Source organism: Allorhizobium ampelinum S4 (assembly GCF_000016285.1).
Classification (GTDB): Bacteria; Pseudomonadota; Alphaproteobacteria; order Rhizobiales; family Rhizobiaceae; genus Allorhizobium; species Allorhizobium ampelinum.
The window spans coordinates 115,343-173,013 of record NC_011984.1; the positions used below are offsets into that span (position 1 = coordinate 115,343).

General features: G+C 59.8%; 51 protein-coding genes and 3 pseudogenes (2 of these 54 running past the window's edge). 37 read left to right on the forward strand and 17 right to left on the reverse strand.

The annotated features are described in order from the left end of the window. The 6 genes from AVI_RS24010 to AVI_RS31890 form a co-directional block, all read left to right on the forward strand. Positions 1–1,499 carry the 3' portion of a hydantoinase B/oxoprolinase family protein gene (locus AVI_RS24010; RefSeq protein WP_234618182.1) on the forward strand. 184 nt of this gene lie to the left of the window's left edge, so 1,499 of the gene's 1,683 nt are visible here — the last part of the coding sequence; its start codon lies off the left edge, out of view; it ends in the stop codon at positions 1,497–1,499. A 70-nt stretch (positions 1,500–1,569) separates the two neighbouring features. Further along, complete coding sequence (locus tag AVI_RS24015; RefSeq protein ID WP_007751186.1) at positions 1,570–2,343, forward strand: aspartate dehydrogenase domain-containing protein; 774 nt, start codon at positions 1,570–1,572, stop codon at positions 2,341–2,343. A 38-nt stretch (positions 2,344–2,381) separates the two neighbouring features. Further along, the gene (locus AVI_RS24020; RefSeq protein ID WP_012650560.1) at positions 2,382–3,350 is read left to right on the forward strand and encodes a threonine ammonia-lyase; all 969 of its coding nucleotides are present in this window, start codon (positions 2,382–2,384) and stop codon (positions 3,348–3,350) included. A 35-nt stretch (positions 3,351–3,385) separates the two neighbouring features. After that, positions 3,386–4,615, forward strand: coding sequence for a pyridoxal phosphate-dependent aminotransferase (locus tag AVI_RS24025; RefSeq protein ID WP_012650561.1), 1,230 nt, complete (start codon positions 3,386–3,388; stop codon positions 4,613–4,615). A gap of 146 nt (positions 4,616–4,761) precedes the next feature. Continuing rightward, a complete protein-coding gene (locus AVI_RS31755) occupies positions 4,762–5,400 on the forward strand; it encodes a 2-phospho-L-lactate transferase CofD family protein (protein WP_012650562.1) in 639 nt (212 codons plus the stop codon). A 17-nt stretch (positions 5,401–5,417) separates the two neighbouring features. Next, the gene (locus AVI_RS31890) at positions 5,418–5,882 is read left to right on the forward strand and encodes a 2-phospho-L-lactate transferase CofD family protein (protein WP_187152413.1); all 465 of its coding nucleotides are present in this window, start codon (positions 5,418–5,420) and stop codon (positions 5,880–5,882) included. A 102-nt stretch (positions 5,883–5,984) separates the two neighbouring features. On the opposite strand, the gene AVI_RS29905 is transcribed toward AVI_RS31890, so the two are convergent. Beyond that, a complete protein-coding gene (locus AVI_RS29905) occupies positions 5,985–6,161 on the reverse strand; it encodes a UTRA domain-containing protein (protein ID WP_080517065.1) in 177 nt (58 codons plus the stop codon). A gap of 23 nt (positions 6,162–6,184) precedes the next feature. Between AVI_RS29905 and AVI_RS24035 the strand changes: the two are divergent. The 6 genes and pseudogenes from AVI_RS24035 to AVI_RS24060 all read left to right on the forward strand — a co-directional run. Beyond that, positions 6,185–7,258, forward strand: a pseudogene (locus AVI_RS24035) (helix-hairpin-helix domain-containing protein); the annotation flags it as partial. 575 nt (positions 7,259–7,833) lie between these two features. Next, positions 7,834–8,016 (forward strand): hypothetical protein, encoded by a 183-nt coding sequence (locus AVI_RS24040; protein ID WP_041699335.1) that lies wholly within the window; start codon positions 7,834–7,836, stop codon positions 8,014–8,016. A 207-nt stretch (positions 8,017–8,223) separates the two neighbouring features. Then, positions 8,224–9,189 carry a DUF3991 and toprim domain-containing protein gene (locus AVI_RS24045; RefSeq protein ID WP_336247055.1) on the forward strand — a complete coding sequence of 322 codons (966 nt, stop codon included), beginning with the start codon at positions 8,224–8,226 and terminating at the stop codon, positions 9,187–9,189. 142 nt (positions 9,190–9,331) lie between these two features. Next, positions 9,332–9,934: a DUF1419 domain-containing protein gene (locus AVI_RS24050; RefSeq protein ID WP_041699337.1), complete on the forward strand. Its 603-nt coding sequence runs from the start codon at positions 9,332–9,334 to the stop codon at positions 9,932–9,934. 14 nt (positions 9,935–9,948) lie between these two features. Then, on the forward strand, positions 9,949–10,350 hold the full coding sequence (locus AVI_RS24055) for a DUF3085 domain-containing protein (RefSeq protein ID WP_012650568.1): 402 nt from the start codon (positions 9,949–9,951) through the stop codon (positions 10,348–10,350). Between the two features lie 100 nt (positions 10,351–10,450). Continuing rightward, entirely contained in the window at positions 10,451–15,544 is a 5,094-nt protein-coding gene (locus AVI_RS24060; RefSeq protein WP_012650569.1) for a DEAD/DEAH box helicase family protein, read from the forward strand. A gap of 132 nt (positions 15,545–15,676) precedes the next feature. Here AVI_RS24060 and AVI_RS24065 read toward each other — a convergent pair whose 3' ends face one another. Next, the gene (locus AVI_RS24065; RefSeq protein ID WP_012650570.1) at positions 15,677–16,537 is read right to left on the reverse strand and encodes a hypothetical protein; all 861 of its coding nucleotides are present in this window, start codon (positions 16,535–16,537) and stop codon (positions 15,677–15,679) included. A 339-nt stretch (positions 16,538–16,876) separates the two neighbouring features. Between AVI_RS24065 and AVI_RS24070 the strand changes: the two genes are divergently transcribed. The 9 genes and pseudogenes from AVI_RS24070 (at position 16,877) to AVI_RS31260 (ending at position 25,598) form a co-directional block, all read left to right on the forward strand. Next, positions 16,877–18,655 carry a ParB N-terminal domain-containing protein gene (locus AVI_RS24070; RefSeq protein ID WP_041699339.1) on the forward strand — a complete coding sequence of 593 codons (1,779 nt, stop codon included), beginning with the start codon at positions 16,877–16,879 and terminating at the stop codon, positions 18,653–18,655. 100 nt (positions 18,656–18,755) lie between these two features. Further along, on the forward strand, positions 18,756–19,226 hold the full coding sequence (locus tag AVI_RS24075; protein WP_012650572.1) for a hypothetical protein: 471 nt from the start codon (positions 18,756–18,758) through the stop codon (positions 19,224–19,226). After that, on the forward strand, positions 19,223–20,113 hold the full coding sequence (locus AVI_RS24080; RefSeq protein WP_012650573.1) for a DUF7007 domain-containing protein: 891 nt from the start codon (positions 19,223–19,225) through the stop codon (positions 20,111–20,113). Before AVI_RS24075 ends, AVI_RS24080 begins: the two co-directional genes overlap by 4 nt. Further along, on the forward strand, positions 20,110–20,805 hold the full coding sequence (locus AVI_RS31770) for a hypothetical protein (RefSeq protein WP_012650574.1): 696 nt from the start codon (positions 20,110–20,112) through the stop codon (positions 20,803–20,805). The genes AVI_RS24080 and AVI_RS31770 overlap by 4 nt, the downstream gene beginning before the upstream one ends. Positions 20,806–21,345: 540 nt before the next feature. Further along, positions 21,346–21,945, forward strand: coding sequence for a hypothetical protein (locus AVI_RS24095; protein ID WP_012650575.1), 600 nt, complete (start codon positions 21,346–21,348; stop codon positions 21,943–21,945). A gap of 311 nt (positions 21,946–22,256) precedes the next feature. Further along, positions 22,257–23,183: an ArdC family protein gene (locus tag AVI_RS24100; protein WP_041699341.1), complete on the forward strand. Its 927-nt coding sequence runs from the start codon at positions 22,257–22,259 to the stop codon at positions 23,181–23,183. Next, positions 23,183–24,120 (forward strand): annotated as a pseudogene (locus AVI_RS24105) (hypothetical protein). The gene AVI_RS24100 and the pseudogene AVI_RS24105 overlap by 1 nt, the downstream one beginning before the upstream one ends. Before the next feature lie 669 nt (positions 24,121–24,789). Beyond that, positions 24,790–25,107 carry a DUF736 domain-containing protein gene (locus tag AVI_RS24110; protein ID WP_041699416.1) on the forward strand — a complete coding sequence of 106 codons (318 nt, stop codon included), beginning with the start codon at positions 24,790–24,792 and terminating at the stop codon, positions 25,105–25,107. 320 nt (positions 25,108–25,427) lie between these two features. Further along, positions 25,428–25,598 carry a hypothetical protein gene (locus tag AVI_RS31260; RefSeq protein WP_012650579.1) on the forward strand — a complete coding sequence of 57 codons (171 nt, stop codon included), beginning with the start codon at positions 25,428–25,430 and terminating at the stop codon, positions 25,596–25,598. A gap of 41 nt (positions 25,599–25,639) precedes the next feature. On the opposite strand, the gene AVI_RS24115 is transcribed toward AVI_RS31260, so the two are convergent. From AVI_RS24115 to traC, 7 genes are all read right to left on the reverse strand, one after another. After that, complete coding sequence (locus AVI_RS24115; RefSeq protein WP_012650580.1) at positions 25,640–25,918, reverse strand: HU family DNA-binding protein; 279 nt, start codon at positions 25,916–25,918, stop codon at positions 25,640–25,642. A 137-nt stretch (positions 25,919–26,055) separates the two neighbouring features. Next, positions 26,056–26,313, reverse strand: a complete 258-nt coding sequence (locus AVI_RS24120; RefSeq protein WP_003523831.1) for a WGR domain-containing protein — start codon at positions 26,311–26,313, stop codon at positions 26,056–26,058. Positions 26,314–26,550: 237 nt separating this feature from the next. Then, entirely contained in the window at positions 26,551–26,934 is a 384-nt protein-coding gene (locus tag AVI_RS24125; protein ID WP_012650581.1) for a thermonuclease family protein, read from the reverse strand. Further along, on the reverse strand, positions 26,931–27,329 hold the full coding sequence (locus tag AVI_RS24130) for a hypothetical protein (RefSeq protein WP_012650582.1): 399 nt from the start codon (positions 27,327–27,329) through the stop codon (positions 26,931–26,933). The genes AVI_RS24125 and AVI_RS24130 overlap by 4 nt, the downstream gene beginning before the upstream one ends. Beyond that, positions 27,326–29,296, reverse strand: coding sequence for a Ti-type conjugative transfer system protein TraG (gene traG, locus AVI_RS24135; RefSeq protein WP_012650583.1), 1,971 nt, complete (start codon positions 29,294–29,296; stop codon positions 27,326–27,328). Before traG ends, AVI_RS24130 begins: the two co-directional genes overlap by 4 nt. Beyond that, entirely contained in the window at positions 29,283–29,498 is a 216-nt protein-coding gene (gene traD, locus AVI_RS24140) for a type IV conjugative transfer system coupling protein TraD (RefSeq protein WP_041699345.1), read from the reverse strand. The genes traG and traD overlap by 14 nt, the downstream gene beginning before the upstream one ends. Positions 29,499–29,502: 4 nt before the next feature. Further along, a complete protein-coding gene (gene traC / locus AVI_RS24145) occupies positions 29,503–29,799 on the reverse strand; it encodes a conjugal transfer protein TraC (RefSeq protein WP_041699347.1) in 297 nt (98 codons plus the stop codon). Between the two features lie 248 nt (positions 29,800–30,047). Here traC and traA point away from each other — a divergent pair, with 248 nt between their 5' ends. The 5 genes from traA to AVI_RS24170 all read left to right on the forward strand — a co-directional run bounded on the left by traA (position 30,048) and on the right by AVI_RS24170 (position 36,371). Then, positions 30,048–33,350, forward strand: a complete 3,303-nt coding sequence (gene traA / locus AVI_RS24150) for a Ti-type conjugative transfer relaxase TraA (protein ID WP_041699349.1) — start codon at positions 30,048–30,050, stop codon at positions 33,348–33,350. Then, entirely contained in the window at positions 33,347–33,877 is a 531-nt protein-coding gene (gene traF, locus AVI_RS24155) for a conjugative transfer signal peptidase TraF (RefSeq protein WP_012650587.1), read from the forward strand. The genes traA and traF overlap by 4 nt, the downstream gene beginning before the upstream one ends. A gap of 16 nt (positions 33,878–33,893) precedes the next feature. Continuing rightward, the gene (locus AVI_RS24160) at positions 33,894–35,105 is read left to right on the forward strand and encodes a conjugal transfer protein TraB (protein WP_012650588.1); all 1,212 of its coding nucleotides are present in this window, start codon (positions 33,894–33,896) and stop codon (positions 35,103–35,105) included. A 17-nt stretch (positions 35,106–35,122) separates the two neighbouring features. Further along, positions 35,123–35,749, forward strand: a complete 627-nt coding sequence (locus AVI_RS24165; protein ID WP_012650589.1) for a TraH family protein — start codon at positions 35,123–35,125, stop codon at positions 35,747–35,749. A gap of 313 nt (positions 35,750–36,062) precedes the next feature. After that, positions 36,063–36,371 (forward strand): transcriptional repressor TraM, encoded by a 309-nt coding sequence (locus tag AVI_RS24170; protein WP_012650590.1) that lies wholly within the window; start codon positions 36,063–36,065, stop codon positions 36,369–36,371. Between the two features lie 59 nt (positions 36,372–36,430). On the opposite strand, the gene traR is transcribed toward AVI_RS24170, so the two are convergent. The 6 genes from traR to AVI_RS24200 form a co-directional block, all read right to left on the reverse strand. Next, on the reverse strand, positions 36,431–37,135 hold the full coding sequence (gene traR / locus AVI_RS24175; protein WP_012650591.1) for an autoinducer-binding transcriptional regulator TraR: 705 nt from the start codon (positions 37,133–37,135) through the stop codon (positions 36,431–36,433). Positions 37,136–37,521: 386 nt separating this feature from the next. After that, entirely contained in the window at positions 37,522–38,394 is an 873-nt protein-coding gene (locus AVI_RS24180) for a phosphosulfolactate synthase (RefSeq protein WP_139192262.1), read from the reverse strand. Continuing rightward, complete coding sequence (locus tag AVI_RS24185) at positions 38,391–39,470, reverse strand: ABC transporter ATP-binding protein (protein WP_012650593.1); 1,080 nt, start codon at positions 39,468–39,470, stop codon at positions 38,391–38,393. The genes AVI_RS24180 and AVI_RS24185 overlap by 4 nt, the downstream gene beginning before the upstream one ends. Before the next feature lie 2 nt (positions 39,471–39,472). Further along, positions 39,473–40,351 carry a carbohydrate ABC transporter permease gene (locus AVI_RS24190; RefSeq protein WP_012650594.1) on the reverse strand — a complete coding sequence of 293 codons (879 nt, stop codon included), beginning with the start codon at positions 40,349–40,351 and terminating at the stop codon, positions 39,473–39,475. Next, on the reverse strand, positions 40,348–41,220 hold the full coding sequence (locus AVI_RS24195) for a carbohydrate ABC transporter permease (protein ID WP_012650595.1): 873 nt from the start codon (positions 41,218–41,220) through the stop codon (positions 40,348–40,350). The genes AVI_RS24190 and AVI_RS24195 overlap by 4 nt, the downstream gene beginning before the upstream one ends. A gap of 70 nt (positions 41,221–41,290) precedes the next feature. Continuing rightward, positions 41,291–42,505: an ABC transporter substrate-binding protein gene (locus AVI_RS24200; protein WP_041699351.1), complete on the reverse strand. Its 1,215-nt coding sequence runs from the start codon at positions 42,503–42,505 to the stop codon at positions 41,291–41,293. 119 nt (positions 42,506–42,624) lie between these two features. On the opposite strand from AVI_RS24200, the gene AVI_RS24205 reads away from it, so the two are divergent. From AVI_RS24205 to AVI_RS31895, 3 genes are all read left to right on the forward strand, one after another. Beyond that, positions 42,625–43,722 carry a GntR family transcriptional regulator gene (locus AVI_RS24205; RefSeq protein ID WP_049777456.1) on the forward strand — a complete coding sequence of 366 codons (1,098 nt, stop codon included), beginning with the start codon at positions 42,625–42,627 and terminating at the stop codon, positions 43,720–43,722. A 761-nt stretch (positions 43,723–44,483) separates the two neighbouring features. Continuing rightward, on the forward strand, positions 44,484–45,179 hold the full coding sequence (locus AVI_RS24210) for an aspartate/glutamate racemase family protein (protein WP_012650598.1): 696 nt from the start codon (positions 44,484–44,486) through the stop codon (positions 45,177–45,179). Positions 45,180–45,499: 320 nt separating this feature from the next. Beyond that, entirely contained in the window at positions 45,500–45,793 is a 294-nt protein-coding gene (locus AVI_RS31895) for a transposase (RefSeq protein ID WP_071203763.1), read from the forward strand. 124 nt (positions 45,794–45,917) lie between these two features. On the opposite strand, the gene AVI_RS24220 is transcribed toward AVI_RS31895, so the two are convergent. Then, positions 45,918–46,658: an SDR family NAD(P)-dependent oxidoreductase gene (locus tag AVI_RS24220; RefSeq protein ID WP_012650599.1), complete on the reverse strand. Its 741-nt coding sequence runs from the start codon at positions 46,656–46,658 to the stop codon at positions 45,918–45,920. Beyond that, the gene (locus AVI_RS24225) at positions 46,655–47,587 is read right to left on the reverse strand and encodes an NAD-dependent epimerase/dehydratase family protein (RefSeq protein ID WP_012650600.1); all 933 of its coding nucleotides are present in this window, start codon (positions 47,585–47,587) and stop codon (positions 46,655–46,657) included. The genes AVI_RS24220 and AVI_RS24225 overlap by 4 nt, the downstream gene beginning before the upstream one ends. 93 nt (positions 47,588–47,680) lie before the next feature. On the opposite strand from AVI_RS24225, the pseudogene AVI_RS31900 reads away from it, so the two are divergent. From AVI_RS31900 to AVI_RS24265, 8 genes and pseudogenes are all read left to right on the forward strand, one after another. Then, a pseudogene (locus AVI_RS31900) lies at positions 47,681–48,488 on the forward strand (LysR family transcriptional regulator). Between the two features lie 299 nt (positions 48,489–48,787). Next, positions 48,788–49,855: an IS110 family RNA-guided transposase gene (locus AVI_RS24235; protein ID WP_041699425.1), complete on the forward strand. Its 1,068-nt coding sequence runs from the start codon at positions 48,788–48,790 to the stop codon at positions 49,853–49,855. 268 nt (positions 49,856–50,123) lie between these two features. Beyond that, on the forward strand, positions 50,124–50,681 hold the full coding sequence (locus AVI_RS29345) for an IS110 family transposase (RefSeq protein WP_012650602.1): 558 nt from the start codon (positions 50,124–50,126) through the stop codon (positions 50,679–50,681). Positions 50,682–50,726: 45 nt separating this feature from the next. Next, positions 50,727–51,188 (forward strand): transposase, encoded by a 462-nt coding sequence (locus tag AVI_RS29350; RefSeq protein ID WP_139192264.1) that lies wholly within the window; start codon positions 50,727–50,729, stop codon positions 51,186–51,188. 645 nt (positions 51,189–51,833) lie between these two features. Then, positions 51,834–52,820 carry an HlyD family secretion protein gene (locus tag AVI_RS24250; protein ID WP_197522889.1) on the forward strand — a complete coding sequence of 329 codons (987 nt, stop codon included), beginning with the start codon at positions 51,834–51,836 and terminating at the stop codon, positions 52,818–52,820. A 2-nt stretch (positions 52,821–52,822) separates the two neighbouring features. Next, entirely contained in the window at positions 52,823–55,564 is a 2,742-nt protein-coding gene (rbbA, locus tag AVI_RS24255; RefSeq protein WP_012650604.1) for a ribosome-associated ATPase/putative transporter RbbA, read from the forward strand. Between the two features lie 2 nt (positions 55,565–55,566). Further along, the gene (locus tag AVI_RS24260) at positions 55,567–56,691 is read left to right on the forward strand and encodes an ABC transporter permease (protein WP_012650605.1); all 1,125 of its coding nucleotides are present in this window, start codon (positions 55,567–55,569) and stop codon (positions 56,689–56,691) included. Between the two features lie 620 nt (positions 56,692–57,311). Then, positions 57,312–57,671 carry the 5' end (the start) of an NAD(P) transhydrogenase subunit alpha gene (locus AVI_RS24265; RefSeq protein ID WP_012650606.1) on the forward strand. 783 nt of this gene lie beyond the right edge of the window, so only the first 360 of its 1,143 coding nucleotides appear in the window; it begins with the start codon at positions 57,312–57,314; its stop codon lies beyond the right edge, outside the window.

The window sequence follows — 57,671 nt, forward strand, 5'->3', positions numbered from 1 at the left end:
TCCATGTGGGTGCGATGTCCGGCACGGTGGCCAAGGTCGTCGAGAAATATGGCACCGACATCCACGAGGGCGATGTTTTCGTCGCAAACGATCCCTACGCCGCATCCGGCACCCATTTGCCCGACATCTGCATATCCGCGCCCATCTTTTTCGACGGGCAACTGATCGGTTTCAGCAGTTCGACCGCACATCACGCCGATATCGGCGGCGCGAGTGTTGGTGGGTCGGCCGCCGGGTTGACCGAGATCTTTCAGGAGGGCTTGCGGATTCCAATGATCCGCCTTTTCTCGGAAGGGATGGTGAACCAGGAGCTGTTCGACCTCCTGCTGTTGAACGTGCGGCGGTCGGAAGAGCGCAAGGGCGACTATAATGCTCAGTTTGCGGCGGTAGCACTCGGCGTCAAGCGCATGCAGGAGATGTGCCGCCGTTATGGTGGGCCTTACGTTGCTGCTGCCTTCGATGAGATCATCGCCCGGACCAAAAAGCGGATGGAGAGGGCGATCGCGAGCATTCCGCAAGGCGAATATGCCTTTTCTGACATTATCGATGACGACGGGCTGGGGAATGAGAACATCCCCGTTGCAGTCCGGATCATCAAAAGCGCGGATCGCCTCACCGTCGATTTCGAGGGATCTGCCCCCCAGACCGCAGGAAATATCAACTCCCCCTGGGCGGATACTGTCGCAACCGTCATCTATGTATTGAAGTGTGTCCTGGACCCGCACATCCCCAGCAATCATGGCCTGTTTGCAACGGTCGACGTCGTAGCGCCAAAGGGGTCAATCGTCAGGGCGGAGTTTCCGGCCTCCGTGACAAATCGCTCTACGACTGCACAGCGTGTGGTGGATATCATGATCGGAGCCCTGGCTCAGGCACTGCCCGACCGGGTGGTCGCCGCCTCAAACGGTGCCAATACCGGTATCTATTTTTACGGTACCGACCATCGCACCGGCAAGCCGTTTTACTTTTTCGAAACGATGGGAGGCGGCTTCGGCGCTCGCCCGGAAAAGGACGGAAAGGACGCTGTCCAAGTTCACACTACCAATACCGCCAATACGCCCGTCGAAGCGCTCGAAAGAGAATTTCCGCTGTTTGTCGAGGAGTATTCGGTGGTGGAGAATTCCGGTGGCGCAGGTCGTCAGCGCGGCGGCTGTGGGCTGCGTCGCATCGTCAGGCCGCTTGGTCAATCCTGCACATTCGGGGGGACTGGCGAGCGCTTTAATAACCGCCCATGGGGTTTGTTTGGTGGTCAGCCCGGGGAGATGGGCAGCTTCGCGATCTCGGGCGACGATGGAAGCATGACGCGCCTGCCGAACAAGATCCCCAAAGTGCCTGTGGCACCCGACCAGACCGTCGTCATGCAAACGGCTGGCGCCGGCGGATATGGCGATCCCGCCGAGCGTACGCCCGCCGCGGTCCATGACGATCTTCTCGATGGGCTTTTCTCCCGTGCGTATCTCGAAAAACATTACCCCGCACAGATCAAGAGCGCCGAGTAAACGGAAACAAACAGGCAAGGCCCGGCAGGCAGGTCTCGCGACAGCCAGCTTGAAACAGCAGGAGGGCACCATGATGGCGAAAGCGCGCAAAGTTGGAATTATTGGCGCGGGAACGATCGGCAGGGCGATCCTCCACGATCTGATGACATCGCGCCTTGCGGAGATCGACTATATACTGATTTCCAATCCAAGCAGACATGTGGACCTGCGCGATTTGGGCCCAGCCATTCTCACCGACACGGAAGAAGCGCTGGAGCGATCTGTGGACCTTGTCATCGAGGCGGCAATGCCGGATATCCTGGCTCGTGTGGCGCCAGCTGCGCTCCGCTCCAGCGATGTCTGCGGCTTCAGTTGCACCGCGCTTGCCGACCCGACGACCGAGGCGGCGATCCAAGCTGCTTGCCAAAGGTCGGGGCATAGACAACACGTTCCCCACGGCGCGATCCTTGCGCTAGATGGACTTGCAGATGGTCGTGACGTGATCGATCGTGTGACGGTGACTACGACCAAAAGTGGCAAAAGCCTTGGGATCGACAAGGATGCAGAGGGTGTGATCTTCGAAGGTCCAACGCGCGATGTTTGTGCCCGCTTTCCCCGCAACGTGAATGTCCATGCCGCCATCGCGCTAGCTGGGATCGGTTTCGACAATACTGTCAGCCGCGTCGTAGCCGCTCCCGGGCAGGAAGACATGCTGCACCGTCTGGTAGTCGGGGGCAGGGGCTTTTCCTGGGATATCCAAGTGTCTTCCCGTTCGCTCGGCGGGGTCACCGGTGCCTACACGCCACGGTCCGCAGTGGGGTCCATTCGCCGTATTCTGGCCGGTGGCGGATTAAGCATTGCCTGACCAATGCGAGGCAACGGCAATCGAAGGGCAGTTTAGGCATGAGCACAACGATCGATATCGAGGCCGCAGCGCGCCGCATAAACGAAAATGCGCTCCGAACGCCGCTTCTGAATTCCCCGCTGATGGACGACGTTGCCGGGCGGCGCATCCTTGTCAAAGCCGAATGCCTGCAGAAAACTGGATCTTTCAAGTTTCGCGGGGCCTGGTCGGCAATCTCCGCTCTTCCCAATGATATTCGCGACCGCGGGGTTATTGCATATTCGTCCGGCAATCACGCACAAGGCGTAGCACTCGCCGCCCGCATGCACGCCATACCTGCTGTGATCGTCATGCCAGCCGATGCCCCGAAGATGAAGGTCGATAACACGCGTGCCTATGGCGCCGAAGTCGTTCTCTATGACCGGCGGACGGAAGATCGCGACGCGATCGGCGTGGACATTGCCCGAGCCAGAGACCTGACACTCATACGCCCTTACGACGAGCCTAACGTGATCGCAGGGCAAGGCACGATCGGGCTCGAACTTGTCGAGCAGTTGAAGGCACTCGGTGTCGCCGACACGCAAATTCTCGTACCGTGCGGCGGTGGTGGGCTGACCTCGGGAACTGCGCTTGCGCTCGAAGCCTCAGGCACTGGGTGGACCGTGCGCCCCTGTGAGCCTGAATGTTACGACGACACGACCCGCTCGCTGGCGCAAGGGTCGGTCGTTGCCAATCCTGGGTATGCACCCACAATCTGTGATGCGATCATGACGCCGCAGCCCGGCAATGTCACCTTTCCAATTATGCACAGATTGTGCGGACCCGGTCTGGTTGTTTCCGACGACGAGGTTCGCAGGGCCATACGGCTAGCCTTCAACCATCTGAAGATCGTAGTCGAACCGGGTGGTGCGATCGCGCTCGCTGCAGCGCTTTCCCGCCAGAACAGAATCGACACGGATACGATTACCGTCATCGCTTCAGGCGGGAACGTTGATCCTCATGTCTTTGCGTCGATGTTATCGATGTAATGCGTTATTCATCCTAGTTTCAGGAAGAGGTTTGCATGACCACGGTACTCGAAAAATTTGAAAAGTTGAAGACCGAGCATGCGCCCGGGCAGGAGGTACGGCAAAAGACGCCCGCCTTCGAAGAGTTGTTGATTGGCGAAAAGCTCGAAGGTCGAACGGTTGATTTCTCCCATGGCGACGTCGATGCATTCCTTCCGACCCCTGGTGCTTTCGAAGAGTTCAGCGACGGTGTGCACAGCGGCGGCAAGCAAGCCTACACCGTGTATCGTGGGCTTGCCGATCTCCGCGAAATTCTGTCGGTGAGGCTCACGAGCTTTACCGGCGCACCGGTCAACGCTGCCGACAACCTGATCATTACCCCCGGAACGCAAGGCGCTCTTTTCCTGTCTGTCGCCGCGACTGTTGCCGCCGGCGACAAGGTTGCAATAGTCCAGCCCGACTATTTTGCAAACCGTAAGCTTGTCGAATTTTTCGAAGCGGAAATGCTGCCGGTTCAGCTCGACTATCTTGGCACTGACAAGGCTGCGGGGCTCGATCTCAACCAGTTGGAGGCAGCCTTCCGCGATGGCGCCCGCGTATTCGTGTTTTCCAATCCTAACAATCCGACCGGCGCGGTCTATTCCACGGAGGAAATCGATGCCATCGCGGCGCTTGCGGACCGGTACGGCGCAATGGTCATTGTCGATCAACTCTACTCGCGCCTTTTGTACGAAGGCACGGAATACCAGCACCTCCGCGCCGTTGGCGGAACCGGCCGCGACAACGTCATCACGATCATGGGGCCATCTAAAACCGAGTCGTTGAGTGGTTACCGTCTCGGCGTCGCCTTCGGCCCCTCATCGGTCATCGAACGAATGGAGCGGCTCCAGGCGATCGTCTCCCTTCGCGCTGCCGGATATAACCAGGCGGTCCTCCAGACTTGGTTCTCTGAACCTGATGGCTGGATGAGCGAGCGTATCAAACTTCACCAGGCTATTCGCGATGATCTCCTTACCCGTTTCAGGGCGAGAGCAGACGTCGCAGTACGCACACCACAAGCCGGAAGCTATATGTTTGCCAAACTGCCGCGGCTTCGGGTATCGCCTATCGACTTCGTCAAGATCTTGCGCCACCAGGCAACGGTGATTGTGACGCCGGGAAGCGAGTTCAGTCCCCACACCGCCTCCAGCATCAGGCTGAATTTCTCCCAGAATCATGCGGCCGCTACGGGGGCTGTCGAACGATTGGTTACGCTGATCGAGCGGTACAGAGAAGCGCGGCCCTAACAGTAGGCTCCTGGTCCAGGCTGCCTGAACTTGCTCCGCGGGCCGCTATTCTATCACTCAGATTAACGTCCACAAATCAAAACGCGGCCAAACGGACCGGCATCTTCCGCGAAAGGCCACTCTTTAACGGTTGGATAGATACCCTGATGCGGATCGTCTTGTTCTCCGGCGGAAGCGCCTGCCGTACAATCAATATTGCGCTTTGCCGTAGGGGGTGCCATGTGACCCGCCTCGTTCCGGCGTGGGACAGTGGAGGAAGTTCGAAGCCCATTCGTGATCGGTTGGGAATAATGTCGGTGGGCGATCTGCGCCGAGCCTTAACAACCATGGCGATCGGCGAAGGACGGAAGTCCGCCCTAGTCACTCTCCTCGAAGCCCGCGTCCCGCCAGGCCTATCGCGAAGCGGAGCGTGGCGAACGTTCCAGTCATACCTGCGTCAGTCCCTCGTTCTGTTTAAGCAAATCTCTCCGTCCGATGGGCAGGAAATCGCGAATTGCTTGCAGCATTTTGCTTCGGCGGCTGGGGCAGATTTCGACTATCGCAATGGCAGCATCGGCAATTTCGTTCTCGCAGGCGCTTGCGTTGCTTCGGACGACAAAATCAATGACGCTGTTTCTTCCGTGCGGAAGATGTTGAATGTCGAAGGTGATGTTTGGCCGTCATCTGACGATGATGATCTCTCTCTTAACGCGACGTTGAAGAACGGAAAGCGTGTATTGTCAGAACACGCCATAACCAGCCTTTCCGACAATGATTCTGACGTTGGAATCCAAAAATACGGCTGATACGTGAGGCGAGCGGATTGCCGTCACCTAATCCCCGAGCACTTGAAGCCATTGAGAAAGCTGACCTTGTTGTGTTCGGCCCCGGCAGCTTCTACACCAGCATCCTCCCTCATCTTTGTGTGGAGGGTCTGGCCCAGGTCCTGGCCAGGATCAGCGCTCCTACTGTACTTGTAACCAACATTCTGCAGTGCCGAGAAACATTGGGATGTCACCTTGAAGACCTTCTCGCCGCTTTCGCACAGCACTGGCCGCAGTCTCGGCGGTGCCCGAAAGTCCTCGCCAATTGTTCAATTTCGAGCGACGCTGTGGACGGTGCCGTATTTCCCTACTTGGTGAGCCAAACCGCAGATGAATGTGGATTTGGATTTGAGGTTCGAACCAGTGTACTCGAAAGCCAGTCACAGCCAGGGCAGCATTGTGGCGGTCGTGTTGCCGCCGAACTGCTTGCCATCGTTGCAAAAGATCGAGCATTGGCGCGATGATCCTAAAGCAAACGTGGTGCCCGGTAGCACGTCTCGTTGCTATAGGTTTCGAGATAAGTCTGCCCTTTCGGGAATGCGATCGATAGTTAAAGCTACATCAAACTATTCGATCTTCCCGCCCGCGCTTTCATTCTGCGCTACTGCATCGACAGAGATAGTTACAACATCGCTTCTTACAAAAGAGCGATAGAAATCAAAAACCCTGCCACTCTCTGCGCGTGACGTCGATTGTATCAAGAGAACGGGTGCGGCATTGGGCAGACCGAGCTCCTTTGCGATGTTAGCTGGGGCCGCTTCGGCGGCTCATCGCCTATGCCTCATCCTGGCTGAAGTGCTGGCATCCCGATGTCTTCTGTGCGGCCCTTCTCAACGCCCAGCCGATGGGGTTCTACGCACCGGCGCAGATCGTGCGCGATGCCCAGAAGCACCATGTCGTCATCCGGCCCGTTTGTATCAACGCATCGCGTTGGGACTGCACGCTTGAACCGACCGAAGACGGCCGTTTTGCTGTGCGGCTCGGTTTCCGCATGGTGAAGGGGCTGGCGAACAAGCACGGGGCGGCAATCGTCGCCGCCCGCGAGGATCAGCCGTTCGAGTCGATCGACGATCTCTGGCGGCGGGCAAATGTCCCTTCGGCGTCGCTCGTGCAGCTGGCCGAAGCCGATGCGTTCCAGCCGGGACTGAAGCTCGCCCGGCGCGAGGCACTCTGGGCGATCGAAGCCCTGCGCGACGAACCCTTGCCGCTGTTCGCCGCAGCGGCAGCCCGCGAGCAGGCCGTCATCCCGGAGGCAATCGAGCCGGTGGTGGCGCTGAAGCCGATGACATCTGGCGGCGAGGTCGTGGAGGACTACAGCCATGTCGGGCTGACGCTGCGTGCCCATCCGCTGAGCTTTTTGCGCAACGATCTGACGAAGCGCCGTATTGTCACCTGTGAAGACGCCATGAACGCTCGAGACGGCAAATGGCTGGAGGCTGCCGGCCTTGTCCTGGTGCGCCAGCGTCCGGGGTCAGCCAAGGGCGTGATGTTCATCACCATCGAGGACGAGACGAGCCACGCCAATCTCGTCGTCCGGGTGAAGACCTTCGAGAAATACCGCCGCGTCGTGCTTGGCGCAGGCATGATCGGCGTCTATGGCAAAATCCAGCGTGAAGGCGAGGTGGTGCATCTCGTAGCGCACCGGCTGACTGATCTTTCTGCCGAGCTTGCCAGCATCGGGTCGCGGAACAAGGCATTTCCGCTACCCCATGGCCGCGGCGACGAGTTTCATCATGGGTCGCCGACGTCGGATCCGCGCGGCCTGCCGAAGGTTCGCGATATCGTCGATCCGTACGGGCACATCGATCAGATCAGGGTGAAGACGCGTGATTTTCGATAAATTCCCTGGGCTGCCTTCGCGCCAAAAAAATAGGGCCATCGGAATACCGAGGCCCTTTAATTGTGAAGGTCAAAAACCTCCAGAGGGGAACAGCTGATACGATGGACCTGGGAGGAAGCCATCGCGTGCATCAGCTATAGGCATACTGCCTAGATATTGTGCGATGCGCAAACAAGAATTGTGCAACGCACCTATGCAAAAGGGGATGGTCTACCTAACACCCTCGAATTTGCGGTTGCTTGGCGCGTGCCGCTCCTTCTCCACCGTACGCCAGCATTGGCGGCGAGCTACTCCCAGACCGGTGTGGACGGACGACCAGAGTGTGGTGTGCGGTGATGTGTCCCGGATCAGCAAGATCTTTGAAACTCGAGGCCGGGCTCATGGAGGCGTTCCATTCCCGCTCTTGATGGATGGCTTCCTGGTCCAGCCCCGGATCTCCGTCGATCAACCCGCTGCGGGGTCCGCTACGAAAGCGTGCGGCCACTCGGCTTTGCCTTCGCGGTGATCGCGACCGGTTCCGGACACTGACGGGAGCCATCGAGCGGGAACGGCCCGCTCCAAGATGGAGCCCTTCGATGAACACAGATCTCACCCTCGCACAGAACCACGCCTTCCAGCTTTCCCGCACCCTTATGGTCCCGGTCACGCTTTTCCGGTCCGGCGACGAGTTCGGCGTCCTTCCGAGCGACGAACTCGATGACGGCGAGGTCGAGACCATCGCGGAGTTCGATCCTTTCGCCTACGGGCCGGCTCATTGAGCCGGCGTTGCCTTGCCGCTTGCGAGCTGCAGGCGGCAAGGGAAGCTTCGCCGCGGCTGGCGCGGCCCTCGGTTGCCAAGGTGCAGATCTGCAGGTTGCCAGCCCCGCCCTTGCCTCCTTTGCTCTTCGCGGACCGTCGGAAACGGTCCCGCAAATTGCGGGAGGAATGAAACGGACAAGAAGGGCGGCGCCAGGAGCGCCGGCAGAATGATGGAAAAACAGAAACTGGAAGACCTGCGGGATCGTGTCCCGTGCGCCGTCGTGCTAGAGCAGGCAGGGTTCGCGGTCGATCTGAAGGAAAGCACGCGGCGGGCAATCAAATACCGGCGCAGCGGGGAGATTGTCATCGTCATACACGGCGGCAGGGGGTGGTTTGATCCGCTGTCCGAAGCCAAGGGCGATGTCTTCAGCCTCATTCAGCATATGGAGGGTTTCTCCTTTCTTGACGCTCTGAATCGTGTCGCGTCGCTGGTCGGGGTCGACTTGCAGGAGCCAGAATGGCGACGCTCAGTGCGCGATGCGGCTCCTGCAGCATCCATCCGGGAGCGATGGGACGGCCGGCGACAGCCATGGCGCTGGTCTCTGACATGGCGCTACCTTTCAACCGATCGCTACGTACCGAACAGGATCATCCGTGCGGCTGTTGAGACCAATGTCCTGCGGGAAGGGCCTTATGGCAGCATGTGGGCGGCCCATGTCGATGACGCTGGTGCCGTGACCGGCTGGGAAGAGCGCGGCCCGGACTGGCGGGGATTTTCGACGGGCGGATCGAAAGTGCTGTTCCGGCTCGGTGCCAAAGACGCCCTGCGCTTATGCGTCACCGAAGCCGCGATCGACGCCATGAGTCTGGCCGCTTTCGAAGGGCTGCGCGAGGGAAGCCTCTATCTCAGTACCGGCGGGGGCTGGTCGCCGACGACAGACGTCGCCCTCCGCAAGCTCGTCACGCGTACGGGTGCACTGCTCGTCGCGGCGACCGATGCCAACAGCCAGGGCGAGAGTTTTGCCTGCCGCCTTCGCGCCATTGCCGATGAGGCGGGCTGCGACTGGTTACGGCTCAAGCCGCCGGCCGAGGACTGGAATGATGCGCTACGCGCTCGCGAGCAAGGAAGAAACGAAAGAAGAATGGAAAGAGAGGGAGGCCTGCCGCATACCCGCCGGCCGCGTCAAGGGTGAAGCTTCACCCGGCTACGCCGGCCCTTGACCCGGCCGGACGGAGAGGCGGCTTGAGGGGAGGGGTCAGGAAGGGCTGAAGAGAAGATGGCGACCATGAGGATCCGCTGCGCTATCGCCCGGACGAGGCTGAAGGAGCCCGCTCATGACCTTCTCTCCCATCCGCAAAGTTTATCAGGGTGTAGCCGATCGCCGGCAGATGTTCCGCATGTTCGATCGACACGCGCAACGCCCCAACCGTTGGGAGGGCAATGATGGTGCACTCTACTGCGGCGAATGGTTCGAGATCGACCCGTCGTCTCATGACTATATGTTCGAGATTCTGCCGCCGCTCTGGACGCGCGGCGAGATGTTCGCCATGCGCGAATTCCTCACCGACAGCATCACCAGCGTTTTCTACACGCTGAAGATCGACGACCGCATGCGGCATTTCCACGGTTATTGCGATCTCGCCGACAGCGGTTCGTCTGAGCGGATGCGCGATGCGATTGTCGAGCGCGAGACCCGGCCCGTGCGGGCGATGACGCACGAGGAACGCCTGGACCACATCTGGTCGAGCACGAACGACGAGTATCGCGGCTATGCCGGTGAGCGTTGGTCAGACCGCGACCGCGGCAAGCGCACCGTGTTGTTCTACGGCGGACGCCAGGGCACGGTCCTGAAGCTGCTCGAGGATCTCACCGAGGACGAGATCGCTGCCAAGCTTCCGGTGCATTTGCGCTATCTGCCTGACGCGATCGCGGCGTGAGGAGGATGCTATCCATGCTTTCCTTTCCGATTGAATCCGTGCGTGCGGTGATCGCCCGCGGCCGCGCCGACGCCCAGGCCAATGGCGGCTACCGCAATCCCCATTATGGCCTTTTTCCCGGTCGCGACGAACAGCCGGGCGTTTGGCTCGTGGGTGATAACGGTGTCTATCTTTGCTCGAACGGCAAATTGCCCAATGGCGAAAAGCCTTTCGTTGCTTACGCGCTCGAATGCGATCCTCGCACGAACGACGACTGGTTCGAGGTGAAGCGCATGACGTTCGGCGGGGACGACGGCGTGGAATTCATCGATGCCGCGCAGCTGGAGGCCATGATATCTGTCTGCCCAAACGCCAGGCATCTCGGCATCACCTTTGACGAGGACTCGATGGAGGTCTTCATCATCGAGTGGTCGTAGCGTCCCGTCATAGCGGGATCCCCAACGTCAATCAGCGTCTGTTAGTCGCCCCATCCCAGTGGCGGAGCGATGACGCGCGCTTTCACAAGGAGATTTGATCATGAGCAACGATCCCTTTACGCTCGATATGTTCGGCAATACTGCACTCTCGTCTGCCCTCGGCCTCGGTGTGACCGCTTTCGGCAGTATTGCCTCCGAAGCTGCCAATGACGACAATCCCGAACCCACACCGCCGGCACCCGCCTCGGCCATGCGGCCCGTTGGCGTTCAGGCCCCTATTGCACGCAAACAGGGCGACCGTGAAAACTTCTATTTCGAGGATGGTGAGGATCGCGGACTGGCCGCCTCCTGGAAAGAGCGTGCTCGGTTGAACATCGCTGCCATTCTTTCCGCCGACCAACTCGAAAAGCTCGCTATCCCGACGACACGCGAGCAGCAGAGGCGTCTGATCCGGTTCACCGGCTTCGGTGCTGGCGAACTCGCCAACGGGATCTTCCGCCGCCCAGGTGAGGTGGATTTTAGGGATGGCTGGGACGATCTCGGTTCATCGCTCGAGACCGCCGTATCCGAGAGCGACTATTCCAGCCTCTCGCGCTGCACCCAGTATGCTCACTTCACGCCGGAGTTCATTATCCGGGCGATCTGGTCGGGATTGCTACGGATGGGTTGGCGCGGCGGCCGGGTGCTGGAACCGGGCATCGGCACGGGCCTGTTTCCGGCATTGATGCCTGAAGAATACCGTGACACTTCCTATGTCACAGGTATCGAGCTTGATCCTGTGACGGCGCGGATTGCTCGGCTTCTGCAGCCGAAGTCACGGATCATCACCGGCGATTTCGCCCGCACCGACCTGTCGGCGATCTATGATCTTGCGGTCGGCAACCCACCCTTTTCCGATCGTTCAGTACGTTCGGATCGCCAGTATCGCGCGCTCGGACTGCGCCTCCATGACTATTTCATTGCCCGGTCCATCGACCTGCTGAAGCCCGGTGCGTTGGCTGCCTTCGTCACATCACATGGCACGATGGACAAGGCCGACACGACAGCTCGCGAACATATCGCCAAATCCGCCGACCTGATCGCGGCAATCCGTCTGCCCGAAGGCAGTTTTCGGCGGGATGCCGGCACGGACGTCGTGGTCGACATCCTGTTCTTCCGCAAGCGCAAGGCCGGTGAGCCGGAGGGCGATCAGGCATGGCTTGACGTGGACGAGGTCCGCCCCGCCACTGATGATGAGGGCGCAATCCGGGTCAATCGCTGGTTCGCCCGGAACCCCGACTTCGTTCTCGGCAGCCACGCGCTGACCTCCGGTCCCTTCGGCGAGACCTATACATGCCGTCCGCGGGCCGGTGTCGATCTCGAGACCGAGCTGAACGCCGCGATCTCCCTTCTTCCGGAAGATCTTTATGACGGCGACCCGACCGTAATCGACATCGATCTGGAGGACGAGCTTGGCGTTATCGTCGACCTGCGTTCGACAGGATCGAAGGTTCGCGAAGGCAGCTTCTTCATCGATAAAGCCCGTGGGCTGATGCAGATGATCGATGGTGCCGCCGTGGCGATCACCGTGCGGAGGGGCCGCTCAGCCGACGGTGTGCCGGAAAAACATGTGCGGATCATAGCCAAGCTGATCCCGGTTCGCGACGCCGTCCGCGAAGTGCTGAAGGCACAGGAACAGGGCCGCCCGTGGCGTGATCTCCAAGTGCGGCTGCGCATCGCATGGTCGTCGTTCGTGCGCGACTTCGGTCCGATCAACCATAAGACGGTCTCGATCTCGGAAGACGCGGAGACTGGGGAGGTCAAGGAAACGCATCGCCGGCCGAACCTTCAACCCTTTCTTGACGACCCGGATTGCTGGCTTGTGGCTTCCATCGAGGATTACGATCTCGAAACCGATACTGCTCGTCCCGGCCCGATCTTTTCAGAACGGATGATCTCGCCACCAGCCCCACCGGTCATCACAAGTCCAGCCGATGCGCTGGCTGTCGTCCTCAACGAACGCGGTCGCGTCGATGTCGACCACATTGCCGAACTGCTGCATCGCGATCCGGATGTGGTGATTGCCGACCTGGGCGATGCCATCTTCCGGAACCCGGCGGATGGCGCCTGGCAGACGTCGGATGCTTATCTCTCCGGACCGGTGCGCACGAAACTTACCGCGGCGATCGCAGCCGCCGACCTCGATCCGGCGTTCAAACGGAATGTCAGCGCGTTGCAAGAGGTGCAGCCCGCCGATCTTCGGCCGTCCGATATCACCGCCCGCCTCGGTGCGCCATGGATCCCGGCCTCCGATGTGGTCGCCTTCGTCAGGGAGACGATGGGCGCCGAGATCAAAATCCACCACATGCCGGAAATCGGGTCGTGGACGGTGGAAGCCCGCCAGCTCGGGTATATCGCGACTGGCACGTCGGAATGGGGCACGGACCGCCGCCATGCCGGCGAACTACTCGCCGACGCCTTGAACTCCCGTGTCCCTCAGATCTTCGACACCTTCAAGGATGCCGATAGCGAGCGCCGGGTGCTTAACGTGGTCGACACGGAAGCGGCCCGTGACAAGTTGCAGAAGATCAAGACCGCCTTTCAGACCTGGATCTGGAGCGACCCGGATCGTACAGACCGGCTGGCGCGTGTCTACAACGACCGTTTCAACAATATCGCGCCGCGCAAGTTTGACGGCAGCCATCTTCAACTTCCGGGCGCCTCAGGCGCCTTTACTTTGTATGGCCACCAGAAGCGCGGCATCTGGCGGATCATCGCCGATGGCTCGACCTATCTCGCCCATGCCGTCGGCGCCGGTAAGACCATGACCATGGCAGCCGCCATCATGGAACAGCGCCGGCTCGGGCTGATCGCCAAAGCGATGCTGGTCGTGCCCGGTCATTGCCTGGCGCAGGCTGCGCGCGAGTTTCTGGCGCTTTATCCGTCGGCCAACATCCTCGTCGCCGACGAGACAAATTTTACCAAAGACAAGCGCGCCCGTTTCCTCAGCCGCGCAGCAACCGCTGTCTGGGATGCGATCATCATCACGCATTCCGCCTTCAGATTCATCGGCGTGCCGTCCGCTTTCGAACAACAGATGATCCAGGATGAATTGCAGCTCTATGAGGATCTTCTGACGAAGGTGGAGAGTGATGACCGTGTGTCCCGCAAACGCTTGGAGCGATTGAAGGAGGGCTTGGCTGAGCGGCTCGAAGCCCTTTCCACCCGCAAGGACGACCTCCTGACCATTTCCGAGATCGGCGTCGACCAGATTGTCATCGACGAGGCGCAGGAGTTTCGCAAGCTCTCCTTCGCCACCAACATGTCCACACTGAAAGGCATCGATCCGAACGGATCGCAGAAGGCCTGGGACCTTTACGTCAAATCGCGCTTCATCGAGTCAAAGAATCCCGGCCGCGCGCTCGTGCTGGCCTCCGGCACGCCGATTACCAATACGCTCGGCGAGATGTTCTCGATCCAGCGGCTGCTTGGCCACGAGGCCCTGCACGAACGCGGGCTCCACGAGTTCGACGCCTGGGCCTCGAACTTTGGTGACGAGAAGACGGAACTCGAGCTTCAACCCTCGGGCAAATACAAACCGGTCAGCCGCTTCTCGTCTTTCGTCAACGTGCCGGAACTGATCGCCATGTTCCGCGCCTTTGCCGACGTGGTGATGCCGGAGGATCTCAAGGCATATGTGAAAGTTCCCGATATCGCCACCGGCAAGCGGCAGATCCTGACCGCGGCTCCGAGCCCGGCCTTCAAGACGTATCAGCGGATCCTCGAAGCCCGGATCAAGGCGATCGAGCAGCGCGAGGGACCGGCGCAGCCCGGTGACGACATTCTGCTTTCCGTCATCACCGACGGCCGTCATGCGGCAATCGACCTGCGGCTCGTGATGCCGGTCATGGAGGACGAGCCGGACAACAAGCTCAACCTTCTGATCCGCAACGCCTACCGGATATGGCAGGAGACGTCGCATAGCACTTATATACGCCCGGACGGCAAGCCATACGATCTGCCGGGCGCCGCCCAGATGATCTTTTCCGACCTCGGCACGATCAATGTCGAGAAATCGCGGGGCTTCTCGGCTTATCGCTGGATCCGCGACGAGCTCATTCGGCTTGGCGTGCCGGCCTCCGAAATCGCCTTCATGCAGGAGTACAAGAAAACCGAAGCCAAGCAGCGCCTGTTTGGCGACGTCCGCGCCGGCAAGGTTCGCTTTCTAATCGGCTCGTCGGAGACGATGGGCACCGGCGTTAATGCGCAGCTCCGCCTGAAGGCGCTTCACCATCTCGATGTGCCGTGGCTGCCGTCACAGATCGAGCAGCGGGAGGGCCGCATCGTCCGTCAGGGCAACCAGCATAATGAGGTCGACATCTTCGCCTATGCCACGCAGGGGTCTCTCGACGCAACGATGTGGCAGAACAACGAGCGCAAGGCCCGGTTCATCGCGGCTGCGCTCAGCGGTGACACATCGATCCGCAGGCTCGAAGACCTCAACGAAGGCGCCGCCAACCAGTTCGCGATGGCCAAGGCCATCGCCTCCGGCGACGAGCGCCTGATGCAGAAAGCAGGCCTGGAGGCCGATATCGCCAGGCTCGAACGGCTGCGGGCCGCCCATGAGGACGACCAGTATGCCGTCCGCCGGCAGATCCGCGACGCCGATCGCGAGATCGAAACGGCCATCCGGCGGATCGGTGAGATCGGCCAGGATATCGAACGTCTGATGCCGACGTCGGGCGAAAGCTTCGCCATGACCGTGACGGGAAAGCCATACACCGAGCGCAAGGAGGCTGGACGAGCGCTGATGAAGGAAATCCTCACTCTGGTTCAGCTACAGCAACAGGGCGAGGTCCACATCGCCAGCATCGGCGGCTTCGACCTCGTCTATGAGGGCGAGAAGTTCGGACGCGGCGACAATTACCATTACCAGACGCTGCTGCAGCGCATCGGCGCGACCCAAGAGATCGAACTTCCTGTGACTGTCACCCCGCTCGGCGCCGTCTCTCGCCTCGAACATGCGCTCGACGGGTTTGTGGCCGAGCGGGAGCGTTATCGTCAGAGGCTTGAAGATTACCGCCGCGGGCTTGCATCCTATCAATCGCGGCAGGGTGGTGAATTCGCCTTTGCCGACGAGCTGGCGGAAAAGCGCCGGTCACTGCGTGAGGTCGAAGAGGCTTTGGCGAAGTCCATTACTGATGAAGCAGAGTAGAAAAACATGCGGTTGGTGCAGCATTGTAGCGGTACCACGAGAATGGCTATCTCCCGCGAAGGAGGCGGCCATTTTCTTTGTTTTTCAGCCGCTTTGGCACGCAATCGCCGCCGTCAAGTCGAAGAGCGAAAGTTACTTATCCACCTGATAAAGAGTTGGATCCACGAGATTGATCTTCTCGCCTGGTTTGAACCCAAATACCTTCTCGAATTTTTCAGGCCCGAGCAACAGAGCGGCTTCATCCAGCAGGTGCTGGTTTCGTGAATTCAAGTATTCGGGTGGCGGTGGCAGTGACGCTGGCATCCTCTGGGCCGCGAACATTTGCACCTCGCTTCTCAACGATAGTAACCGGTTCAACAGCTCAGGCTCGTCAGCCAAAACCTTGCTCGCATGTTTGGTGAAATCGTCAGGTTCTTGCATCGGTGCACCTCCGCTCGGGCTTTGACCGCCTCCGACTGGCCTCGGTCCGGTCCATGTCCCAGACACCGAGAGCGCTTTTGAAGAGGCGCCGCAGCTTGCGATTTTCGCCGCCCATGCCGCGTGCTGCAGGCCATATGTCCCGTAGATGAAAGTGCTCGCCGCATAGCCTCGAGCGCCAGACACCGTCAAGGGCGCGACCTTTCCAAGCCCTGTAGCGTATAAGACCTGATTGGCGAGTTGATGGCAAACCCCGTCAACGCCATAGGTGAAGATTGTACCACGGGCTCCTGGTACAGTTCGCGAGTCCGCATTGGGTGTGACGAGGCAACTGGCGAAAGCGAGGCTTCCGCGCTGGGAGCCGAGCGCAACCGTTGGATTCCCCGGTATCTTTCCTGTCGGGTGATAACTTCCCCAGCAAAACCAATAAAATTTCTTTGCCGCTATCACATCGGCGATTTTGGGATAGCTGTTTTTCTGATTGTCGAAGTTGGTCACCCAGGTGTGGTCGACGGGTGATCCGTTCACGAACGCCGGTACGGCCCACGCATATAAGGTTGTGCTCGCCGCTGCCATTTCCCACCCTCCCAAAAAAAAGTCCCCCGACTTGCTGGATGATCCTGCCATGTTCGGTTGAAATCAAGATGAGCGAATAGAAAAGAAAAAGAAGCCTAAAATTGAACTGGTGCTCGCAGACCAACCGGCCCGCTGTCGCTGTCGCTCAACCGCCCCCTCCTCAACCCTGCCCGTCATTCTCGCAAGGCTTTGCCCCGCTCGCCCTGACGGCCAAGGCCGCTCGGGCGCAGTTGCACCGGCCCGTCCGCTCCGCGCCCCGGGAAGTGTCTTCGGAAGGAACTGAAGACGGATAAGAGCTGGCATTGGGCCGGCTCGGCAATCCCGGAAGGAGCCAATCTCATGCAGATCCTCAAACTCGACCCACGCGCGCTCAAGGATAATCCTGACGACACGCGTCGCTCGAAATCCTCACCACAATCCGACGCGCTGCTGCTTGCGACGGTGAAGGCGGTTGGCATTATCCAGCCACCTGTGATCTCCCCGGAAGTCGATGGCGGTAACGGCTACATCATCCAGGCCGGCCACCGCCGTGTGAGGCAGGCAATCGCTGCGGGACTGGAGGAAATCACCGTCCTCGTCGTCGAAGCGGCGAACGACAATGGCGCCATGCGTTCGATGGTGGAGAATATAGCGCGTGAACCGCTCAATCCCGTTGACCAATGGCGCGGCATCGAACGCCTCGTCGCTCTCGGCTGGACCGAGGAAGCGATCGGCGTGGCGCTGGCACTGCCGGTGCGCCAGATCAGGAAGCTGCGGCTTCTGGCCAATGTGCTGCCGGCCATACTCGATCACATGGCACTGGGCGACATGCCGAACGAGCAGCAACTCCGGACGATCGCCGCCGCCTCGCTCGGCGAGCAGAAAGAAGTCTGGAAGGCGCACAAGCCGAAGAAGTCCGAGCGTGCCGACTGGTACACTATCTCTCGTGCACTCTCCAAGACCCGCATGTTCGCCAAGGATGCGAGCTTCGGCGATGATCTCGCGAGCGCCTATGGCATCGAATGGGTCGAGGACCTGTTCGCGCCCGCCGATCAGGACAGTCGCTACACGAACAACGTCGAAGCTTTCCTTGGCGCGCAGCAGGAATGGATGACTAACAACCTTCCCAAGAAGGGCGCCATCATCGAGGTCAACAATTGGGGTCAGCCGGAACTGCCGAAGAAGGCGGAGCGCGTCTACGGCAAGCCGTCGAAGTCCGATCACGTCGGCATGTATCTCGATCGTGACGGCAAGGTTCAGTCGATCGCCTACCGGATGCCCGAGGACAAAAAGAAGGTGAAAGGTGGCGCGGCCACGACGGGCGCCGCCGAGAACCTCGACAATGACGCGATCGTCGATGCGCCGAAGCCTCGCCCGGTCGTCACCCAGAAGGGTCAGGACATGATCGGCGACTTCCGCACCGACGCCCTCCACGAGGCGCTCGGCCGTGCACCGATCGAGGACGACACGCTGATGGCGTTGCTCGTCCTCGCCTTCGCAGGCCTCAATGTCCGCGTCGACTCCGGTGCCAACGAGACCGTGTTCGGATCGAAGCGCTTCAAGCGTCACGCCGCCCGCCTCATCGGCGAAGACGGCAAGCTTGCTTTCGATCAGGAAACGCTGCGCGTGGCCGCACGCTCTATGCTGATCGACGTGCTGTCGTGCCGGCGGGGGATGTCGAACAGCGGGGTTGTTTCGCGGATCGCGGGTGACGCCATCGGCGCCGACAGCTTCTTAGCAAACATGGGCTCGGAAGATTTCCTTTTGTGCTTGTCGCGTCAGGCGATGGAGGCGGCGGCCAAAGAGGCGAATGTGCTGCCACGCCAGAAGGTCCGGGAAACGCGCTTCGCGCTGATCGACCGTTTCAAGGAGGGTCACTTCGTGCACGCCTCGGCGCTGTTTGCGCCGGATCCGAGCGAGATCGAAGATCTGATCAAGCATGCCGAATACCTCGACACCGATGCAAACACCCCGGAGGATGACGCTACCGATGGCACCGCCGTCGATCGAAACCCTGCGAGCGAGGATGGCGGTCTCGATCCGTCCGAGGGCGAAGATGATCTTCCGGAAACGTTTGATGGTGACGCCGGCGAGGCCGATCCCGACGAGCAGGACGCCTACGGGATCGCGGCGGAATAGCCGCTCCTCCATTTCACTTCCGAATGATCTGCCGCCGCCGATGGTCTCCATCCGCGGCGGTTTCGTTTTCAAACCCCCTTAAAATTCAGGGAGAATTCGCATGTCTGCACATATCGCATTTTCCGCCGCGGTCGGCTCACTCATTTCGTGGTCGGATGGCACACCGCGCCCGACAGAACGGCACAGCAAGAAGCTGGCCGTCTGGAAGATGCGCAACAGCTCAGGCCGTCTGATCCGGAAAGAGGACCCTCGAACCCTTGGCAGCTATACCGCACCGGCGTCCTTTACGCTGCATGAAGGTGATATCGGCAGCCGCGGCACGATCGTCGTCACCATCCTGAGAACATTCGGCATCGACAGCACGCTCGCCTTCACCGTGATCGAGCGCCCGCCGATCGGATCGGTCCGGGTCTTTGATCGACCCGGACCCTCGCATGACCTGATCCATCTCGCTGCGAACCGGGAGGCGGCCGAGGCGTGGCTCAAACTCCACCGGCATCCCATGGCGGTTCTTGAAGAGGTGACGGCCCACGAAGTCGCGGCCGATTACGTCGAGGGGAGGGCAGCATGACGATGCCTCTGTCCCCAGACAATACCGCCGGCTCTACCCCTGAATATTCAGGGGTAGAATTCGGCGTCAGTGCCGATGGCTTTCAGGTTGCCAGGATCGGTGAGATCACCCTTGCCATGCTGCCCTTGCCGGCGGGCGGCGGGTTTCTGGCGAGCGCATGGCGTCAGCGCCGTCCGCTTTGCGACCTGACCCGAGCTGACTTCTACAGCCATGAGGGCCGGCTTGCCGACGAGGCTGCTTTCCAGGCGCGGGTGCTGGAAACCGCGGAGCACGTTGGCGAGCTGGCTCTGCTCGATCGCGTGCAGGCGCGGATGGTCTGCAGCACGCCATGGGGTGCTTCGCAGATGGCGACCATCTATGCAGAAGGCGTCGTCTCGCATGTCACCGCCGGTCACGGCGGCTTCCAGCTCTCGGTCGAACGCAACAGCAAGGTTCATCCGATGCTGCGGGCGGAGGGCGGCTGGTACGAAGAGGACTGCGCCTGGTCGATCGTCACTTTCACCTATCCGCAGCTCTTCACGTCCTATGAGCGGCGGAGCGCCGAAAGGCAGATCAAGGATCGGTGGCCGGAAGCCTGGGAAACAATGTCCGGTCAGGTCCTGGTGCAGGGCGAATCCCACGCGAAAGATCGCAAGGCGTTCGATCTGGCGCATGCTGACGATTGGGTGGTGATCTCGGCCCTCAGATCCGATCATCATCCCGGCATGACCGAGATGATCGCCACCCGCGGCGGCAAGCGAGACCATCATGTCGACGAGCGCCGGTTTCTGGTTCCGGCCACCGAATATGAGGTCGGACGCTTCGGCTTCGTGATCGATGAAGCGCGCCATGCTGCCTATGACGGCCCTTCCAGCTTTGTCTCGTGGTCGGGGAGGAACCCGGCATGATGACGATCAGTCCCCATCTTCTTCTGTCGCGTACGGAAGCGTCGCGGCGCGAGACGCGCCATCATCTCGATCTTGTGCTGCGACAGATTGCGGCCCGTGCCGAGCGTGTGACGGTCACTCAGAAGGCGAAGTCCAGTGGCCGTACGCACAAAAGGTCAGGATCACGCTGGACGCCGTCCGACGAACGGCTTTTCCAGTCCCATCTCCAGGCATTGGAATTCCACCGCCGCGGCGAGATTGAAGCGTTGTCGCGCAAGCTCGCCCGGCAGGATGCGGCGATCGCCGCTCTTAAGGCGAGGCTGGAACCACATACTGACATCGACGAGAGGAATGCGGCATGTCCCGCTTCGTCATTGAAACCGCCGATCATCTGCCGATCTATCGCCAGCAGACTTGTGGTACGACAAGCCTTGGGGATGGGGGAGGCTGATCCGGTGGGTGGAAAACATCACGACGCGCTTCCGCCGCTCACCGATCAGGAGGAGGCCGCACTTCAGGATTATGCGGCGCGGCACGGGCGCTCCTGGAAGCGCATCCTCAACTGCGCCTGGATGGGCGAGGCGCCCTATGACGACGGTCAGGTGCTGCGTAAGCTTCGCAACACGCATGGACCGACCTGGCTTGAACGCTATCGGCTACCGAAGCGGCCAGTTGATCCAAAGCGGTTTCCGACTGAGGGTCCTGACCGCTGAACTGGAACATACCTGTCGCTCGCACACGAGTTCGATGTGCAGGACAAGACCCATGATTGCATCGTGTGACAATCATCTCGTCGCATTGTCAGTGAACCCTATTAATCGGACGTCGTTGCCTGGGTTCACCGTATAGCCGGCTGACCGTTCGCCATGACCGGGCGACAGGCTCCAAATCGGCGGCGATGAAGGCGGGTGAATGAGTGGATCAGGCGCGCACCCTGCATGAGATCCCTCACGGTGCTGACATCTGGTGTCGGCCCCTTGGCCGGCCTGTCCTCCGGTTTTGCTGCGGTCTGAACCAGCGCCCGTTCGGTTCAAGGCCGCTTTGCGCCGCGGGCGGCCGGTCATGCCGCTCTCGGCAAAACAGGTAAGCGGGCTTCGCAGGGCTATTGCCCCGCTTGACCGCCCACCTGCTTTTCTCGATCTGGCCTGCCCGGACCCTGAACCGCCCGGCTTGCGCCGGTTCCTTTCGACCGCACCGAAGGACAGACCGGTCAAGGGGCCGGAACCGCTTCGGCGAACCGAAAGGAAACCACCATGGCAAAGTCCGCGACCTCTTCCCGCCAACCCAGCCGCCCCACCGCCCGCGTCGTGCAGCTCCGCAAAGGCGCCACCATCGAAATGGTCCGCCTGACATGCCCCGATGAAGCGCAGGCGCTGCGCATCGCCGAGAGCTTCGGAACAGCCATCCTCGACAGCGACGGCATCCGCGACATGCACGAGCGCCTGATCGTCGAGACCGCGACCGGCCTCTCCGATGGCCTCGGCGAACGGGCGATGCAAATCCACCTCCAGCGCATCGTCGGAGCCTATGTCGGCTCGGCCCATGGCGCCGGCCAGTTCTACAGCAAGGCCGTTACCGAAGCGCGCGACGCCACCGCCAAGAGTGCATCAGATGCTCGCGACGAGGATCTCGACGGCCCGGTCGGATATGACAGCGCCGCCCAGCGCAAGCGCGAATTCGCCGCCGACATGGGCATTCAGGCCCACGCGTTGCGCCTCGCCGCCGAAGGCGCCGTCGCGGCTTACGAACAAATTGTTGGCGAAGCGTGGAAGCCATTCGATCGCCCTGTCGACAATCCCGGCCAGACACTCGACCGCAAGGCGGCCGAGGCACAGATGGACGCTCTCGGCTGAGATTTATCCGGCGGAGCACCTTGCTCCGCCTTTTTCGTGACGAGGCCGCCTTACTCCGAGGCGGCCATTTTTGTGTCACTGCCGGTGCGAAGCTCACCCGGGATAGAAAAGAAATGAAGAGAGAACGGAACACGGCATTGCGGCCCCGTCCCGTTCGTCGGACCTGCAGGAGCCGGCCGCAAGCGCAACGGCTACGCCGTCCTCCACATACGTTGCGGCCGTTCCGGTGCGTTTCCCGCCGATCGCTCCTGCTTTCGGCCCTCCGCGACGGGGCCGCGATGGGCGCGGCCTCCTGACAAGGAGGTTTGGACATGACAAGGAAATCACAAAACACGCGCACCGATATCTACGCCCGCATCACGGACAGGATTGTCGCTGACCTGGAAAAGGGCGTACGCCCATGGGTGCAGCCGTGGAGCGCGGCCAATCTGTCCGGCCGGGTGAGCCGGCCACTACGCCACAACGGACAACCCTACACAGGCCTCAACGTTCTCCTTCTCTGGTCGGAGAGCGTCGCCAGTGGTTTCACGTCGTCGACATGGATGACGCTGCGCCAGGCAAACGAGCTCGGCGCTCACGTGCGCAAGGGTGAGAGCGGCGCGACCGTCGTCTATGCCAGCCGCTTCACCAAAACCGGGACAGACGCGGGCGGTGGCGAGGTTGAACGCGATATCCCGTTCCTCAAAGCCTACACGGTCTTCAATTGCGATCAGATCGACGGTCTCGCCGATCACTATTATCGCTGCCCTGATCCGATCGCGAAACCGATGGAGCGCATCGAGCATGCCGATCGCTTCTTCGACAACACGGGCGCTGTCGTCCGATACGGCGGCGACAAGGCCTATTATTCTCCCGTCTCCGACCACATCCAGCTGCCGCGGCCCGAACAATTTCGCGACATTGCCTCTTTCGTTGCCACGAGAGCGCACGAAACCTTGCATTGGGCAGGCAGTCCAGCCCGGCTGAACAGGGATCTCAGCCGCTACCACAAGGACCGCCGGGAGAGGGCATTCGAAGAAATGCTCGTGGAATTGGGGTCAGCGATGCTGTGCGCCGATCTGGGTATTGTGCCGGAGCTGGAGCCCCGGCCGGATCATGCCGCCTATATCCAGAGTTGGGCCGCAATCCTCGGCTCCGACAAGCGGGCGATCTTCAATGCGGCGGCGCATGCGCAGCGCTGTGTCGCCTATCTGCATGACCTTCAGCCGGAAGCCACCGCCGGGCAGGAGGCTGCCTGATGCTTCATGATCCGAGCTTTGCAGGGGAGGATGCATCCTCCCCGATCCGGCTGCGCGCGCTTTCGCTCGGCGCTGGTGTCCAGTCCACCACCATGGCGCTGATGGCAGCGCATGGTGAAATCGGGCTGATGCCCGACTGCGCGATCTTCGCCGATACCGGATGGGAGCCGAAAGCCGTCTACGAGCATCTCAAATGGCTGACGTCGCCGAATGTCCTGCCGTTCCCGGTCCATATCGTATCGGCCGGCAATATTCGCGACAATCTTATGGATGCCGCAGCCGGCAAACGCTGGGCTTCTATTCCAGCGTTCGCAAAGACGGTGACGCCAGCGGGGAGTATCCGCCCGGTTCTGGACGAGGACGACGACGGTGAACTCGTCGAAATCGGGTCTCGCGCGACATCGCGCGAGACTGTTTCCATCGGTATGATGCGCCGGGCCTGTACCACGGACTTCAAGATCGTGCCGATCCGCAGGAAAGTTCGGCAATTGTTGGGTCTCACGCGTAAACGCTCGCCTGATCATGCGGTCGCGGAACAGTGGATCGGGATTTCGACAGACGAGGCGAGCCGGATGAAGCCCTCGTTCGAGGATTGGCAGATCAATCGTTGGCCGTTGATCGAACAGCGCATGAGTAGGCAAGATTGCCTCGCCTGGCTGCGCCGACATGATTATCCAACGCCCCCGAAATCCGCCTGCATCGGATGCCCGTTTCACGATAACGGACGTTGGCGTCACATGCGTGATCGTGATCCGGAAGCCTGGGCAGACGCGGTGATAGTTGATCGGGCACTGCGGACCGGCATTCGACGCATCCGTGGCGAAGTTTATCTTCATCGCTCATGTGTTTCTCTTGACGAAGCCGACCTGTCGACGGCCGCCGATCATGGCAACTCGATCTCTGGCCCATCGAATGCGAAGGCATGTGTGGCGTCTAGGGCAGCGTTCTGGCGCTGCGATAACGGATGACCGCTCCATTTGGAGCGGAAGAGGCACCGCCATATGGTGGAACTCTGCCGTGAAAGACGCCGGCCCAGTCAGTTCCTGAAGCGGGGACACTTGCATGCCGACCAGCCGGTGCGGTGTGGGGCGCTGAAGGCAAGGCGGATTGCAGCATAGCCGAGGCCCTTGGCGGTTGGGAGGAGACACCATCCAGTCGAAGATGGCTCTGCTGTCGAACGGTCGGTAGTGCAGACGCACCCATCGGCGATGGCGTCGAAGGAACGGCAGGTCCGCAGCCGTGACGTGGTGTGAGCAGGGTGCCGAAAACGATTGTGCCAGCGGCGTGCTGGTGGTGAGTTCAACGATTGGTCTCGCGGCATGTCGTGGTCGGTCCGGTTCGGACAGGCCACACCCACGCAGACCTCGATGAATCTGGTGTGACCGAAGGACGCCTTCGTCTCGATCGCCTTGGCCGCAACGGCCATACGCGACTTTCTTCCCCTGCCGGCTGCGCCGCCATTCCTCGCGGGCCAAGAAAGCGGCTCCCGGCCGTCCTCCACTTCGTTCCGGCCGCTAGCGGTGCGGCGTCGATCGCCGTCGGTCTTAACACCGTCATCGAGGACGCGATGGGCGCGGCCCGAGCAAACCGGAAAAGGAACACGACAATGGCAGTCATCGGCGAATTCACCACCAACGGCAATAACTCCATCATCGGCAACGTGCGCACGCTCACAGTCAGCATGAAGGCCCGCCTGAACCCCATCGAGCGCGTCTCGCGCGACGCTCCGGACTTCCGCATCACCGCCGGCAACGGCGTCGAGGTCGGCGCGGGTTGGAACAAGGTCTCCAACGACGGCGAGCCCTTCATCTCCGTCAAGCTCGACGACCCGAGCTTCAATGCCCCGATCACCGCAGCCCTTTGGCCGGGCGAGAAGGAAGGCGAATACGCCCTCATCTGGAATCGCCCAAAGCGGGAGGCCTGATCACTGCAACGAGCTCCGCCGAAAGGCGGGGCTCTTTTCGTGTCGCGAGGGAGAGCCGGGCGCAGGCATCGAGCCTGCTCCCGGCTTTTTGGGGTGCCACACGGGAGGTGGGGGAACTGCTCAGTTCGTCAAATGGTGCCATGGCGAAACGAAGGCGTCCAGCACGAGCGGCGCCTCCAATTTGCTCCTCCCGCCTATGGCGGCTTCCGCAAATCGGTTCCTCCACTCGCCGCCTCCGGCGGTCGCGTCCCGCGATGCTGGACCCCTCCGCTTCGCCATGACGCGCGGCGTCGTCTTTCACAAACGTCAAGGAGACGACGATGACGATTTCTCTCGAAATTCAGCGCGAAGAGCTTAAGGCCGAACTCAGGAATGCCTGCGATCCGGCCGAGCGCCGCCAGATCGCGGCGGAGCTAGAGATGGTGCAGGCCGAGCTTGCAGCCATCGAGGCCGAGCAGGGCGGCCGCGTCAGCACGAAGCCTCCTTTCTAGGAGGCTTCCATCATGCTGCCGCTTCCGGCAGCGTGGTCGCTTCAGCCGTTCAGCGCGTCCTTGACCGCCTTGCCGGGTGTAAACGTCAGCTTCTTCGACGCCGCGATCTTGATCGTCGCGCCGGTCGCCGGATTGCGTCCCTCGCGCTCCGGAGTGTCCTTCAGCTTAAACTTTCCAAACGATGGTATCGACGTTTCAGCGCCAGCAAGCGCCGCTTCGGTGATCTGTTTAAAGACGCTTTCGACGATCGTCTTGGCCTGCGCCTTGGGGAGGTTCTGTTCGGCTGCGATCTTGTCGGCGATTTCGTTGGTCGTGGTCATGAAGGACGGGCCTCTTTGGTTTTCGGTCCTTCAGCTTTGACAATGAAGATGTGGCGAAGAAAGGGGCAGAAAGGCAAGAACGCCCGTAAGATCAGCGAAAGCCACAGGAAATGCAGGAAGTCGGTCGATTGAACCGGCTATTCGGTGCTGCCCGCGTCCCCATAGCCACGTCGTCTCTTCGTTCGTTCGAGACGGGAGAGTGCTGTATTCGCATCGTCCGGATGATCGAAGGTCTGCATCATCGTCTGGCCGCCCGATCCGATCCGGCCCCAGTTGCGGATGACCGAAGCCCCGCCGAACAGTGTCGGCTGGATCGCCAGCATGTAGAAGCGCCGCATGTTCTGCGCCGCATCAACGCGGTGAAGATGAACCGGGCATATCTCCGTGTCTTCCATGCCCTCATTGTCGCTATCTCGGCAAGCCGCGTCCAACGAGTTATCTGAATCGATCCGGTGTCACCGATTCATCTTCGTGATGATATCAGACGGGGACTGGGCGAGACGGCTTCGCCGCACGGCTCTATGCGCAGGCGCACCGAACCCGCCATGCGGTTTCGTTCCATTCGGATAACGATCCTCTCGGATGACCGGCCGTGCCGGCGGATGATAACGTTGGAACGGCCTGGTTTGCGGTCAGCTATCGCACCAGCTTCGACGCGCAAGGCCTTCTCCCACGAAAATCTCGCCAAACGATTGCCCTTTACGGCTGACAGTCCTGAGCTTGCGACCATACCTGTCTTCGTCGCGCAATCCCGTGCTCATCGAGAATGGGCCAGCGTTCAGAAGAGCGAGAATACGTGCTTTGGCCGCCTCGCCCTTGACGCGTTCTGCCGTGCAACGGGCCGGGCTGAGTTCGGGCGTGTCGATATCTGCGATCCGGATTTTCTCTCCCTTGAACCAGAAGGTGTCGCCATCGACGACACAGTTCATGCGGCGGCCTTCACCACAGATCGAGAACGGCGCTGAAAGCGCGTCCTCTGCACGAGCAGACGCGAGCACCACCGTCCGATCCATCATGTGCCGACCGTTCTGGCATTCGCCGCATTGTCGCGTTCGTCCGCCTGCTGCCGTCGCTTGCCCTTCGTTGAACGAATCCGGTTCAGGACCGGTGGCAGGAACGGAACATCCTCCCACACAACGTCTATTTCGAAGAGCTTTTCGGTATTGCGGTTTCGCCATCGCACCTCTTCTCTCGTCACGAACGGCGGCGCGATCTCCGCAAGCGCGGCAAGCGGCCCAAGCACCAGAACACAGATAAGGCCGACGGTCTTGACGATAGCATCGCCGAGTGGTGGTAGAATGGCCAGGCTGACAATCGCTCCAGCGCCGAGAAACGGCGTGACGATAATGAACGCGACCCAGATCATCAGCGGGCCGATCAGCGCGTACCACGTTTTCCTCCAATGCCTCATGGGCGCTTCCTTTCCTTCTGCCGTGGTTGCGCATGTTCGGTGTGCGTATCGGTTCCGGTTCGATGGAACCTGTTCCCGCCGACACAGGCTTTCATATCCTCGCGCCGAAACCAGATCGCGCGGCCGCACCGGAGCGGCGGATTGCCCGAGGTGAAGACGATCTGCTCGTCGGCCCGCATGCGCAGAACTTCATGCGGCAGGATCAATGGACGGCGGCTGAGCTGCTTCGATCGCGATCGCGACGATCCCTTCATTCCGGTCGAACGGTTGGTCTGGTCGACCTCGACGGTGGTGTCGCCACAGCGCTTCGAGATATAGTCAGCGGTATCGGGATCGTTGATCGCCGAAAACGAAATCCACGATGCGGATTCGAACCATTTGCTGGTCGCATCACGCCCGCCATAGGCCTCGCGCATCTGGCCGAGCGACTGGAAGATCATCGTCAGCGTGATGCCGTATTTGCGGCCTGCGTCGCGGGCGGTTTCGAGGATGCGCAGGTAGCCGAGACGTGCCACCTCGTCGAGCAGGAAGAGGGTGCGACCCTTTACGTTGCCGTTGCGGTTATAGATCGCGTTAAGCAGCGAGCCGATCACGACACGCGCGAAGCCGGGATGGGCTTCCAGCACCTTCAGGTCGAGGGCGATGAAGATGTCCGTTCCGCCGTCGGCGAGATCGTCCGTCGAGAAACTCACGCCCGACACGAGACCTGCATAGTTCGGATAGGAGAGCCAGTGGGTTTCCTTCACCGCATTGGCGTAGACCCCGGAAAATGTCTCCGGCGTCATGTTGACGAAGACCGACACATTCTCCTTCACGAAGTCGGATTCCGAACCTTCGTAGATCTTCGTCAGACGCGCGCGCAGCTTGGGTTCCGGTTCGGAGAGGTTGGCGCGGACACGGCGCAGCGTCTGGTCTTCCGCTTCCGTGTGCCCTGACAGGCAGACGTCGGCGATCAGAGCCGTCAGGAGCTGCATGGCCGACGCCCTGAAGAAGTCGTCGCGGGCGGATGCCGTCCTCGGATTGTCGGTCATGATCCATGTGGCGACGGCGACGATATCCTCTTCCTTCGTATTGCCATGACGGCCGATCCAGTCGAGGGCGTTGAAGCCGACACCGCCGGCTGTCGGATCGAGCACGATCACCTTTCGGCCGGCCTGACGCCGATGCTCCGAGACCATCGGCGCAACCTCGTTTGACGGGTCTAGAACGACAAGCCCACCGCCCCATTTGAGCGCGGTCGGGATCGTTACCGATGTCGTCTTGAAACCGCCGGAGCCGGCGAAGACGATGCCGTGCGATGATCCGAAGGAACCGTCGAAGCAGAGCAGCGGCGACTTGCCGCCAGCGCCCCAGCTTTGTCGATCGTCAGCGCGAAACGGCATGGCGGCAACACTGTCGCGATCAACCCGATAGCGCTCGCCGATGACGATGCCGCCCGGTTCGGGAAACAGTTTTGCCGCCTCCTGGATCTTCATCCAGTCCGCTTCGCCGTGTACGGCGCGCTTGCCACCGATCCGTTTGGGCGCCACTGTTTCGAACGCGGCATTGCCCTTGATCCCGACACGCAGCGCGAACATTCCGCTGATGAAGGCAATGCCTGCGCCGATCATCGTCACCGGATCGGTATAGGCCAGAACCGATTGTCCGGCCGGCACGCTGCCGGCGATGCCGTTCAGGCGGATTGTCTCGCGCGCGATCGCGATGATGATGACCATACCGTTTCCGGTAAGCACGCTCAGACCGGCGGCCTTGACGTTGACCGATCCGTTCGCTGCGAACAGCGCGATCACGCCTATCGCGGCGGCAACAATATAGGGCAGGGCGAGCCCGGCGCGTCCCAGCATCAGCTTCGCCTGCGGGGACGTTCCGAATGCCGCCAGTCGCTGCTCCATCCCGGATGTCGCGAACATCGCCGCGAGCATTATGATTGCCGGCAGGATCAACAGCAAAAGCCTATTCACCGTCATGGCCAAACGCCTCCACGCCGATGGCGGTCAAACGTGACCGCTCGTCTTCGTCGCCTTTGAGCCGGCGCCCGCCGTCGATCAACAGCCCGAGCAGTAGCGCCCGCTTCTCGTAGCGCAGCCCGGCTTTCACGATCAGCCCGCCGAGTTCGATTTTTTCGCGGGTGTCCTTCTTGCGTGCGTCTGACGTCTTCGACTTTGCCATCCGGTCAAGCCTCGCCAGGCCCGCCTTCATCCGCGCGAGGCGCGAGCGTCGCGGACGGCTCTCTACCGGTCCGGCTGTCTCCGGCTTGTCTCTTTCCGGTCGCCGAGCCCTTGCCTCCGCGAAACCGTTTGGCAACTTCCTCGAAGGCTGCCTGAAGCTCGGCCTCCTCGATCTCGATTTCCCCAAGCCCAGCCTTTAGCGCGATCCGCCCGATGCGCTCGGCCTCGCGTGTCTCGGCCTGTTTCAGCTGGTCCTGCAATCTGGCGATTTCTTCCCTGATCTTCGATGACGGCTTCTTCATTCCGGTTGGTTCTCCTTGAGATTCTGGCGTTGCACTCGCGACGCCAGAATTCCTCCGGATGTCATGAATGGGAATGTGCAGATCTGCACATCGGCAGATCGCACGCTTTGGTGGATGATCCCGGCCGTTCCGAAGGAGCGGCTTCCAAGGGCGCAATTATACGTCGCTGGCGCGACGTCTTGCTCAGACGCCCGGTATGGCCTGGCCGTTCCCGACGAACGAGGTTCGAACCGGGAGCTTTTATCGCCGTGGCCATCGCCCACTTCTCAGCCAGCATCATCAGCCGCGGCGACGGCCGCAGCGTGGTGCTGTCTGCGGCCTACCGGCACTGCGCGAAGATGGAATACGAGCGTGAAGCCAGCACCATCGACTACACGCGCAAGCAGGGTTTGCTGCATGAGGAGTTCATGCTTCCTGCCGATGCCCCGAAATGGGCGAAAGCGCTCATTGCGGATCGCTCTGTTTCCGGCGCCGTCGAAGCCTTCTGGAACAAGGTCGAGGCTTTCGAAAAACGCTCCGACGCGCAGCTGGCCCGCGACCTGACGATTGCACTGCCGCTGGAGCTTACACCCGAGCAGAACATCGCCCTGGTCCGTGATTTCGTGGAGAAACATATCCTGGGGAAGGGCATGGTCGCCGACTGGGTCTATCACGACAATCCCGGCAATCCGCACATCCACCTGATGACCACATTGCGGCCGCTGACCGAGGACGGATTCGGGGCCAAGAAGGTAGCGGTCATTGGTGAGGACGGCCAGCTGGTTCGCACGAAATCCGGCAAAATCCTCTACGAACTCTGGGCCGGTTCGACGGACGATTTCAACGCCCTGCGCGACGGCTGGTTCGAACGGCTGAACCACCATCTGGCCCTCGGCGGCATCGATCTCAGGATCGATGGCCGTTCCTACAAAAAGCAGGCCATCGAGCTCGAGCCGACCATTCATCTAGGCGTAGGCGCCAAGGCAATCGCGCGGAAAGCGGAACAACAGGGTGTTCGGCCGGAGCTCGAAAGGATCGAACTGAACGAAGAACGCCGCTCGGAAAACACCCGCCGCATCCTCAAAAATCCAGCCATCGTGCTCGACCTGATCATGCGGGAAAAGAGCGTCTTCGATGAACGCGATGTCGCGAAAGTGCTGCACCGCTATGTCGACGATCCCGCCGTCTTCCAGCAGCTGATGTTGCGCATCATCCTGAATCCGGAGGTGCTACGGCTGCAGCGCGACACGATCGAGTTCGCGACCGGAGAGAAAGTGCCGGCGCGCTATTCGACACGGGCGATGATCCGGCTGGAAGCGACGATGGCGCGACAGGCGATGTGGCTGTCGGACAAGGAAACGCATGCCGTTTCCACGGTGGTGCTCGCAGCGACGTTTGGGCGGCATGGGCGGCTGTCGGAGGAACAGAAAGCAGCCATCGAGTGCATCGCCGGTCCGGCCCGCATCGCCGCGGTCGTCGGACGCGCGGGTGCTGGTAAGACCACGATGATGAAGGCGGCGCGGGAGGCGTGGGAGCTGGCCGGATATCGTGTCGTCGGTGGCGCGCTCGCCGGCAAAGCGGCGGAAGGTCTGGAGAAGGAAGCCGGCATCGAGAGCCGCACGCTCTCCTCCTGGGAGCTGCGCTGGAACCGCGGTCGTGACGTGCTCGACAATAAAACCGTCTTCGTCATGGACGAGGCCGGCATGGTGGCCTCGAAACAGATGGCGGGCTTTGTCGATGCCGTCGTCAGGGCAGGGGCAAAGATCGTGCTAGTCGGCGATCCCGAGCAGCTTCAGCCGATCGAAGCGGGGGCCGCTTTCCGCGCCATTGTCGATCGGATTGGTTACGCTGAACTCGAAACGATCTATCGCCAGCGCGAGGACTGGATGCGCAAGGCGTCGCTCGATCTGGCGCGCGGCAATGTCGAGAAGGCGTTGGCGCTCTACAATGCCAATGCGAGAATTGTTGGCGAACGTCTGAAGGCGGAAGCGGTTGAGCGCCTGATCGCCGACTGGAACCGTGGTTACGATCAGACGAAGACGACATTGATCCTCGCCCATCTGCGCCGCGACGTGCGCATGCTCAACGTCATGGCGCGCGAGAAGCTGGTCGAGCGCGGCATCGTCGGCGAGGGCCACGTCTTCAGAACGGCTGACGGCGAACGCCGTTACGACGCAGGCGATCAGATCGTCTTCCTGAAGAATGAGACCTCACTTGGGGTCAAGAACGGCATGATCGGCCATGTCGTTGAGGCTGAGCCGAACCGCATCGTTGCGGTGGTCGGGGATCGGGATCATCGGCGGCATGTTGTGGTCGAACAACGCTTCTACAGCAATCTCGATCACGGCTATGCGACGACCATCCACAAGTCTCAGGGCGCCACTGTCGACAGGGTCAAGGTGCTGGCCTCTCTCTCGCTCGATCGGCATCTGACCTATGTCGCGATGACCCGCCATCGCGAGGATCTTCAGCTCTATTACGGGCGCCGTTCCTTCGCCTTCAACGGTGGCCTAGCCAAGGTTCTTTCCCGAAAGAACGCCAAGGAGACGACGCTCGATTACGAGCGCGGCAAACTCTACCGCGAGGCCCTCCGCTTTGCCGAAAACCGTGGCCTGCACATCATGCAGGTGGCTCGAACAATGCTGCGCGACCGGCTCGACTGGACGCTGCGCCAAAAAACAAAGGTTTCCGATCTCGTTCATAGGCTTCGTGCGCTCGGTGAGCGCCTCGGCCTCGACCAATCCCCAAAAACCCAAACGATGAAGGAGGCCGCGCCCATGGTCGCAGGCATCAAGACATTCTCCGGCTCTGTTGCCGATACGGTCGGTGACAAGCTCGGCGCCGATCCCACGCTGAAGCAGCAATGGGAGGAGGTGTCGGTGCGCTTCCGCTACGTCTTCGCCGATCCCGAAACCGCCTTCCGCGCCATCAACTTCGATACGGTTCTGGCAGATAAGGAGGCAGCGAAAGCGGTCTTGCAGAAGCTTGAGGCGGAGCCGGCATCGATCGGGGCGCTGAAGGGCAAGACCGGTATTCTGGCCAGCAAGACGGAGCGCGAGGCGCGCCGCGTCGCAGAGGTCAATGTTCCCGCCCTGAAGCGCGATCTGGAGCAATATCTGCGGATGCGCGAGACCGCGACGCTGCGGATAGTGACCGAAGAACAAGCCCTGCGCCAGCGCGTCTCGGTCGACATCCCGGCGCTCTCGCCGGCCGCACGCGTGGTGCTTGAGCGCGTGCGCGACGCGATCGACCGGAACGATCTGCCGGCGGCCCTTGGATATGCGCTCAGCAATCGCGAGACCAAGCTCGAAATCGACGGGTTCAACCAGGCTGTTACCGAACGCTTCGGCGAGCGGACCCTGCTGAGCAACGTGGCGCGTGAGCCGTCCGGAAAGCTGTACGAAAAGCTTGCCGAGGGGATGAAGCCCGAGCAGAAAGAGCAGTTGAAGCAAGCCTGGCCGATCATGCGCACGGCCCAGCAGCTCGCCGCCCACGAACGCACCGTGCAGTCGCTGAAACAGGCCGAGGAATTGCGGCAGACGTTGCGCCAGGCACCGGTGCTGAAACAATGAGCAAACGCGTTGTCATCCGGTTTCTCGGTGTCGCGGGCCTCGTCTTGAGCGGCGCCACCGTCATGGGGCTCATCGGTGGTTATCGACTGAACGTCACGCCGAGCGAACCCCTTGGGCTCTGGCGTGTGGAAAAGCTCCGACGCCCGGTTCAGGCCGGCGATCTGGTGTTTGTCTGCCCGCCGCAAAACGCCTTCTTCGAGGAAGCGTGGCTACGCGGCTATCTCCGGTCCGGGCTCTGCCCAGGTTGGTTCGCGCCGCTCATAAAGTCCGTTCTGGCGCTTCCCGGTCAGCGCGTCGAAATCACTGACCGGATTGTCGTCGACGGTCATCCCGTATCGGCTTCCACTGTCAGCGCGACGGACAGTGAGGGCAGGGCGATCGCGCCCTTCGCCGGCGGCGTCGTGCCACCAGGATTTCTAGTTCTCCATTCTTCCTTTGCGAGTTCCTATGACTCACGATACTTCGGCCCGATCCCGGACAGCGGTCTTCTCGGCCTGGCGAAACCGGTGTTCACCTTCGACCGGTGATCATCGGCAGGCCTGTTTGCTGATCGCCCTGTCCGTCGCCAGCGGTTGGATCGGCTGGAGCGGAAACGTGCTCACTATCCCGGTGGCGATGCTCTTTCCAGCACTCTGGGCACATTCAACATCCCGGACGACAGCGGCCCTTGTTTCGGCAGGATACTTCCTTGCCGCCTCGCGCGGCCTGCCGCTAGGCGTCGCGAACTTCTACGCAGCGGATATGTGGCCCGGCCTCCTGCTTTGGCTGGGGGCCTCGCTCTCCTTCATCTTGGTGCATGCGGTGGCCTGGGCAAAGCAACCGAACCTGAACCGGGCGGAAGGGCAACCGGGAGAGAGGCGCCTGGCAAGGTGGGTCGCGGATATCCCGCTTGCGGAAAAGGGGCTGGCCATGCGCTATCTTGTGGCTTCGCTGCTGATGGCGCTGCCGCCGTTCGGTATCATGGGGTGGGCGCATCCACTGACGGCGGCGGGCGTGCTGTTTCCGGGATGGGGATGGTGGGGCCTCGGCGCGACCGCGTGTCTGCTGGTCATCATGACCGGTCGAAGGTGGCAACTCGCGGTCGCAGTCCTGGGAGGACTTTACGTCTGGTCCGCCACAACCTGGACGCCCCCGAAAGTACCAGACAGATGGACAGGCGTCGATCTTCAGCATGGCGAAAACCTCGGTCGCGATAACTCCCTCGACCATCACCGTGATCTGATCGCAACGGTGCGTGCGGCGGCAGGACCGGGAACCCGTTTCGTGGTTCTTCCCGAAAGCGCACTCGGCTTCTGGACACCGACCGTCGCGCAGCTCTGGCAGCAGGGCTTGCGAGGCTCGAACCTCATCGTAATGGCTGGCGCAGCCGTCATCGATGCCGGTGGTTACGACAACGTCATCGTGGCGATCTCGGCCGGTGAGGCACAGATCCTCTATCGCGAGCGCATGCCGGTCCCGGTCTCCATGTGGCAGCCGTGGCGCAAGTGGACGGCGCAGGGCGGCGGCGCTCGAGCGCACTTCTTCGCGAACCCGGTCGTGGATCTCGCGGGCACGAGGATCGCGCCGCTGATCTGCTACGAGCAATTCGTCCTGTGGCCGGCGCCGCAATCGATGCTGCAGTCCCCCGACGTCATCGTGGCGATCGGCAACGGCTGGTGGACCGCGGGAACGTCGATCGTCGCCATCCAGCAGGCGAGCGCCGTCGCCTGGGCTAAACTCTTCAACCGTCCACTGGTGACGGCCTTCAACACTTGAGCACAGGAGATACCGGCATGGTCGACGTCGCCCTCATTCAGCAATGCGCCGATCCGGGCCTGAAGCCCGCCGTCGTCGAACAGTTCATCGAGCGGGCAGGGTCGCAGAATCCGCTGGCTGTTACGGTCCGCTCGGGCAACCGTGTCGTGCTCGTCCCGAAGCCCGCGACGGCGGACGAGGCAATGAACCTCATCGGCCAGCATGTCGGCCGAAACGTCGTGCGCGTCGGTGTCACGCAATATCCGGCCGGGCTCGGTGTCGTGGAAGCCGGCCAGCTAAAATCCGACCTTGTCGATGTCTGCGCCAATCTTCGGATGGGAACCGCTCTGTTCGCGAAGGTCTATCGCATCGTCACCAAATGGTACGGCAATCCGACCGACAAGGACGTGCTGCCGCAGGTGTTCGACGATGCGATCATTGCCTGGCAGACCGGGTACTTCGAGGGGACAGCCGTGTTCCGGGCGGAAGATCCGGGTGATGTAAAGGTCGCCCAGCCGGAGCCGGTCCGGCGGGATGGCGCCGACACACAAGCTGGCCTTCCGGAAAATGAAGCCAAACCCGAAGCGCCAGCCGAGGCTGCTGCATCCGATCCGAACACAGCAGGGATCAGAATCGACCTTTCCGGCATTGGCGCAAAACGTTAAGTCCAAGTATATGCAGATCTGCAGAGCGATTGTTATTCCATCGCCCTAGCGAAAACAGCATTTCCCCGTTATAAGAAGCGGTAGGGCAGTACGCGCTGCCCGGGGTGTGGAAACCTCTATCTGGCGGTTGATGCTGGCCGATGCAGTATCAGAATCCTCTGGCCATTGGCCGGTGGGCCTGCGACGTATGTCCAGGTGCTCCGGTGCTAAAGGTCGCAGGACTGTCCAGATACAGTTTCCAACCCCCGGCTTGGGATCAGAAGATTAACGTTTGCGGGGGCGCACCGCGGACGATATTCAGGGTTGGATCACATTGGATTTGAAAGTTGCTTCAGTGCCGGACACATGTGAACTGCGCCCGGTGATCGGGCTGACGCGCGGCCTCGCCACGGCAGACGTCGAGACGCTGACGGTCAATGCCATCCAGCTGCACAGGCAGCTCGTCGAGAAGGCGGATCAACTGTTCCAGGCTTTGCCGGACGACAACAGGACAGGAAAAGCCAATGGCGGCGTTCAGCATCTCGAATACATCGAAGCAATGATCGAGATGCATGCACAGATGAGCGCGGTCAACGCGCTCGTGGGGGTTCTCGGGTACATTCCCAAGATGGCCGCGAACTGATCCGTTTTTTGGTCAAGCCTGATGCGCCAACAGATCGAGTGGAGTCGGCCACAGGTCTCTCAGATCAGCTTTCTACGAATTGCGAGCGCGGTAAGATGGGCCTTGCTCCGGACGTCGAAGCGCTTCATAGCCTCGCGGAGCTTAACACGGACGCTATTGTATTTGATGCCCTCCACGTCAGCGATTTCCTCCATCGTCATTCCGACAGCGATCCATCTGAGATAGGTCGCCTCTTTAGGATCGAGCCAGGCCGCATCTTCCACGGTCGGAGTTGTTTGAAGGAACGAGATGCGGGCATGGAGTTGTCCGACGGCAGCAGCCGCTGCGACCGCGTCTATCTCACGGTCGAGATCGATCGCTGGCTTCTCGGAAGCTAAAGTGAACATCGACATAGAGCCGTTGGCGGTCTTGATTGGAACGGTGACCCCGGAGCGGATACCGAAATCGGCAGCATGCGCATAGAAGGCACGCTCTTCCTTCGATTGCCTCGCGCGATCCTGTTCGCCGGACCACGCAAAAACTTGCTTTCTGGATTTCGCGCGTTTGACGACTGGATCGAGCTTATCGAAGTGCTTGTCGAAATACGTCGATCGCCACTCGCGATGATAATTGGTAACTGCAATGGTATGCTTGTGCTGGATGTGGAGATAGGCGTAGCCGGTGAAGCCGAAATGTTGGGTGAGGTCGGCAAGGCCCTGCGTTAGGATGCTTTCGTCGCCTTGTATGGCCGCAAGATCGGTCAGCCTGTCCAGCCAGTGCTGCATTTTTTCACTCCGTTTTGGTGATCAGGTGGAACAGGTCACGTGAGCCCCTCAACGGTTTTATCATATCTGCCCAAAAGCAATCCTAGATTGTGTAATGCAACGTATGGGACAACTGAATCAAGCCGCCGTTCATTTTGTGTGAGTTTTGGAAGCATTGGGGGCGACTGCTTGAGCCATCTCTGGTAGACCCCCTGAACGACCTCAAATCTCCCGAGGGGCGGATTTTTAGGGTAAAGTCGGAGCGGCGGTCCCGCGGAAATGCAATAAGACATAGACACCACCCCGTCTAATTAACCCCATGACATCAGAGGCTCTATTATCGCTTCAAGCGAAGCGCCCGGTTTGGCCGTTATCGATCCTGAACACATCGCAACGGCCGCGAAGTGTTAACGGGCGGCGTTGAGCCTTAGCACTTCAACATACATAGCTTGGCTCGGCATGATGTTTGCGACATTGATGCTTCCTCCGAACGTCGAGAAGTAACGTGTCAGGTCTTCCTTCCAGCGAGTCGGCCCTTCCTTTGGAGAGGTCACTTCGAAAATGAGCTTATCGAGCCCGAACCGGTCGATGACCTTGCCTATCTCATCTTTCATACGCTCTTCCTGGAACTCCAGTTCTTCGTGATCGATCAGGATGGCGAACGCGCCGTCGTCGATGAACGGCGCCGCATTGCGGATGATCTCCTCACCTGTGGAAGCCACGTCCTTGGCCGTATCGCGCCAGTTTCGTTCCGGGTGAAATTCGAACAAGAACTTCATTTCATTTTCTACCGCGACGCGGCGCCAGGACTTCCATGTCGCCTCAGGCACATCGCCGAAGGTGTTCATAAATTCGATCGCCTTGAAGCCGCGTGTGCGTCCTGCCTCAATCGCCTTCTCGACGCTGCCTTGCTGGTATGCGTAGTGGAAATAGCTGTGGTCAAGGTAGGGCTCCACTCCGAAGCGCTGGTAAAGTTCGACCTTGCGTCGAACCCATGCCTCTGGGTGCTCGATAACCTGCCGGGTCGCGACCTTGACATAGTCCAGGCGCTCGCCGGCGACTGAAAGGAAATCCTCCAGTTCGATCAGACCCATACGTTCGACATAGTAAGGCGCCTCGTCAAAGCCGACGTCCTTCAACCAGGTCTGGTGGAGGCCGCGGGGTTTTAGTTCAAACGTTGGGACTGGAAAAGCTTCTGCCATTGATACTGGTTCCAGGGTCATCTTGATGCCTTCCTTTTTAGAATGCGTTGCTTTGCTGTTGTTAGAGATGCGGTTCACAGGCGGTCCCCCGCTCTGTTAAAAAGCGAGACCTTGGACAGGTCCGGGGAAAGGCGCACCGCGCCTGTAGTGAGAGATTGGAGGCTTTCGTCGCCCTTGATGGCAAATTGCTCGCCGGCGACTTTCGCCCAGACTACGGTCTCGCCTCCCATTGGTTCAATGAGGTCAATCTCCCCGTTGAAGCCGGGAATGTCGGTCGCACAACCGACCGTGACGTGCTCCGGACGGAAGCCGAAAACGACGCTCTCGCCGACGAGCAGAGTCCCGTTGGCCTGATAACAATCGATCGGAAGTAAAATCTCCCCTGAAAGAAAAACCGGCTTTCCACCATGCATCTCGATGCTCCCGTCGAGGAAATTCATGGTCGGCGAGCCGATGAAAGATGCGACAAACCTGTTGGCCGGTCTGCGGTAAATCTCGGAGGGAGTGTCCAACTGCTGGATGACGCCACCCTTCATAACCGCGATGCGATCCGCCAGCGTCAAAGCTTCAACTTGGTCGTGAGTGACGTAGATGATGGTGCTTTTCAGGTTTTGATGCAGGCGCTTGATTTCGACCCGCAGTTCGCTCCTCAACTTGGCGTCGAGATTCGAAAGCGGCTCGTCGAACAGAAAGACGTCGACTTTCCGGATGATGGCGCGTCCGATGGCAACGCGCTGGCGCTGGCCACCGGACAGGTTAGCCGGACGGCGATCGAGATAGTCCCCGATCTGCAAAAATCGCGCCGTTTCCGCGACACGCTGCGCGATCTCCGGCTTCGAAACGCCAGCGATCCGAAGCCCGTACGATAGATTGCCGCGCACTGTCATGTTCGGATAGAGCGCGTAGGACTGGAAGACCATGGCAAGGCCACGCTCATTTGGTTCCGCGTCGGTGACGTCCCTGCCACCGATTGAGATCAAGCCGCCCGAAACGTCAGTCAAGCCTGCGATCGCGTTGAGCAGGGTACTCTTGCCGCATCCGGAAGGACCAAGAAGGACGACAAACTCGCCGTCTTTGACATCGAGTTGCAGGTTCTCCAGCACCTTCACCGCGCCGTAACCAATGTCGAGATCGCATACAGAAATATTGGACATAATCAGCCTTTCAGCGCGCCAGCAGCGACACCGCGGACGAACCATTTGCCTGAGAGAAAATAGACGGCGAGCGGAACCAGAGCGGTGATGAGTGTGGCCGCCATGTCGAGGTTGTACTGTTTTGCCCCGAACTCGCTGTTGACGATGTTGTTCAGTTGCACAGTCATCGGGAGGTTGCTGCTGCCCGCAAAAATCAGCCCGAGCTGAAAGTCGTTCCAGATGCTTGTGACCTGAAAAATCACGGCAACGATGAGAATCGGCATTGAGAGGGGCAACATGATCGTCACGAAGATCCGCCAGAAGCCGGCGCCGTCGATGCGCGCGGCCTTATAGAGTTCGATAGGCAGCCCGACAAAATAGTTGCGGAAAATCAAGGTCAGTGAAGGGAGGCCGAAAATCGTGTGGATCAACACTATGCCGGGCAGCGTCCCAAACAGGCCGACTGATGCGTACATTCGGACCAAAGGGTACATGTAGACTTGATAGGGAACGAAAGCCCCGGTCATCAAGCACGCGAAAACCAGGTTGGCCCCCCGGAAATTCCAGAATGAAAGGACGTAGCCGTTGACGCTGCCGATGGCGACGGACAGGACAACGGACGGAATGAGAATTTTGACCGAATTCCAGAACCCGACCTGCATGCCTTGGCAATTGAGGCCGGTGCAGGCCGAACTCCATGCACGGGACCAGGTCTCAAGCGAAGGGTCTACCGGCAGGGAAAAGATCATGCCCGAATTGATTTCGGGTAAAGACTTGAGAGACGTTGTCACCATAACGAACAATGGCAGGGCGAAGAAGATCGCGGCCATCACGAGGAATGCGTAAAGTCCCACCCTCTTGACTGAGAACGGCTTTCCGCGGCGGACGTGCGAGCCACTCATCGGCCACTCCTCTGCAGTTTCTTGAATCTGGCGTAGTACAGCCACGGGGCGGCAATGATCCCGACGGTGAGCAGCATGACTGTTGCACCTGCGGTGGCGCGGCCGATGTTGGCCCGGTCGAACATGTAGTCGAGGACGAATTTCGCTGGTACTTCGGTGGCAATACCGGGGCCACCGCCCGTCATTGCCACGACGACGTCGTAACTCTTGATCGAACCGGCCGAAAGCAGCACGAAGCAGGTGACGAAGATCGGCAGGAGCATGGGGGCGACGACGTCCTTATACATCCGCCATTTGGGAATCCCGTCGATCTGGCTCGCCTTCCAGATTTCGCTATCCACGCCGCGCAACCCGGCTAGAAGCAGCGCCATGACGAAGCCCGAGCCATGCCAGATGGCGGCGAAGGCAACCGCGAAAATGGCAAGATTACGGTCACCCAGAGGATCGAAACTGAACGAGGTCCACCCGAGTTTGTGAATGAAGTCCTGAATGCCGTATTGGGGGTTTAAGAGCCACTGCCAGACCAGACCGGTGACGATGAACGATACCGAGTGTGGAAACAAGAAAGCCGTCCGAAACACCCCTTCGGCCTTTACGCCCTGATCGATGCAAATCGCAAGGAAATAGCCGATGAAAAGGCACCCACCGATATAGGTCACGGCATAGAGGGCAAGGTTGGTAAGCGATGTAATCCATCGGCCAGCACCAAAGATGTCATGGTAGTTCTGCAATCCAACAAACGTATAGTCAGGAAGCAGTTTGGAGGCGGTGAACGAAATGACCACCGTCCAGGTGATACACCCGACGTAGACGACGAGAACTGCTAGCATCGTTGGGCTGAATGCCAGCTTCGCTGAAAGCTTCTTCATGCAATATCCTTTTCATGTCCGGCTGAAACTGGCCGGACACCGGATTGCCTTTATGGGAAAATCAGGCTCGTCACTGAAGCAGGTCGGAGAACTGCTCGGCGCCCTCTTCTGGCGACATCGTGGATCCGAAGAACTCCACAAGCATGTCCTCGATCTCCCCCTCGACATCCGAGGGGATAACCATCCGGGGACGAGGTGACCGTGTCTCGGGGCTGGAGGCGGCTTTCAATGCTGCTTGCGAGCAGACATCGAAGTCGGCCGGATTGACGTCCGTTCTGGCAGGGATGGACCCTTTCAGGAGGCTGAATTCTGTCTGGGCCTTCACGTCGGCAAAGGCTTGAATAAGCTTATCTTGGGCCGGAGAAATTGCATCGCCTTTTTTGGGGAAGATGATGACGTCCCCACCCATGATGACAGTGCCTTTGGGCAGCATGCAGCCATATTCCTTACCCGCCGTCAGTTTGTTCGAAATGAACTCTGCCTTGGCCCAGTCGCCGACGACCTGGAAGCCGGCTTGCCCATTGATCAGCATCTGCGTCGCTTGGTTCCAGCTACGGCCTGACCAGTTACTGTCTGTGTAGTCACGGAGCTTCGCAAATGTCTGGAAGGTCTTCAGGATGCCTGCTTCATCAACGGTGGGATCTCGCTTGGTGAAAAGACGATTGTAGTGTTCAGTCCCGAGATAGTCAGCCAAAATCGAGTAGAAGACGAGCCCAATATAGCCGTCTCCGCCTACCGCCAAAGGAACAAGACCCTTGCCTTTAAGGGTTTCCATCGCAGCCAGCATCCCATCCCAGTCAACAGGAGGGCGGCTGATCCCAGCGTCGGCCAGAACCTTGTTGCTGTAGAAGACGAAGTTGACGCCGGACATGTTGACCGGTAGCGCATAGATTTCGCCGTCGCGCTTGGCGACGTTGAGAAGCGCTTCAGGTATTACCTTCTCCCAATTGCCTTTTGCCGCGTAACTTTGAAGGCTGTTGAGCTTGCCCGAGCTGACCAGATCATAGAACTGCGTGCTGGTATTAAATTGTGCAGCATCCGGTGGACTTCCTGCGATTATGCGAGCCACGGCAGCACTTCGCGAGTTATTGCCGCCAGCCGTGGCGATATCGATCCACTTGCCCCCTGCGGCATTAAACGCATCGGCGAATTTCGCAATCGCGGCCGCCTCCCCTTCCGAAGTCCATGAATGCATGACTTCGGCAGCATCCTGAGCTCGACCAGTCGTTCCCATCGAAAGCGCTGCGACCGTCGCCGCGGCAAAAGCTATACCAATCTTGGCCATTTCATACACCTCCCTGTGTATTAACTGTAGTGTATCTATCATTACACGGTTTTTGTGTCAACTAGCCTCCGGGCTTGCGGGGATTGCATGAATTAATACACTTTGATACCGTATCAAACATGAGCGATGATGCAGTGTACACTCACCTCCACAATCTAGCCGGGACAGCGTTTTCCGGAGACAAAGTCCCGTCCGTCAGACAGTTGATGAAGCAGTTCAATCGCTCCCAACTGGTGATCGAGCGAGCGTTGGCGCGACTGAAAGCGGAGAGATTGATCCAGGCGGAGGGCGGACGCGGAACCTTTTTTGTGGGGCGGTCGCAAAAGCCAACACGTGCGACCGCGTCTTCAGTAGGACGATCCATTCTGATTCTCAGACGATCGGTCAGCATCAGACAGGGTCAGGTCGTGCTTGAAGATCTGCGTGAGCAGCTCACCGCCGAAGGTCACCGACTGCTTGAGGTGTCATACACGGACGCAGAGCATGCGAGAACCGTATTAAAGACGATGCCCAAGTTCGACACCTGCATTATCCAAAACTCCTTTGAGCCGGTTTCGATTGATACGTTGGCAGCGATCAAGCACAAAGCCGACAGTATTGTTTTCCATGGCCTTGGGATCACAGGCTCGGAAGTAGATTGCGTCGGCCATGAATGGGGGGGCGCGATCAGCCAAGCCCTAAGGTTACTTGAAAAGTCCGGCCATGAATCGATTGCGTTTGCAACGACAGCTTTTCCAAATATAGCCAACGCGATGGGCAAGCGACGGTTTCATGAGTATTCTTCGTCCCGCGGCGTTGATCCAGCCCGGTTCCTGATAGAACTCTCCAAGCTTCCGCATGAAGACTACGAGGAGGGCCTCGCCAAAGAGATTGAGAGCCGGCGCGGCCGCGACGGCAAGCTCCCGTTCACTGCCCTGATCGCGTGGGGCGTCGAATCCGGGGCGCGCTTGCGCCGCCATCTCAACGACGGCGGAATTTCACTACCAGGGGATCTCGGCATTGTACTTCTCGGCCATCCCGACATGAGGCACGAACACGATGATTTTTTCTCCATTATCGGCCCGACCGCAGCTGCGCAAGCTAAAGGCCTTCACACGCTGATGCATCATCGTTGGCGCGAGCCGTCTGCCCCGTCGATGATCGTTTTCCTTGAGTCAGAAACGAACATCAGTCATTCCTCGATTCAACGAATAGGCTCGGCCAACAAAACGGATTAGGGTGACGACAACTGTCAAGTTGCTAAGCAGCCCGCCGCGCTTTGAGGGCGTCTCAAAAGACCGGGTTGGTGCGGCACTATAACTCCCCGTCGAATTGGAATTCGGACATCTTTCCTGCGTTGAAGTCGTTCGTCCCGGAAGGGGCCAGAATGGGCTGTGAACGGTTGTTAAGAAGTGCGGCTATTCGGTGCTGAGACAGTCGCAGAGGTTTTTTCGGCAGTGAGTTCGTTGTTCTGAGGCGGCCGGCCGCGTCGAGAAGTATCCCTGGCGGCTTTGGGGCGAGAAGGTCAGGACTGGTGCAGCCGCAGCGCGTGCCGTAATCTTTCCGTAGATTGATGAAGGCAGGCACAGCGCCGAACGAACGGCTAATTCTACCCGGCGCCGCGCCCCACACCGTGCGGAACACGAATGCCGGGCGATTATGGCGCAGACGGGGCCTCGCGTCCTGTCGTGACAGTTGCCACAGGGCGGGTGAAGGGGTCGGTTCCGGCTGGGGGCGAAATGACACTGTAAGCGCAAGCGGCTGCTGTCCCAATTGAACCCTCTTGAATTTTAGGCTCGGGAAGTCGTTATTCCTACGGCTAATCGTTGTCCAAAACAGACTAAAGTTCAGTTGGGACAGCGACGGTTTGAGCGGAATGCGCCAACAGTAGACATTGCGGCCGCCGCAAAACTCACTATTCTGGGGCGTCGCAAAAGTCGGGAAACAAGTCTCGCCCTAATCGGGATTTTTGCGAATCTGATCCGCATTGGAGACTGTCGTGCGAATAGCCTGCCTGCATACAGCCTGGAGTAATATTTCTGTTTTTGAAGCTGCCGCGAAAGAGATCGACCTTCCAACGGGTGTCCTTTCACATGAAGTTCGCCCGGACCTTCTTGAAAAGGCGGAACAGGCCGGTGGATTAACCTGCGATATCGCGCATGAAACGGCTTCAGTTTTGCGCATGCTCTGCCAGAACGCCGATGCAGTTGTCCTGACATGCTCCACTCTGGGACCCTCGGTCGAGGAACTCATCGGCAGGACGCCTGTCCCGGTCCTGCGAGTGGATGAGGCTCTTGCCAGAGAAGCCATAGGCATAGGCGGGAAGGTAGTTGTGCTCTGCGCCGTGGAAACAACCTTGGAACCGACGGCACGATTGTTTGCCAAGGTGGCCGAGCCAACCCGGACACCCTATGACGTTCAGATCGTACCGGGCGCATGGGCGCGTTTCAAAGCAGGCGATCGCGACGGCTACCTTTCGGCAATCGCACACGCCGCCGATACGGCGTATCGGGAAGGTGCGGCCATCGTTGCCCTCGCACAAGCATCCATGGCTGGCGCATCCGACCTAGTATGCAAAGGCCCCAAGCCTCTAAGCAGTCCTATAGCAGGACTTGCCGCCGCTGCCAGTATGATGTCGCGAAAATCTTACAGAGCGTCCGAAAACTCGGCTCAGGAAAATTTCATTAGAAGATAATCCTAGGCCGCCGCCTATATTCTTGCCATCCTCAGCGCAGGCATGGCAAAATATGCCAATTTGCGGAACCAGATTCTACCCTGTCGAGATCGTTTCGAGTTTTCTGACGGTCTGCTTAACATACGCGACAAAGCCAGCGGCTTTAACGCATCAGATGAATGCCTGTCGTAATACTTAGTCGCAAGATTCGAAGTTTCGCGACCGAATTGTGCAACGAGCTGATGTCAGCTACGAGCCGATACTCTTGATTTAATCCGTGGTTGATCGACTGACCCTGCTGTGATTCACTCGTCGCGTGACTTCGAGAGGAGAGCATGGCGATGATGGGCATTCAGGACGAGCCTGCGCAGTTGTTCTACGATTTCTGTCTGGATGATCACGTTCCTGGCGATCATATGCTTCGTGGTATCGATCGCTTCCTGGACCTCGGTGATGTCAGAGAGAAGCTCAGGCCTTTCTACCGTTCGATCGGTCGACCTTCCATTCCGAAGGATGTGCTCGTTTTGCCCGTGCCGAGCGCCGACGGGATGCCGCCAGGCGGTATCAGACGAGCCGAAACGGCCGTTTTGCTCACGCGGCTCGCAGCCGCCGATATCGAACCCGGCGCAAAATAGTGACGCACCAGGGTTCGCTTGCGAGCTTCGCCGCACAAAAACGCCAGTGCAAGGAGAATGCGGAAGGTCCAATCGGCGATGCGCAGCGCCTTCGACGTCAGCTCGAGCGACATGTCGGACCCTCCTAGAGCCGCATCCAGCCACCATCGACGACGAGCGTCTGGCCGGTGACGAAGCGAGCATCGTCGCTGGTGAGGAAAGCGACGGGACCGGCAATATCCGCCGGTGTCCCGAGGCGCTTGATTGCCTGCTGCATGTAAACCTGCGCCTTCTGCTCGTTGGGCATGCCACTGGCACCTTCGGTATCGGTAATGCCGGGATGAGCCGCATTGACGATGATATTGTCGGCGGCAAGCTCGTTTGCGAGCGCGCGGACGAGCCCGATCACACCCATTTTCGAGGTCATGTAGTGGGAGAAGCCCATGCCGGGCGGCGTGACCATGCCGACGGCATCGGAGCCGATCGCCACGATCGAGCCGCCGCCGCCTTTACGCATCAGGGGAACGATGGCGCGCGCACCGAGCAGGTGGGCATCGAGATTGATCGCCATGACCTCGCGCCATTTTTCCGGGGTCATTTCGTCAAGGCTCGCCATTGGATAGATACCGGCGGCATGGACGAGGATATCGGCCCGGCCGAAGGTCGCCTCGACTTCGTTTGCGACATTCGTCCAGTCTGCCTCTTTCGTGACATCGGCTGCGATGGCGATCGCGCCATTGCCGATCGACGATGCGGCTTCGGACGCCTTTTCGCGTTTGACCAAAACGACCTTTGCGCCGCGCTTGGCAAGCAGATCGGCAACGCCGCGACCGATCCCCTGCTTGCCGCCTGTTACGATCGCGATTTTTCCTTCATGTGTGGTCATTGTTGTGTTCCTTCCAAGGTTGATGATGTGGCAAGCGTGCGCAGGCGCGGCTCACCGATTTCGGACAACATGTCCGTGTGGCGCGGCGACCAGCCGAGCGATTTGCGCGTTTGCGCATCCCGTACCCGGCTCGATACACTCATGATCAGCGCGCCAAATTCGCCCCAGATGTCGGCGGCCTCGGACATCGAAACATTGCGGGTCTCGCAGCCGAGGTCGCGGGCAACTGCTTCTGCGATCCAGCGATTGGGGATTTCGCCGGCAGCGGCGTGATAGACGGCACCACCTTCACCCTTGGTGACGGCGAGTTCGAACAGCCGTGCGATATCGTCGACATGGACATTCGAATAGGCGGCGAGGCCGTCGCCGATGTAGCAGGCAGCACCTGTGGCGGCGACCGAGCGATAGACCATCGACACATGGCCATGATCTTCCGGTCCCCAGATGAGCGGCGGACGCATGACGATGCCACGAATGCCGCGTGAAGAAGTGGCGCGGACCAGCGTCTCTGCCTCGACGCGGGCGACGGCTAAAGGTTCGGGTTCGAACGGGTCGTCTTCGCCAAAGCTTTCGGCGCTCCATGCCCCTTGCGTGCGCTGACACAGCACACCGGAGCCGGACAGGAAAACGAACGTTTTGCCGCTGCCATCGAGCGCGTCCAATAGCGCCTTGACAGCGTCAAGCTCGACATGAGGCGGGACCTGTGCCGCAAACATGACGACATCGGCGTTCCTAGCAAATTCGGTCACTGTCAGCAGGCGCTCGGCCAAGTCGCCGATTTGCACCGTCATGCCGGCGGCCCGCAGACGTCCTGCAGCCTCGCCGCTGCGGGCCAAACCCGTGACCCGGAAACGGCGCGAAACAAAGTGGCGGGCTACTGCCCCACCGACAAATCCCGTCGCGCCGATGATGAATACGTGCTGAGCCAGCGCAATGTCTCCTTTCATGCAGAAAAGATAGAGATTGCGGATCAAGACCTGTAGCCTATATTATCGGATAGAATCCATCTGGAAAACAGATACATGCTCGACGGCGTTTCGCTTGACCATCTCCGTACGTTCGTCGCGGCGGCCGATGTCGGAAGTTTCTCCGCAGCCGGACGACAGCTCGGCCGCGCCCAGTCCGTCGTTAGCCAAAGCATTGCAAATCTCGAGGGACAGCTGGGCGTCCGACTTTTCCAGCGTATCGGCCGCTATCCGGAACTGACGCTGCAAGGCGTAAACCTTCTCGCCGACGCCCGGCGCGTCGTTCTCGAGGCCGACAGGTTGAATGCCAAGGCGAAGAGCCTGTCGGCCGGGCTTGAGCCGGAGCTATCGATCGTCGTCGACGTTATGTTTCCGCACGCGCGGCTGACCGGGGAGTCTTGGGGTCACCGGCACGCTTCCGTTCCCACCGCCGACGCTTTCGACAGAGCCTCTTGTCAACGAGCCGCTCGTGACGGTTACGGCGCCGCGATCGCGGCTCGCCGGGCTGGAACAACCGATCAGGCTTCAGGATATCATCGATGACACACAACTGGTCCTGACGGATCGCTCAGCCATAACGCATGGCACCGACTATGGCGTGCAGGCAAAAAACATCTGGCGGCTTGCTGACCTTGGGGCTAAGCACGCTCTGCTTCGCGCAAACCTTGGATGGGGGCACATGCCTCTGTGGATGGTGGAGGACGATCTGACCGCCGGCCGGCTTGTCGCGATTACACTGGAGGGGCCGGCGGCGGGGATCATGCCGTTTCAGGCAATTTATCCGACCAACTCTCTTCCGGGGCCAGCCGGGCGGTGGTTTTTAGACTGTGTCAAATCGAGCAGCACCATCGGAGTTGCTGATTGAAAGTCTTGAACCAATTATCTGTCCTGCTGCATCTGCTTAAGCGGCACGCGTGTCCTCATCGACCGCCCCAGTCAAAGGACCATCATAATACATCCCATACATGAGGTTGCTGCTCCCCTCGGCGGATGAGAGCATCTGCCCTGGTTTGTCGAAGAGCTAAGGAGGTGGCATGAAAGAGTCCGCCTCCACCGATAGAACGGATCACTGAAATGCAGGTCATGATCGAGGGACAGTCACGCTTCCAGCCTTTCGGCTTATCCTGTTGGGGTTTCGCAGATCTCAACAAGGGAGTTGGAAGCATGACTGCCTCTTATGAATACCATATCGGGGTCGACTACCACAAATCTTACAGCCATCTGGTGGTGCAGGATTCGGCGGGTAAAACGCTGCGCTCTGGCCGCGTGAAGAATGACCGTCAGTCGCTTGGCGGCTTTTTGGAGCGGTATTGTGAGAACTCGCATGCGGTGGTCGAGGCGACGCGCAACTGGATGGTGATGTACGACTGGCTCGACGACATTTGTGACGATGTCGTTCTCGCCCATCCGTTGAAGGTCAAGGCGATTGCCGACGCCAAGATCAAGACCGACAAGATCGATGCGACGGTCTTGGCGCATCTGCTGCGCGCCGACCTGGTGCCGGAGGCCTGGGCACCAAGCGAGAGATCGCGAGACCTTCGCGTCGCGCTGCGTGAGCGGATGTTCTACGTGCGGCTGCGCACGATGACGAAGAACCGGGTCGTTACGGTGTTTGACCGCTATCCGGAGCAGACGGCACAGCTGAAGAAGCTCGGCGATCTGTTCGGCAGGGCCGGCCGCATTCAGCTAGCGCAGGTCAACGTCTCAGAGATCGACCGCATCCAGATCGACCGTGGCCTCGACTTCATCGGCGACATTGACGTGCGGATCAAGCAATCGGAAGCAACGATCCGGGCGATGACCAAGGCCAATGCCAACGTCAAGCTATTGAAGACGATCCCCGGCATTGGCGAGTTCTTCGCCCGGCTGATCGACGCGGAGATTGACGATATATCGCGCTTCCGTAACCCGAAGAAGCTTGCCGCCTATGCCGGGCTTGTGCCGTCGACCTATTCCTCCGGCGGTAAGACCTTCCACGGCAAGATCATCAGGCAGGGCAACAAGTGGCTGCGCTGGGCCTTCGTGGAAGCGGTTTCTCCCGCCATCGCCAGCGACGCGCAGCTTCACGCCCAGTATGAGCATCTGAAGATCAGAGGAACCAACAAGGCGCGCGTGGCCATCGCGCGCAAGCTTTTGACGATCGCCTTCCAGATCCTGCGTGACCAGCGCGCCTACGAGCCGCGCGGCACCGACACCACGCAAGGCGCGTCGACGATATCCCGGTTGTCCTGATCGCTGTCTAGCGAGCCCGGCAGGACTGGGCTGCGCTCCTTAAGGAGAATGGGAAACCGGGAGCCGAACGCCACTCTGTGACCGAAGCCAAAAAGGCATCAGGGTCACGCATTGGAGACTGGTTCAAGAACCGAACGGCAGATGCCTGTCGCGCGGAAGGAAGAGATTTAGCCGATCGGCGAAAATGCCGGTCAATAACCAACAGAACCCAAGGAAAAGCCGCCAATTGAAGGCGTTTCGCCCCTTGTGTTCTTTCATTGGAGCAGCGATGGAATATTACGTTGGATTGGACGTCAGCCTCAAGAGCACACACATCTGCGTTATGAACCAGGATCGGCGTGTAGTATGGCGCGGGATCGCGGATACACAGCCGTCGATGATTGCCGAGCGGCTGGCGAGATGGAAAGTGCATCTTGCAAAAGTCGGGCTTGAGACGGGCTCGATGACGCCTTGGCTCTACCACGAACTGAAGGATCTGGTTTTTCCTGTCGTCTGCATGGATGCGCGGCGTGCCGCCGATGCGCTGAAGGCACGGCCTGAGAAGACGGACAAGGCGGATGCGCAGGCGCTTGCCGAGATGTTGGCGAGCGGCTGGTATTCACCGGTGCATGTGAAGACGATGGAAAGCCATCGGCTGAAGGCTTTGCTTGGCGCGCGTGAGCAACTGGTCAATGTGAAGCGCCAGCTTTACGGGCAGGTCCGCGGTCTCTTGCGCCCGTTTGGCATCAAGATCTCGGCGCGCGCCGGGGCTAAGCGGTTTGACGAGGAGGTCCGGTCTGCCTGCAACCGTCAGATGCGCTCTATATCGGTGTCGCGGCACTTCTAGACACGCTTGCGGGTTGAGGTCGAACTGGCCGGTTTGGACAAGAGGGTGCGTCAGATTGCGGCCGCATCGAAGCCGTGCTGGCATCTGATGTCGGTGCCCGGCGTTGGACCGCTGACCTCTCTGGCCTTCTTGTCACCGGTGGAAGACCCGCAACGATTTGGAAAGAGCAGATCCATCGGCTCCTACATTGGCCTGACACCGAAGAGGTATCAGTCAGGTGATCGGGATGTAACGGGCTCGATCACCAAGCAGGGGGACGACATGTTGCGACACTATCTCTATGAGGCAGCAGGCTGCCTGCTGACGACGGTGACCGCGCCGTCGGCCCTGCGGAGCTGGGGCTTGAGGCTGGCCAAACGGCTAGGTCCCAAGCCTGCACGAACGGCGGTCGCACGCAAATTGGCGGTCCTACTGCTGGGGCTTTGGAAAAGGGAGGATCATTTTCCGCGCCGAGCCGAGCGGCAAGGCATTTTAGAAACCGAGATCGTGGAGTTCGTTCGCAGATAATCCTCAATGTCCATGAGGGGAAGCGACCGGACCGGGCCGGACGAATGCGAGACAGGTGGATGCGGATCAAAGACCGCGTTTAATACAATGCATCGGCCCCCTGGATGTGGAGCGAAAGGCCCCGGATAGTGGCGACGGACTGGGACAGACCGTACACCGAAGAGAACCATGGGACGCTTGTTATGCCTCAGCCCGCATTGGACACGGACAAAGCGAACAAAATTCTTGACGCAGCAGCCAAATGTAGAGAACCCATACGCCATCAATCCGGACTGGTCCAACGCGAGATGATCCTCCTCCTAACCGGACACCATAGCGCTCTGATTTTATCCGGCGCAATCAACCAACAAAATCCGTATCGCATAAACCCTCAGGCGGTCCGGCACACTCCTCAGTTTGACCGATATCAATGGCGATTGCAGGTCTGATGGTAGTATGCGGCCTCTTATAGGAGAATGCCGTGCCGACATTTATCAGCCTAACAAGACTTTCCGATGGTTTTCCAAGAAGCTCTTCGATCAATATTAGGAGAGCGGTGCATAACCTAACAATGTCGTCAAATTGCAGTCAACTGGTCCCGCATCACGGGCTGGTTCTCGGAAAGACGTCGCGCCCATGAACATACTCCCTCTGGTGAGAACAAGCTTGCTGATATCGATCCTGCTCCTGGGCGCTGGGGGCACTGGTGCCTGGTATTGGTGGCAGAGCCGGCAAGACCAGCTGCCGGAGGGGCTGGTTTCCGGAAACGGGCGCATCGAATCTGATCAGGTCGAGATTTCTGCAAAGTCTGCCGGGCGCGTTCAAAAGGTGCTCGTACAGGAAGGAGATCTCGTTTCACCCGGGCAGGTGCTCGCCTATATCGACACGACGGAATTGCAGGCCTCCCGCGCAAAATACGTAGCAGACTTGGCAACGCAGGAAGCATCGATGCTTGAGGCCAAGGCGACAGTCGTCCAGCGGCAAGCGGAGCTCACGCTCAAGGAAGCCAATCTGCGGCGGGCGCTCAATACCATCCAAAACGGCGCAATCAGCCAAAAGGAGCGTGACGAGGCGCAGAGCGAGCATGACTCTGCAAAGGCAATTCTGGACGCTTCGGAAAAGAGCGTGACCGCCAGCGAACGTTCTATCGATGCGGCGCAAGCGCTCATCGACCAGATCGATGCGCAGATTGCGGATGCCGCGCTTGCGGCGCCGGTGAAGGGGCGCGTCCTCTATCGGCTGGCAAATCCTGGAGAGGTTGTGAGCGCAGGAGGCAAGGTTCTCACGATCATCGATCTCGCCGAGATCTTTATGGAAATCTACTTGCCCCTGGAACAGGCAATGCGTGTGCCTATCGGTTCGCAGGCCCGCATCCAGTTCGACGGTGCCGATTTCGCAATCCCCGCCAAGGTCAGCTTTGTCTCTCCGGAAGCCCAGTTCACGCCGAAGCAAGTCGAGACGCGCAACGAGAGGGACAAGCTGGTCTTCAGGCTCAAGCTCCGCGTCCCGCCAAGTCTGACCCAAAGCCACATAACAATGGTGAAGACGGGAGCGCGCGGGGTTGGCTATGTCCGCCTTGACCCGACCCCTCCCAACTGGCCCGATTCCCTCCAAAAGCGTTTCCAAGGCGATCCGATCGACGCGGGGGATTGACGATGGCGACGGCGAACGATCCAATCGCCCGGATCTCCGGCGTGTCCCATCACTTCGGCAAGCTCCAGGCGCTGCGCGACGCGTCCATTGACTTGCCGGCTGGGCAAATGGTCGCCTTGATTGGCCCTGACGGAGCCGGCAAATCGACATTGCTCGGCCTGATCGCCGGCACACGCAAGATCCAGACGGGGACTATTCGTGTGCTGGGCGGCGACATGGGAGATGCGGCCCATAGGCGCGACGTCTGCACACAAATCGCTTATATGCCGCAAGGCCTGGGCAAAAACCTCTATCAGGAAATCAGCGTCGCGGAAAACCTCGCCTTTTTCGGCACACTGTTCGGCCTCTCCAGCCAGGAGCGCGCCATTCGTACAGAGAGGCTGGCGACCGCCACCGGACTGCTCGCCTTTTTGGATCGTCCCGCCGGCAAGCTGTCAGGGGGAATGAAGCAAAAGCTCGGCCTCTGCTGCGCCCTGATCCATGATCCCGATCTTCTTATTCTCGACGAACCGACAACGGGCGTCGACCCGCTTTCGCGTCGCCAATTCTGGACGTTGATTGCCGACCTCAGACGCGAACGGTCAAGCATGAGCGTGATCGTCTCAACCGCCTATATGGACGAGGCGAGCGAATGCGATTGGCTCGTCGCCATGGACGAGGGCAGGATCCTCACCTCTGGTACGCCTGCCGAATTGCGCGCCTCCACGGGCGAGCAGGATCTCGAAGCAGTCTTCACCGCCCTCCAGGCGGGCGAGAAGACCGTGAAAGCCCCCCTGGTCATCCCGCCGCGGCCCAGCAGCACGGAACCGCCCATCATCGTGGCGAAGGAGCTGACCTGCCGTTTTGGCAAGTTCACCGCTGTGGACCGCGTCAGCTTTACGATCGAAAAGGGTGAAATCTTCGGCTTTCTCGGCTCGAACGGCTGCGGCAAGACCACGACCATGAAGATGCTGACCGGGCTTCTGGCACCAAGCGAAGGAGAGGCCACGGTTTGCGGCAAGCTGGTTGACGCCCACGATCTATCGATACGCCGGCGCGTGGGCTTCATGTCGCAGTCCTTCTCGCTCTATGGCGAATTGACGGTGCGGCAAAACCTGCTTCTGCATGCACGCCTGTTCCACCTGCCCGAAGCAGACGCAAAAGTCCGCATTGAGAAGCTCGTGACGGACACCGGTCTTACCGGTTATGCCGATTCCGAGGCCGGATCGCTGCCGCTCGGCGTCCGGCAGCGTCTGTCGCTGGCGGTGGCGATCGTGCATGATCCCGAACTTCTGATTTTGGACGAGCCAACCTCCGGCGTCGACCCGCAGGCGCGGGACGAATTCTGGCGGCTGCTTGTCGATTTGTCGCGCAACCGAGGCGTCACGATCTTCGTGTCGACGCATTTTATGAACGAGGCGATGCGGTGCGACCGCATCTCGTTGATGCATGCCGGCCGCGTGCTTGTCTGCGATGCACCTGAAGCAGTCATCGCCTCTCGCCGCGGCGCCAATCTGGAGGAAGCGTTCATCTCCTACATAGAGGAGGCAGAATCATCCCAGTCCTCCAATCCGGCGACGGCCCCCTCGACAACGATCGTGGCGAGCGCAGAGCCGCTTTCTCCAGCAAAGCCTGCATACATGCCGCTTCGGCGCCTCCTGGCATACTCGCAATGCGAGACCCGGTCTCTGTTGCGTGACCCGATCCGCCTCGCCTTCGCCTTTCTCGGCTCTTTCGTCATGCTTCTGATCTTCGGCTTCGGCATGTCCAACGATGTGACCAATCTCACCTTCGCAGCGCTCGACCATGACAACACGCCGGAAAGCCGCTCCTATCTAGCCAATTTCTCCAGTTCTAATTATTTCGTAGAGAAATCCGCGATTGGCAGTCTCCAGGAACTGGAAGGCCGCCTACGCTCCAACGACATCACGCTTGCCATCGAAATTCCTCCCAACTTCGGCCGGATGGTCAAGCGCGGCGACGACTGGCAGGTGTCTGCCTGGATCGATGGCGCCAACACCTCACGCGCAGCTACGATCGAGGGCTATGTCGAGCAGGCACACAACCTCTTCTCTGATGAGCGGGAACGGGAGTCGAGTTCACCCTCGACATCGGAAGCAAGCACCTCGATCCAGGTCCGCTACCGCTACAATCCGACAGCGGAGAGCATATACGGAATAGGCCCATCTGTGCCGGCAATGCTGCTTATGATGTTCCTCGCTATCCTGATGGCGGTTAGTGTGGCGCGGGAAAAGGAAATCGGCACGATCGCAAACTTCTACGCCACGCCGACGACACGGCTCGAATTTCTGCTTGGAAAACAACTCCCCTATATCGGCGTTGGCATGGCCAACTTCGCGATCATGACCATTACCGTCTGGCTGCTGTTCGGCGTGCCTCTCAAGGGAAGCGTCGTGGCGCTGACATTGGGCGCCCTGCTCTATACGGCCGCCGCTTCTGGCTACGGACTTTTCATTTCGAGCTTCACCAAGAGCCAGGTCGCCGCCGTCTTCGCGGCGGCGGTGCTGTCGCTACTGCCGACCATGCAGTTCTCGGGAATGATGCAGCCGGTTTCGACCCTTGAAGGCGCCGCGCGGCTGATGGGCAATCTGTGGCCGACATCTTATTACATGCAGATCAGCGTCGGCGCTTTCACCAAGGGGCTCGGCTTCGGCGACCTCTCCAAGGACCTGCTCCTGCTTACCCTGTTTGCGCCGGCCTTCCTCGTGCTCTCCCTGTTCTTCCTGAAGAAGCAGGAGAAATAGGCATGATAAGCCTATCCACCATAGTCTGGCTCGGAATCAAGGAACTGCGGACGCTTGCTAAGGACATGATGATGATCCTCTTCATCATCTGGTCCTTCGGTTTCAGCATCTACACGCAAGCGAGCGGCGGCGGAGAAACCGTCAACAACGCGGCAATCGCTTTTGTCGACGAAGATCACTCTCGGCTGTCCCGCTCGATCGCGGAGCAATTTGCGCCGCCCTACTTCCAACTGGTCAAAACAATCAGAGCAGCCGATATCGACCGGGCGATGGACGAGGGGGACTACACCTTTATCCTCGTTATTCCGCCGGGATTTGAAAAGGACACGATACGCGGACGCGACACCGATGTTCAACTGCTTGTGGATGCGACGGCCTCCCAGCAGGCGGGGCTCGGGTCCAGCTACATTCAGAATTACGTGACCGCTGCCGTAAAACGACTCCGCAACGAATATGAACAGACGACCGGCCTTTCCTCCAATCTCGTCATTCGCCGCGCCTTTAATCCCAACGGCACACAATCCTGGTTCAGGGCGATCGTGAGCCTCACGGATCAACTGTCAATGCTGATCATCATCCTCACCGGCGCAGCCCTTCTGCGTGAGCGCGAGCATGGCACGATCGAGCATCTGCTGGTCATGCCGATCACTGCGGTCGAAATCGCGCTCGCCAAGGTCTGGTCGAACGGACTTGTCATCCTCGTCGCGTTCGCTTGTTCGCTTTTGTTCATCGTCGAGGGCGCGCTTGACGTTCCCGTCGCCGGCTCGCACGCCCTGCTCTTTCTTGGCACCGCAATCTACGTATTCGCTGCATCCGCCATCGGTATTTTCCTCGGCACGTTGGCGCGCACTATGGCCCAATTTGCGCTGCTCATGATCATGACGGTCATGCCCATCATGATGTTGTCCGGCGGTATGTCTCCGGTGGAGAGCCAACCGCAATGGATTCAGTATGTGACGTGGTTGCTTCCGTCGCGCCACTACATCAGCTTCATGCAGGCGATTGTTTATCGGGGTGCTGATTTCGCGACCGTGTGGAAGGAGTTCGCGACCGTATTGGTAATGGGTTTGACCTTCCTCACCGCAAGCCTTCTTGCCTTCCGGCGCTCGGTGGCGGCCACGCGCTAAGCGTCGGGAACACGCCGCGACAAGAGCATCGGCTCTCAATGCGATAAGGATGCATTCACACCAAACGCAACGCCCGAGTGACCGGGCGAAGGATTTTCTATTCCTGCGACTTATAAAGGCGAACATGAGAGTGGTTAGTTTCCAAAGAAGAAGAGGCCCGAGTTTACCTTGGATCTGATCGCGGCCGGTTGCCTAAACTGATGACGGTGTCACCACGAGCGCGGCTTAAGACTGCAGCCTGAGGGTGGCTGAGAGATCGTCAAGACCGTCCTCTGGACGAACTATCTCGACCTGGTTGGGCCAGCGCCAACGCCATCGGGCAGACGGTCAAAGCAAAATGGCCCTCGGCGCGATGCAAGCGGGGGCTTGATTTAAGCTATGTACGATCCGCCTTTTCCTTCTCATGCTCTGGATTTGACGAGACTGACAAAGTCCCGGGGCGCTGAGGCATGCTGAGTTACTCGACGATGGCTCGATCGAGATCACGTTCACATCGCACAATGGCGACGAGGCTGGTTCAGCTAATTGAGCTTGATCAATGCGACTGTTCTCGTCTGGCCAAATAGTGGTGCTCGATCGCAGCCGCGAAATCGGCATCCATAGTCAGGAGCCAGTTAATTATGGCCTTTATTTTATCCGTCCTCCGAGAAACGCGCCAAGGGGAAAAGCGGGTCGCACTGGCGCCGTCCGTCGCCTCACGGCTCAAGCCACTCGGCGCCGATGTCCGGATCGAAACCGGCGCCGGCGCGGCCGCAACCTTTTCAGATGCCACCTTGGCTGACTGCCGAATCGAAGACGATCAGCAAACGCTTCTTGGCAATGCCGATATCGTACTTGCCGTGCAGCCCCCGTCAGTTAAGGCGGTGACGCTGATGAAACCAGGCGCGGTGCTCATATCGTTCATCTATGGCGAGACGTCACCCGATCTCGTCAGAACGCTTCGGGATGGCAAGATCACCAGTTTCGCAATGGAGCAGATT

What these genes read in the sequence shown, in the direction of transcription:
- AVI_RS24015 (WP_007751186.1), top strand. Translation starts at nt 1,570, where the DNA reads ATGATGGCGAAAGCGCGCAAAGTTGGAATTATTGGCGCGGGAACGATC.
- AVI_RS24020 (WP_012650560.1), top strand. Translation starts at nt 2,382, where the DNA reads ATGAGCACAACGATCGATATCGAGGCCGCAGCGCGCCGCATAAACGAA.
- AVI_RS24025 (WP_012650561.1), top strand. Translation starts at nt 3,386, where the DNA reads ATGACCACGGTACTCGAAAAATTTGAAAAGTTGAAGACCGAGCATGCG.
- AVI_RS31755 (WP_012650562.1), top strand. Translation starts at nt 4,762, where the DNA reads ATGCGGATCGTCTTGTTCTCCGGCGGAAGCGCCTGCCGTACAATCAAT.
- AVI_RS24040 (WP_041699335.1), top strand. Translation starts at nt 7,834, where the DNA reads ATGAACACAGATCTCACCCTCGCACAGAACCACGCCTTCCAGCTTTCC.
- AVI_RS24045 (WP_336247055.1), top strand. Translation starts at nt 8,224, where the DNA reads ATGATGGAAAAACAGAAACTGGAAGACCTGCGGGATCGTGTCCCGTGC.
- AVI_RS24050 (WP_041699337.1), top strand. Translation starts at nt 9,332, where the DNA reads ATGACCTTCTCTCCCATCCGCAAAGTTTATCAGGGTGTAGCCGATCGC.
- AVI_RS24055 (WP_012650568.1), top strand. Translation starts at nt 9,949, where the DNA reads ATGCTTTCCTTTCCGATTGAATCCGTGCGTGCGGTGATCGCCCGCGGC.
- AVI_RS24060 (WP_012650569.1), top strand. Translation starts at nt 10,451, where the DNA reads ATGAGCAACGATCCCTTTACGCTCGATATGTTCGGCAATACTGCACTC.
- AVI_RS24065 (WP_012650570.1), bottom strand. Translation starts at nt 16,537, where the DNA reads ATGGCAGCGGCGAGCACAACCTTATATGCGTGGGCCGTACCGGCGTTC.
- AVI_RS24070 (WP_041699339.1), top strand. Translation starts at nt 16,877, where the DNA reads ATGCAGATCCTCAAACTCGACCCACGCGCGCTCAAGGATAATCCTGAC.
- AVI_RS24075 (WP_012650572.1), top strand. Translation starts at nt 18,756, where the DNA reads ATGTCTGCACATATCGCATTTTCCGCCGCGGTCGGCTCACTCATTTCG.
- AVI_RS24080 (WP_012650573.1), top strand. Translation starts at nt 19,223, where the DNA reads ATGACGATGCCTCTGTCCCCAGACAATACCGCCGGCTCTACCCCTGAA.
- AVI_RS31770 (WP_012650574.1), top strand. Translation starts at nt 20,110, where the DNA reads ATGATGACGATCAGTCCCCATCTTCTTCTGTCGCGTACGGAAGCGTCG.
- AVI_RS24095 (WP_012650575.1), top strand. Translation starts at nt 21,346, where the DNA reads ATGGCAAAGTCCGCGACCTCTTCCCGCCAACCCAGCCGCCCCACCGCC.
- AVI_RS24100 (WP_041699341.1), top strand. Translation starts at nt 22,257, where the DNA reads ATGACAAGGAAATCACAAAACACGCGCACCGATATCTACGCCCGCATC.
- AVI_RS24110 (WP_041699416.1), top strand. Translation starts at nt 24,790, where the DNA reads ATGGCAGTCATCGGCGAATTCACCACCAACGGCAATAACTCCATCATC.
- AVI_RS31260 (WP_012650579.1), top strand. Translation starts at nt 25,428, where the DNA reads ATGACGATTTCTCTCGAAATTCAGCGCGAAGAGCTTAAGGCCGAACTC.
- AVI_RS24115 (WP_012650580.1), bottom strand. Translation starts at nt 25,918, where the DNA reads ATGACCACGACCAACGAAATCGCCGACAAGATCGCAGCCGAACAGAAC.
- AVI_RS24120 (WP_003523831.1), bottom strand. Translation starts at nt 26,313, where the DNA reads ATGGAAGACACGGAGATATGCCCGGTTCATCTTCACCGCGTTGATGCG.
- AVI_RS24125 (WP_012650581.1), bottom strand. Translation starts at nt 26,934, where the DNA reads ATGATGGATCGGACGGTGGTGCTCGCGTCTGCTCGTGCAGAGGACGCG.
- AVI_RS24130 (WP_012650582.1), bottom strand. Translation starts at nt 27,329, where the DNA reads ATGAGGCATTGGAGGAAAACGTGGTACGCGCTGATCGGCCCGCTGATG.
- traG (WP_012650583.1), bottom strand. Translation starts at nt 29,296, where the DNA reads ATGACGGTGAATAGGCTTTTGCTGTTGATCCTGCCGGCAATCATAATG.
- traD (WP_041699345.1), bottom strand. Translation starts at nt 29,498, where the DNA reads ATGGCAAAGTCGAAGACGTCAGACGCACGCAAGAAGGACACCCGCGAA.
- traC (WP_041699347.1), bottom strand. Translation starts at nt 29,799, where the DNA reads ATGAAGAAGCCGTCATCGAAGATCAGGGAAGAAATCGCCAGATTGCAG.
- traF (WP_012650587.1), top strand. Translation starts at nt 33,347, where the DNA reads ATGAGCAAACGCGTTGTCATCCGGTTTCTCGGTGTCGCGGGCCTCGTC.
- AVI_RS24165 (WP_012650589.1), top strand. Translation starts at nt 35,123, where the DNA reads ATGGTCGACGTCGCCCTCATTCAGCAATGCGCCGATCCGGGCCTGAAG.
- traR (WP_012650591.1), bottom strand. Translation starts at nt 37,135, where the DNA reads ATGCAGCACTGGCTGGACAGGCTGACCGATCTTGCGGCCATACAAGGC.
- AVI_RS24185 (WP_012650593.1), bottom strand. Translation starts at nt 39,470, where the DNA reads ATGTCCAATATTTCTGTATGCGATCTCGACATTGGTTACGGCGCGGTG.
- AVI_RS24190 (WP_012650594.1), bottom strand. Translation starts at nt 40,351, where the DNA reads ATGAGTGGCTCGCACGTCCGCCGCGGAAAGCCGTTCTCAGTCAAGAGG.
- AVI_RS24195 (WP_012650595.1), bottom strand. Translation starts at nt 41,220, where the DNA reads ATGAAGAAGCTTTCAGCGAAGCTGGCATTCAGCCCAACGATGCTAGCA.
- AVI_RS24200 (WP_041699351.1), bottom strand. Translation starts at nt 42,505, where the DNA reads ATGGCCAAGATTGGTATAGCTTTTGCCGCGGCGACGGTCGCAGCGCTT.
- AVI_RS24205 (WP_049777456.1), top strand. Translation starts at nt 42,625, where the DNA reads ATGAGCGATGATGCAGTGTACACTCACCTCCACAATCTAGCCGGGACA.
- AVI_RS31895 (WP_071203763.1), top strand. Translation starts at nt 45,500, where the DNA reads ATGATGGGCATTCAGGACGAGCCTGCGCAGTTGTTCTACGATTTCTGT.
- AVI_RS24220 (WP_012650599.1), bottom strand. Translation starts at nt 46,658, where the DNA reads ATGACCACACATGAAGGAAAAATCGCGATCGTAACAGGCGGCAAGCAG.
- AVI_RS24235 (WP_041699425.1), top strand. Translation starts at nt 48,788, where the DNA reads ATGACTGCCTCTTATGAATACCATATCGGGGTCGACTACCACAAATCT.
- AVI_RS29345 (WP_012650602.1), top strand. Translation starts at nt 50,124, where the DNA reads ATGGAATATTACGTTGGATTGGACGTCAGCCTCAAGAGCACACACATC.
- rbbA (WP_012650604.1), top strand. Translation starts at nt 52,823, where the DNA reads ATGGCGACGGCGAACGATCCAATCGCCCGGATCTCCGGCGTGTCCCAT.
- AVI_RS24260 (WP_012650605.1), top strand. Translation starts at nt 55,567, where the DNA reads ATGATAAGCCTATCCACCATAGTCTGGCTCGGAATCAAGGAACTGCGG.